The organism is Rhizobium sp. RM (assembly GCF_013390595.1).
In the GTDB taxonomy this organism is placed as follows: domain Bacteria; phylum Pseudomonadota; class Alphaproteobacteria; order Rhizobiales; family Rhizobiaceae; genus Agrobacterium.
On record NZ_JACAWV010000024.1, the window covers coordinates 1 to 57,498 of the forward strand.

The window sequence follows — 57,498 nt, forward strand, 5'->3', positions numbered from 1 at the left end:
GCAGAGTTTTTCACGGTCTAGGGCCACCTCATTGCGGTAGGATGCGAGGCGATCACCGATTGCAGCATGCTCGTTCTTGCGGAACCGATCGGGACCCATCTTTCAGGACTGAGCGGGTTGACCGTCGCGGTTCATTGTTAGAAGAGGGAAGGGGATGCGTCATGAGATGCGGCGCAACCTATGGCCGGGTTTACGAGGAACCCGGCCGCCTTCGAGGGGCTCCCCTTAAGTCCCGCCCCTCGTATGTGGAACGGCCCGTTTAGCAAGACGCTGCTGCTGTTATTCTCCAAATCGGGTGGTGCGGTCGTATGTCCGGCCTATCAGTGCGGTCACACAACCGCTGGCCATGATGATTTCCGTAATGCTGATCGCCTAATCGATCTCCCGCGCTCTAACGCGCAACGAGGGGCATGGTCTGATCTGCATTGGAATTCGTCCCGTTGGTTCATCACTTTAGCTGCACCTTGCCACTCATTCCGGCGCTGTCGCCCCGGAAATTTATAAAGATGTCATGCGTCCAATACTATCGATCTCGGTTCGTAGTATCCGCCCTTGATCAATAAGGCCCAGATGATACGCGCTGTTTTGTTGGCCATCGCAACAGCGACGACTTTGAATGGCCTCCGCTTCATAGGACTGGCGACCCAGGGGTGCATGGTCGCCCCGTGCTTTGACATTTTGAGGATCGCCATCGCTCCCACCATGAAGAGACTTCGCAGTTGAGGATTGCCCCGCTTCGATATCGAACCTAGTTTCTGCTTTCCGCCGCTTGAGTTTGACCGTGGTGTCAGCCCCACCCATGCCGCAAAATCCCGGCCGGTTCGGAATCCAGCTGGATCCGGCACAAGCGCTCTCACCGCGGCAGCAGTAATTGGGCCGACGCCTGGGATGCTGATCAACCGCCGTGCGACGTCGTCCTTTCGGACAGATGATACGATCACCTTTTCAAGTCTCATAATCTTCTCGGTCAGTCGCTCGATCTGATCCGCTATCTCCGTCAATGCAATGCGGGCGATCGGTGGCAGCCGTTGATCGGTATCGTCGCGAACTATCTCGACGAGTTTGGCGCTCGCTCTAAACCCTGCGCCAGTTACGATGCCAAGCTCGGCGAGATGAGAGCGTAAAGCATTGACCGTCTGAGTACGTTGCCTGGTAAGGAGATCGCGGGCCTTTAGTCTCATGTTGACAGATTGCTCGTCTGCCGACTTCACTGGGACAAACCGCATCGTTGGCCGTGTAACGGCCTCGCAAATGGCTTCAGCGTCCGCTGCATCCGTTTTGTTCCTCTTCACGTAAGCCTTGACGTAAGAAGCGGGCATGATGCGGACTTGGTGGCCAAATTTGCTGATCTCGCGCGTCCAGTAGTGCGCGCTAGCGCAGGCCTCCATTCCGACAAGGCATGGAGGGATTCGTTCAAAGAAGTCTAGAAGTTGAGATCGGCGAATTGCTCGGCCGACCACAACTTTCCGGCGGCATCGACAGCGTGGACCTGAAAGACCGATTTTGCCAAATCGAGACCAATCGTAGCAATCGCATCCATGGAACTGCTCCTTGTGTGAACTCTTGCGAGAGTATGCGCCAAACTCAGTTGCCTGAGGAGGGCCGTTCTACACCATCAACCTCCCCACCCGCCCAACAATCTAACCTCTTCGTGCTTTGGCGTGTTTTGCGAGCAGCTCGTTGCGCCCGCTATGGTATTAGAGCCGGGCTCAGTGCGGGGTAAGGCAAGACTTCTCGTGCGTTGCGTCGCTGTGTTTGCTGCCACGTGTTTTTCAGCCGACAGTTGCTGATCTGATTTTCTGACTGATGTCGGTTGTCCGCGGACAACTTTGCGGCTGGAATACTTTGGGACATCAGTTGTCCGCGGACAACTCTGAGTCAAAGCCCATATAGTTACCCATTTGTAAATTGTTTACGAATCGGAGATTATCGTAGCTGCGCAATTCAAGTTTGATTTGTCAAAACTGCGCTGCTGAGGGAATTCAATGCTGCAAGTCGTATCTTCACACTCCGTTGCAGAGCATCTGCCGACGACGCTTGCTGCGGATGCAGCCGAGCTTCAACGGCAATTGCAGCTCCATCAGGCTCGCGTATTCCCCCCGACCGCTCAGAAATCAATCCGTCAGTTCACTCCCAGTGAAGCTGCAGGCCTGATTGGAATCGGTGAAACATATCTCCGACAGATTGCCGCTGAAATCAACGTTCCGGAGCCATTGGCCAACGGCCGCAGAATGTACAGCCCTATCGATATGGATCAGATCAGGGCTGCGCTTGACGTTAAAAATGGCTCGCCGAAATATGTCCCGAACAGACGCGGAAACGAAAAGCTTCAAGTCATCGCCGCAATGAACTTCAAAGGTGGCTCCGCTAAGACGACCACCTCTGCGCATCTTGCTCAGTATCTTGCGCTGCGCGGATACCGAACGCTTGCGATTGATCTTGATCCTCAAGCCTCACTCAGCGCTATGTTTGGACATCAGCCGGAGTTGGACGTAGGGGAGGGGGAGACACTTCACGGCGCCATCCGCTACGAAGATCCTCAGCCAATCTCCTCGATCGTGAGATCGACGTATACGCCGAACCTCCACATTATTCCTGGCAATCTTGAACTCATGGAGTTTGAGCACGAAACGCCTCGCTATATGGCGGGGGGTAATGCGGCGACGATGTTCTTTGCGAGAATTGGTGAGACACTCTCAGAAATCGAGAGCTTGTACGATGTCGTCATTATCGACTGCCCACCGCAGCTCGGCTTTCTAACGATGTCTGCTCTTTGCGCGGCGACTTCGGTTCTCATAACGGTCCATCCTCAGATGTTGGATGTCATGTCGATGTCGCAGTTTCTCTCGATGACCAGCGAACTGATGAGCGTTGTTGAGAATGCCGGCGGACGCACGAGTTACGACTGGATGCGCTACCTGCTCACACGTTACGAGCCTAACGACGGTCCTCAGGCTCAAATGTCGGGATTTATGAGAGCAATTTTTGGAAACAGAATGCTTCAGAATCCTATGTTGAAATCAACCGCGATTTCAGATGCCGGCGTGACTAAGCAAACCCTCTATGAAGTCGATAGGAGCCAGTTCACGCGTGGCACCTATGACCGCGCAATGGAATCGTTGGGAGCCGTGAACGGCGAAATCGAAGACTTGATGCGAGCCGTCTGGGGAAGGAAATAATAGATGGCACGAAAAAATCTGATCGGCGTGTCCGACGAATCTGGAGCTGTCGTCTCTTCGCCATCGCCGAATACCTCTGGTCGCCCTATTGCAGGCTTTGTTCCACCGCCGCGCCCTACCGGACCGATCGGCGGCATTACAAAATCGCTCAGCAATATCACGTCGACTATGGAACGTGCGCAAGGGATTGAGAAACAGCTCGCTGAAGGTCAAACAATCATTGAGCTCGATCCTGCCCTGATCGACTCCTCGTTTGTGAGTGATCGTCTGGCCCTTGATGAGACCAAGCTTGCTGAGCTCGCCGAACAAATTCGTGAAAATGGGCAGCAGGTTCCAATTCTCATTCGCCCTCATCCCGAGGCGAAAGGCCGCTTCCAAGTCGCCTACGGACACCGACGCTTGGCGGCAGTGCGCCGGCTTCAGGTAAAGGTGAGAGCAGTTGTCCGCGACCTCACAGACGACCAGCTTGTCGTAAGCCAAGGGCAAGAGAACAACTCACGCACCAATCTTTCGTACATCGAGCGAGCGCTCTTTGCTGCAAAGCTGGAAGACAGGTCTTTTACCCGTGAAATCATAATGTCCGCTTTGGGGGTCGACAAGGCCGCCCTCTCAAAGATGTTGAGTGTTGTGAAGCAGGTTCCAATAACGCTTATTGAGGCAATCGGTGCTGCACCGGAGGTTGGCCGGCGTCGCTGGATGGAGCTCGCCGATAAGCTGGACGCTTCAAAAGTATCTACGATCCTGGAGATCCTGAAATCAGAGGAAGCCCTGGCGGCTACGAGCGAAGACCGTTTTCAACTGGCGTTTGTCGAAGCCTTCAAAAAGCCCGGTAAAACAGCCGCAAATGTGTCGGCGCAGGTGAACAGCTTTGCTTGGTCGCCCGCTTCGGACAACGCGGTAAGAGTTCAGTTCAGTCAGACAGCGAAGAAGGGCGTTCTTTCGGTGGAAGCCAAGGACGGCCCCAAGTTCGCAGAATACATTTCATCTCAGCTGGAGAGCCTTTATGCGGCTTTCAGGAGATCAGAAAAGGAAAAAGCAGGAGACTAAACCAGCAAAAGAAAAAGGCCCCCAAACGTTTCCGTCGTGGAAGCCTTCCTCAATTCTGTAGCAAGAACGAGAATCGCATTTTCACGAATCCCAGTCAAGAGTCTTTGGCACCGTTTTGGTGAGCGGATTTCTTTTGCCCGATGAAAGGTGAAAGAAAATGCAGATTGGAAGTGTGACGACGCCATTCGGGCGGCGGCCGGCGAAGCTTGCGCTTGTAAAACGGCAGCTCGAAACCAATGAACTGCCGCAGGGCAGGACCGCAGATAAGTGGAAAGTGTTTCGAGACGCGTGTGAAGCACGCGAGGCACTCGGCGTGCAGGATCGCGCTTTGTCTGTGCTCAATGCTCTCCTGACCTTTTACCCGGAGACGGATCTGACGTCTGAAACATCTCTTGTGGTGTTTCCGTCGAATGCTCAGTTGTCAGTCCGCTCGCACGGCATTTCCGGCAGGACACTGCGGCGTAGCCTGGCTTCGTTGGTTGATGCGGGTCTTATCGAGAGACACGACAGCCCGAACGGCAAGCGTTATGCGCACCGTGATAGGGCAGGGGAGATTGAGGAAGCATTCGGCTTCAGCCTTGCTCCAATGCTCGCTCGCGCCCAGGAACTCGCTCATCTCGCGCAGAAGGTTGCTGAAGAAGCCAGGCTGATGAAGCGTGCCAAGGAAGCGCTGACGATCTGCCGGCGTGACGTTCGTAAGCTCATTTCGGCCGCCATCGAGGAGGGCGCTGAGGGTGACTGGATGGCTGTCGAGGCGATGTATATTGGTCTGGTTGGTCGTCTGACGCGCAATCCTGACAGGCTTCTCGTCGAATCCATCCTCGAAGACATGCGGATGTTGCGCGAAGAGGTCGTCAACTTGCTGGAAGTTCAGCTAAAATCTGAAAATATGACCGCCAATGATGGTCAGAATGACCGCCATATACAGAATTCAAATACCGAATCCACCAATGAACTTGAACCAGGCTCCGAAAAGGAGCAGGGGGCAAAACCTGAGTACCAGAACGAATCGAAGCGAGAAACGCTGAAGGCTTTCCCACTTGGAGTCGTGTTGAAGGCGTGCCCACAGATCGTCGATTATGGTCCCGGCGGGCTTATTGGGAGCTGGCGCGACCTGATGACCGCGGCTGTTGTCGTCCGATCAATGCTTGGCGTCAGCCCATCTGCATATCAGGACGCTTGCGAGAATATGGGGGCGGAAAATGCAGCGGTCGCGATCGCATGTATCCTCGAAAGGGCTGGGCACATTAATTCGGCGGGGGGATACCTTAGAGATTTGACGAGAAGGGCGGAGAGAGGAGAGTTTTCGCTTGGACCAATGGTTATGGCGCTGCTGCGAACAAATGGTGAAGCCGGCAGAAGATCAGCATAGATGGATACGCACCCACCTGGCCGCGCCTTTATAGCCGGGATTTGTGATGCTGGATTTCATAGGCGTTGGACCCTCATCATGATGGCTGAAACGAAACTCAGCGAACGAGCAGCCAAATTCTTCGCTACACCACCCGCCGAAGGTTGGAACCTACAACTTCTGCACGCCGCAGAAGCATGACGGACCAGAAGACGAAATCAGGCGATGGCGTCTTGGACCAGCATTGATGCGAGCATTCGGCTGCAAGCAGTGGGGAGGCTTTGGCTTCTCAAAGAGCAAAGCGGAGAAATCCACCTGGCTCTGCTGGCAGCACTACTCGCACAAGTGAGCACGCCGACTATGGCGACCGAACGATACAAACCCAGTCTCCGATGGAAGCAAACGCAGATCGACGCGCGAGATCCGCCAACCGACTACGACTGGACCGGCTATGACGGCGCCGACGCCATCGGTTGCACCGGGAAGGAAATGCACGGCCCAACAATGGGAAGATGGCATTGGGCGGGCTGGTTTCCAAATATCTTTCGGGGTAAGCCTCCGGCACCAAACGCCGGTTACGCTCCTACGTGCCGTGAGGCGATGCAGAAGTGTGAAGAGTATTGGCACAGGGCAGTGATGGAGACACGATCGCGATGACATCTCAACTGACACGACAGAAGCAGGCCGAAGGCCAGTTGGCCGTTGCGCTCCGCAACTTCAATGACGCGATCCGCGACGTCCATAAGAGTGGACTAGATGTGGACATCAGCGTTTTGACGATGTCGACGCAACGCGGCCCGATGGTTCAAGTGGATCTGAGGACTTTCCCTCTGGATGGCGCTCCGCCCGTGCTCCGGGTTGCGGAATAGACGCATTCTCGGTTGCGCTCGGTTGCTTGACTCCAAGCGCCGCATTTTTGTTGAATGCAGGCGTTTCAGGGGACGAGCGCAGTATTTAGCTCAACGCATCATAATCTTTCGATATTGACCGATTTTTTATCAAGCACGCCGCCTCGGGAAACCGAGCGGCTTTTGACTTTTCTGCGATCAGCCCACTTCCCCTTATTTCCTGCAGGCAACATCAAGGCCGCACTGACGTTGTTCGAATAGATGGCCGGACCCGCCGTTTAATCTTGTGCCGCTAAACGAGCGGCTTCCGCATCGGAAAACCTGACCGCCTGCTATCCGGGGCCATTAGTAGCAGGCGCTGTCTGGCAACCTACTATCCCGCATGAACAAAAGGCAACGATGGCGAGCCGATAGATCTGTGAACGTCGCATTACTCTTCTCCACTTTGGTAATCCGTTCGAGGGCTTCTTTCGCCGCCTCGACCTGCATCTCTGCCCGCCCCTCGCTACGGCCTTCGCTCTTGCCGAGATGGAATGATCCGAGAGCGAGAAGCGCTGCGCCGGCGAGAGCACCAGCGCAGATTTTTAGCCAGCCGGGAATGACAGCCTATTACCGCGGGCCTCGATTGCAATCCCCTGGGTGCTGCAAGGAAGCCGCGATGGCTGGGCTTTTGAGCTCGCAATTTCCCGCGAACCACATTCTTGACGGCTTAGAAACGCACTTCGGGTTTCCTCCGACGATGGAAGTACATCGTTGGTAAATTCCTTGTTGAAGGAGTCCGCGGGTGAATATCGTAATCCACAATGCCGAAACCCGCGAACAATCGAACGCCCTCTGCCCCCCGAAGAAATCGCGGAGCTGGCCGAAACGGGCGGGGGACACTACCTGATCCTCCCGCCTTCTGCTTGAATGAAAGAGGCCCGCACAGCTGCGGGGCTTTGTGCACGGGCCTCAGTGCCGTGCATACTCCAACACAGCGGCCTCCTAACTTCTCGTCGGTTATTTGGTTTCGAAAAAAAAGAGACCCGGTCGTGCTACCGCTCCGGGCCTCTCGTTTGGGGTGCGTGTGACGAAGCAGGCCCCGTTGCCTTGGCTTTTGGAGAATCCAAGACAGTCATCTAATTCACTGGCCGTAAAATTGTTCCATCAAAGAGAGCCGGATGCCCCTCGTAAGCGCCAGGCCCCCGAGCCGCGCGATAAGGACCAACTCAGCGCCGCATTCCGAAATGAACCCGACACCCCTTTCGGGATGCCGGGTCCGGTGCGCATGCCCGATGTCCACGAATCCATGCACCGCTACATGATCGTCCAAGCTGCCTAAGTTTGGCAATTCCCAAAAATAATCTAATTGCAGGAGAAGCCTCATGACGGCTGTTACTGCCGCGCAAGTGCGTGCGGCATTATGCCGTACCTGCAACTTGATGACAGTCGAAGCTATCTAACTTCCTCCAAAAAAACTTCCCCAGTGGTATGCAAGCAGTGACCAGCCGGGGGCATCATATACATGGCATGAGATCCTATCCCTTGCAAAGATGGTCCCTTCAAATAGCCCGTTCTGCACCCGAATGCGCACAACAACCCTCTGGAAACATTCGGTGATCGTTGGAACCATCGACCGGCTAGACTGTTGTAAAGAGGCCGCGGCTTATTGTCCCCAACCCCCGATCCGCGGCATAAGAAGCGATGTAACTTACGCGGCCTCGAACAGGGCCGCGACTTTTTTCCCGTATGGTTAGACACAGACGGATTGTTTCCGGTCGTAGTCGGGAACTAAAAACAAACCATCCAGTTTGCAGAATGTCGAGCCTTTTCCGGCGTTTCGGCTCGGCTACCTTTGGTGGGGGAGGCGCGGCTTGAGTACGCCGCGCCTCACTAAACTCCACTGCTTTAACCAGCCGCCAAGTATCCGATTGCTGTCCAGATATAGCGTCCCACCCGCTTAAAAACGTTCTTTCCGCCTCACACTGCAGTCGAATGTGTACGGGTGCGCGAAAAAAATATCTTGTTTGCTCATTTCTACAATCAGATTGAGAACCACAAAAAAAGTCGGCGCGTCCGAAAGGACATCGTCGTGAAAACCGTTCCTTTGGTCAGAATCGTTATTCTGAACGCAGCGATAAAGGCCACCTGTATCCGTACGCTAGCGTACCCAAGGCCGTTAACCGGCTTCTAACCAAGTTGTTTTCTGTCGTCTTAACCGTAGCTGTTTTAGGTTTTTATCAGATTTATTGGTTGGCGTGCGCGAATGACAATACAGCTTCGATCTGAATGGGCTCTACGATGGGTACTCCCGGCTTTCGTCTCTGTGATGCTGGTCGCTTTGATTGCCTTCACCCTCAGCTGGGCTGCTTCCAGAAGCGACGAGCTTGCGGTGTCACGACAACGCGATCTCGTTATTCTCACTGTCGCGAAACTGAAGGCCGGGATTGCCCATGACCAAGAGAGCGCCACAGTGTGGGACGACGCCGTCAAGAACACCAGGTGGCGAAATATAAATTGGATCGACGCAAATCTTGGCTCCTGGATGCACAGCTATTTCAGTCATGACGTGGCCATCGTTCTGGCGCCTGACCTCGTGCCAGCGTACCAGTTCCCAGCTGACTCGAGCGAGTTTTTCAAGCCAGAAGATCTCCAAAACTCCTATCTCGCCCTTGCAAGGAGACTTCAAGAGCGCCTAACCGCCGGTGATACCAGCGGTATCAGCGATAAGACACTTTCAATAGGGGAGGCGGACGTAACCTACGTTGGCGTGCGGCCTGCAATCGTTAGTGTCAAGCCAATCATTTCCGATACGGGCAGTATTGAGCAGGTACCGGGCCAGGAGATGCTCCATGTCGCCGTGAGATTTCTTGATGGTGATCTGCCGTCTATGATTGGTAAGGAATACGCTTTTTCAGGGCTTGAATTTACTGCTACCCGCCCAAAAGACCAAAGTGTCGCCATAGTCCCATTGGCAGCACGGAACGGCGAAATATATGGCTACTTCCGGTGGGAACCATTTACGCCCGGACAGCGTGTCCTGGAAGCGACCCTCCCTTCCTTGCTGATTTCATTTGTTGCGCTGTTTGCGGGAAGCAGTCTCGCTGGAGGCGCGATTTGGCGTAGGTCTCAACGCCTTGCTTCAAGTCGTGCAGCGCTCCGTCATCAGGCAACCCACGACTTGCTTACAGGCCTGCTAAACCGTGTTCAGTTTGGTGCAGAACTTCATTGTCGCATGCTTGAGGCGGCTCACGACGAAAGTCACAGCGTTGTCTTCGTGGACCTCGACCACTTTAAGCGCGTCAACGACGAATATGGACATTCTGTAGGTGATGAACTTATGGTTCTTGCTGCAACAAGGCTGAGTGACTTCTTGCCGGAGTCTGTGATCGCGAGAGGGGAAGGCGACGAGTTTACGGTTTTTCTACAGGGCCTCGATGCTGAGCGTTGCGAAGAATTGGCAAGCCAGCTCGTAGATCTCTTTAAAATGCCCTTTTTTATCGGAACAGTTCGCGTTGCCATTGGAGCAAGCGTCGGCGTCGCTTTTGCAGCTGGGTCTTGCGATCCAGTAGAGCTCACTCGACAGGCTAACATTGCACTTTATCACGCCAAAACCGCCGGCCGAGATACCTATGCGGTCTTCGGCAAGCACATGGACGAACTGCTGCGCAAGCGCAGAGCGCTCGAGGCTGATCTTCGATCCGCTGTAGAAAAACGTATTGAGTTAGAGACTTTCTATCAGCCAGTTTTTTCAAAGGACGGTGGTCTTAGCTCGTTTGAGGCTCTTGTTCGGTGGAAACACTCCACCAGCGGATACATTCCGCCCGATCAGTTCATTCCCGTTGCTGAGGAAATCGGTCTCATCCCTGACATCGGCGCTTTCGTCCTTGAAGACGCGTGCAAAATGTTGGTGGAATTGCCGCACATCACGGTCGCAGTAAACGCCTCTTCGGTTGAACTCGGGTCACCCGATTACGCGCTACGGGTGCTCGCCACTCTTAACAAATGGCGTGTCAGACCTGAAAGGCTCGAGATAGAACTGACGGAGACAGCCTCTACAAATAAAACAAGCGAAATCCGAGAAACGATTTCGAATCTGAAGGCAGTCGGCGTTCGATTTGCAATTGACGACTTTGGAACCGGCTACTCCTCGATTTCTAGGATACAAAAGTTTGATGTAGACCGGGTAAAGATCGACAGGTCGTTCGTCGAGGAAATGCATAAATCCGACAGTCGAGCGCTTGTCGTGGCGATGATCGATATGGCGCACGCAAAGGGGCTGAGGGTCACCGCTGAAGGTGTCGAGACAGAAGAACAACGAGCAGCTCTCGGACGTCTTGGATGTGATGAACTCCAAGGATTTCTCCTGTCGCGCCCTCTGCCTCATGAAGCCGCCTTAATCTTCGCTTCCAGATTTGATACCGGCAAGGTGGATCGAAACCTGATCTACGCATGAGAGCGGTCGAAATAGGCGTACGGCGATAGGTTTTTGCTTTCTCTGGCCCTGTCCAGACAAGCTGACCACGTACAAACGTAAACGGCGTGCAAGCTGGTCTGTCTTCGCCTAACAACTAAATCTGTCGTCCCGCTAGCACGCTCTCCATTACGTCCATGCCGAGCATGTTCGGCGTTGTTTCGTCGGAGAGTCACAAATGCGATGAATGAGCTCGATGTGGTCTTTTGCCTCTTTAGGGAAGCCACCAAAAGGTGCGGCGATACATATCAAGTAGGTCCGTCGAGGGCGGTTGTTCAACGCTGGCCTGTTGCTAAAGGGGGCCACGCACATTTTGAATGAATTGACTGGTAGCCTTAAAAAGACATCAGGTTCAAAACTGGCGACGCAGGACAAGATAGCGGTTAGTGCATGCCCTCGTCGCGAGCGCCCCCATTGGCTCAGTACCCCTCGACTGTGTAACGTCCCGGTCCGTGAAGGACTGCCTCACGGAGTTTTATCATTTACGAAAGTGGACTCGCAATGGAACGGTTCGGCGCCGGGCCCATTTCATGTATATTGGGAACGAGCGAACTGCGGTTGAGAACGATTTCGTGTCTTATATCCCGGCTCTGCAGAGTTTTGCATGGCGATTTCATACCTCGCAGACGGATGTGGATGATCTTGTTCAGGAAACGATAACAAAAGCGCTTGCAAACTTAGATAAATACCGGCCTGGCACGCAGTTGAAATCGTGGCTCTTCACGATTATGCGAAATACGTTTTGCACGAAATTCGGATTATCGAAGCGTGAGCAATTGGGAGTTGTAGATGACAGCGCCAGTCGATCAGGCGTACCGCCATTCCCAAGAATGGGTCGTTCGCGGTCACGAGCTCGAGCGAGCGGTTTTGCGTCTTCCTCAGCCGTACCGAACAGCATTCAACCTAATTTTTATTGAAGGCGTCAGCTACGACGCAGCAGCTGAACGATTTGGATGCCCAATCGGTACAATTAAAGCCGAGTTAGTCGAGCCCGTGAGATTTTAACCGGAGAGCTTAACTAACGGATAAAGTACTTGTAGATGTACGAACTCGTGCAGGCTTTGGAACCGCGTGAGGTTCAGAGTCAATGTTCCCTTCGTACGGGTTCGAAAAGCGCAAAAGCAATCTTGTCGAGGTCTATCGGCTTTCCCGAGAGAATGAATCCGCTGAAACTCTCCAATACAATGGCTGGATTGTAGGCGGTGGCGAATACATACGGAATTTCGTCATTTTCGAGTTGTTCGGCAATGCGGAACACAAGTTCCTCGAGGAGGTGAACGTCAAGGATTGCCGCGTCAACACTTTTCAATTTTAGCAGTTCAATAGCATCCGCGGCGCGAGTGACCGTGCCGACGATTAGAGCACCAAGACGCTCGAGCGCTTTACGTGTCTCATCTGCCAAAACAATATGAATCCTCGACCACCAGAATACGTTTCCCCTAAGCAGAGCGAGATAGTTGGCGGTCAACTAAACCGACGCTTAGATATGAGTGCCTGTACGATACCGTACGAGTAACCTCAATCAACCGAAGATGCTCCTTTTTTCCCAAGCCCGACCGGAACTCAACGATCAGATCCGACATTCCTATTAATCGCGTCACCAACTTTTGGGAGGAGAACACAATGGTTTTGCGTTGGACAGGTTCATGTCTTTGCGGCCGCTGTCGCTATGAGTTTGACAACGATCCCGCGCGCGCGGGCTATTGCCATTGCAGTATGTGCCGGAGGGCCACCGGGGGACCGTTCGCTGTCCTCGTGCAACTGTCACTTTCAGACTTCAGATGGACCGGTATGGGCCCGTCGGCTTATCGATCGTCTCCAATAGCTACCCGCGGGTTCTGCCCAAGCTGTGGAACTCCGCTTTATCTTCAATACGACGATGATCCTTTTATCCGTATTACGCTCGGTTCGCTCGACCAGCCAGAAAAAATCCATCCCAATAGTCATTACGGAATCGAGGGGCGCTTGGACTGGGTCGACTGTGGAGCCGGATTGCCTGAAGAAGAAACAAAGGAGAGGTTTTGAAAAACCTGCCCGTGCTCTCGGGTTTGGAAAGGCCTTTGTCCACGGTCGCGCCTGGGGCGGTCCTGGGTGTGGAAGCGTGCTTGGCGACCAGTTGGGATCAAAGCGACAAGCAGCGGTCAGCGTATAAATGTTCCAGTTTTCATGAAATATGTCGTCAACTCGCGCGCCAATTCGACGGGGGCTTCTTCAGCCATGTGATGGCCGCAGTGAATACCTTTGCCGTATACGGGATAGGCTGACCAGGGCTTCCACACCTCTAGTACATCCTCGTAAAGTTCAGCGAAATCGTCATCCATCGACCAGAGGACGTGGAGAGGGCATTGAAGCTTTCGTCCCGCATTGCGGTCCTCCAGATCGTGGAATTGGTCGACGTGAATTCCGGCGCGATAGTCGCCAAGCATTCCTTGAACAATTGCAGGATCCAGGATCGCGGAACAGAAATCGGCGAAGTTTTCCTTGCCCATCGCGGCTTCGGTACCACCATACCATCGCAAGGGATCCGCCAATATCGCTTGTTCGGGTTTCCCGTGTTGTGCAAAGAAAAACCAGTGCCACCAGCGTGTAGCAAATTGTGCATCACATCGCTCCAGCGCATCGAGGATCGGTACGCCATCCAAGATCGCAAGCTTTGTAACCCGGTGAGGATGGTCCATCGCTGTGCGAAACGCGGTATAGCTTCCCCTGTCATGACCCGCCAGATAGAACGTGTCGAAGCCGAGATGATCCATCAGCGCAATGCAGTCGCGTGCCTTGGCACGTTTTGAAAAGGCGTCGTAGTCGTGGGGGTCTGCAGGGTGAGCAGATTTCCCGAAACCCCTCAGGTCGGGACACACGACGGTAAAGTACTGTGCCATTAAAGGCGCAACTTTGTACCACGTGGTATGTGTGCGCGGATGACCGTGCAACAAGAGTACTGGCGGTCCCGAACCGCCGTGGCGAACCCGCAACGTCGTTTCCGGTAGCTTTATTGTTTTAAGAGCAAACGAACCAAAAATAGGAACACTCCTCGCTCTAGCTTGCAGTCAGGCCCCTGAATTCAATGTTTCTCTCACAATTTCATGAGAACTTTTAGGGCGCGCGTTAGCCGAGCAACAAGTTGATCTCGCCAAGATTTGTCCTACCCTTCGTGAAGCTCGCGCTCCTCACGGAAACGACGTTTGTATCCTAAAAGCACAGCAGCGATTCGCATCGAGAACGTCTGTCTTCCCGCTTGTTTCAAGAAGCCAGGGGAGTTCCTATGCATCGACCGCGCGTCCTCAGGTCCGAGATCGTCGCGATTCTCTTTTCAGGGTCATTTTCGAAGCGATCTGCCGAAAATGCAAGGGTGTCTTCTATGATCGCTCGCGTAGTTGCACTTGCATCTTTGAAGACAGTGCGGCCATCTCAAGCCAAATGGTTTGACTTCACTCCCGAATGAGAACATAAGTAGAACATATATTGCAGTTTCGAGAGACTGGAGGCGCAAAATGCATGTTCATTCGCACATCTTGGAAGGTCATGCGGTCTACCCACGCCGTCCCCTGGAAGACGGAGATTTCGGCGCCGCCGACCAAGTCTCCCATCACAAACTCGACCAGCGTTTACTAGGAGAGGTTGACCGGGAATCTGATTTGACGGCCTTCACGGGTTATACCGCATACGAGGTTTCCGTCGACGACGATGCCGTCGTGAACGGTGCGATGATCGAGTTTCTGTACAGCAAACGCAAGCAGTTGGCTGCGGTACTCTACGACCATCCGAACATATCTGACGCGTTTATTGAATGGGTGGTTTGCTCGAGCCCTGATGATGCGATCGCGCAGTGGCGGGAGAGAGTACGTGTCCCTCAGCTAATAAGAGCGCCAGCTGATCCGATAGAAATAGTCAGCGGCACGCCGCAACTATGAGCGACCAGAAGACGAAGTCGGGCGACGGCGTTCACGAAGAGCACTGGTGTGAAGAAGCTGGGTGTAACCTCTGGGGTGGCTTTGGGTTCAGTCGCAACAAAGCCGAAAAGCCAGTATGGCATTGCTGGGAACATTACCCTCATAAATCCATGTCGTCCCAGCATGGTCATATCAAGAATTGACGCTACCCAATGTTCGACGATTTGGAAAAAGACATACGCATCTGTCTCTCCACGCAGCCAACTCCATTACGCAACCGATACGCCGGGAAATCGCCAGGAACGCGCGGCCGGACTGGTTTGGCGACAAAGTTGCTTGCGGAAGCTATTACCGTAAGTATCGGCCGAACATACCGCTTTTATGAGGGTGAGCGACGAGTTGACGTGTTCGATGTAGCCATTTTCTTGGAGGACGTGTTGAGTGCAGTTCCCGAGGAGAGGCGAGAGCGGTACGCGGACAAGCTGTCGATTAATTCAGACGCCGCCAAGATCGAGATCGCGGAGAGTGTCGTGAAGGCTCTCGAAGAGAAATGGGTGTATTGTTACCGCCCGGCTAACGCGCCCCATCATTGACTTCATGTGCCGGGGTTTGGAACTGCTTGGGCGGCACACATCACACGGTGTGTTATCCGAAGCCGGTTTTGGGCCAATGTACGGTTTCGGACAATCTTGGTCCATTGGCATTCATTTCTTCGTTCGATGGAGAAATGTGGTAAACTAACTTATTGGCATCAACCGAATTCGTAGGCGATGCCGACTGAGGGTTACTATGTGCTCCCGCCTGCCTAGCTAGGGATGCACACATGTGTAAACCCAACTATACAGAAGCATGCCCACTCCGAACTCTTCTGCTGCCTTGGGCGAAGCGTTTCACCAGTTCCGAGGAACTTCAGATCAAACTCGTTGAGGAAACGATATCTGAAACTTTGAGGGCGTTTCCCACATCGAACGATGAGATCGCGATTGATGCTCAATTGATCACCACAATGCGCCGTGTCGCTTTGGTGGAACTTGGCCTCTCGAATATTGCTCCAAGCCGCAAGCTCTGTGCACAATCGAAATGATATCAGTGTACTGTTCGAGCTCGCGGTGGAGAAAATAGCGCAAGGCCAATCTTCGCCAGCTCAACAACGTCATCGATCAGGATGTAGGGGCCGACGGTAGATCGATGCCCTGTAACAAATAAAAATGGAACGCACAGTTCATCCAGAATTTTCGATAGCTCGACAAGTGCGAACTCGTCTACTTCGATATCGATGATTACGCCGTCAACCATCTGAGATATCAGTCTTTCGAGCGCGTCCACTAGGGTTGAAACAGGTCCAACGATTGTGGCTCCCGCTCCGAGCAAAAGATCATGGCAGGTCGGTGTCAGTATCACCTGTTTTTCAAAGATCAATATATGCTTTGATTTGAAGCTTCGTAACACCTCGCCGTTTCCTCCTCGAGTTTGCGCGCCTAACAGGTGTCTCTCTCGATTGTTCCGAAAAGACCTTGAGCCCGATACGGCTACAGCTGCGAGAGCCCAATAGTGGGAAGTGAGGAACTATGCATGTGACAGTGGAGTTTCCTTAGACTTCTAATTCAGGACTCAATCGAATGCCTCGGTACTTCTTTCACGTGCGTGACTCTGATGGCCTATCAGAGGACAACGAAGGCGCAATGCTTCCAGACGACGAACAGGCACGGCTCGAAGCTCTCAAGGCGGCGAGAGAGATGCTTGCCGAAAAAATCATTCGAGACGAGGTGCTGGACGGCACTCAGTTTGAGGTGGTGCGCTACGATGGCTCACTAATCGCAAAAATCTCTCTCAGGTCGGTGATGCGATTGAGTGAGTGACGTGATGACGTCAGAGATTGGAACGATTTGAATGCGTGCAGGTTCGAAAACGAACGCCTGCATTCGCACATCGTACAAGCGGCGCGTTCAGTGGAGGGTCGCCATATGACTTTGGGATCGGGAATATTTGCCTTGATCGGCATGGTTGGGCTGGTAAGCCTTATCGCCGCCGGTCTGGTGAGCGCTGTCGGTAGCCATCATCTGTTCGAACAGCCAACAGGCGCGAGTGCCTTACTATCAAAGTCGCTCTTTTCACTCGGGGCCGTGCTGGAGGGTGTAATGATCGTTGGTATCTTTGCCAGCGTCTAATAGATAGTTTCGGTAGCGGCGCACCTGCGGGCGCTGGTCGTCGCCGGCGATCACTTTGTACGGTAACGGACCAAATCCGAAAAGTTTCGCTCTACATCTTGATCCCCCGCATACGACTACCAATCTTGTTTTCGTTTCTGAATCTGGTTGTTTTAGATTGGAGGTTAGAAATGAACAGCCAAGATGTTTTGTTTCGAGTACCCGTTCGTGTCCGCCTTCAATGCGGACTGGAGCGAACTTTCTTGAGCGTCTACGACGCACTGGATTTATTAGAACACGAGTGGCCGCTTCGGCATGGAGGCCGCTACAAGCGCGCGGTTGAAACTTGTCGAGGGGCTCTTTCCTGGCTTGTGCCATCCGAGGTCGCGAGAGAAGCTTTTATAGCTGCTTGCTTGGAGGCCGGAATGCCCTTGGTGCAGGTAGGGCCGGTTTCGAAGCACTCAACTGCACCTAAGCTGCTGCAAGTGAGTTAGCAGTTGCCCCACGTAGGCGGGGCTTTACTCACTATTGATTTCGTCCGTATGGGACGGCGCGTTCGAATTGGACGCGCCGTGTTGAAACTTGGCTAAACCTACTTTTATGGGAACACGCCGTGGAAAGGGCATTCGTTATCACCCTTATTGTTTTGAACGTGGTTGTTATCGGGATCGTTTCCGCCATCGCTTTTGGGTTGGTCGATCCATTTCGCTACTTTCTCTCATCTTAGCCAGTTAAATTCAGTGCTTTGTGCTCTGAAGTGGTTTGTCGCCGTCGAAGTTGCCGTTGCTCGCCGCATCGTAGCTATTGAGGCTCCGGCCTCCACCACGCGTCCCGAACGCTGTCATTTCGACCATGATGGCTCTCGCATGCTGCATTGCTTCGGTTTCGTTTCTGGCTTGTCCCCCGGCGAGATGCATATCACCCAGCCTTCCTCTTCTTTAGGTCAGCCTCGACTGACTTCCTCAAAGCATCCATGATGTTGACCACATTCGATGCGGGTGCCGACACCGAGCTCTTCCCCTTTGCCGCCCTCTTGGGCATCGCCTTCTTCTTCTCTTCGATGAGCTTGAGAAGACTTTCCTGGATCGGGTCACTCACCATGTCCGGGGACCACTTGGCCGTCTTCTTTTTGATAAGTTGCTGTACAAGCGGTACGAGTTCCGGATCGGCATCATCTGCGATGTCATCGAAGTAGCTCTGTTCCGGTCGCACCTCGTCTCCGTACCTGAGTGACCACAGGACAATCCCGTTGTCACGCGGTTCGAGAACGACGGCACGTTCTCGCCGACCGATCACCAGCTTCGAAATCCCCACGACGTTGTCCGCTTTCATCGCGTCGCGAATAACTGCGAATGCCTCCTCTCCCACAGTGTCACTTGGGATGAGGTAGTGCGGCTTTTCGAGATAAATCCATTCGATGGAGTCCGCTGGAGCAAACTTCTCTATGTCGATGGTTTTGACGGTGTCGAGAGCAACAGCGTCCAACTCGTCATCGGTGAGGATGACGTAATCGTTCTCACCTCTCGCATATCCCTTGGCTTCGTTCTGGTCTTTGACTGGCTTACCTGTCACTGAGTCAATGTATTGGCTCACCACGCGATTTCCGGTGTCCTTGTTCAAGGTATGAAAGCGGACCTTCTCGCTCTCGCTCGTCGCGGGTTTCATCGCGACAGGGCAGGTGACCAGTGAAAGCTTGAGGTAGCCTTTCCAATAGTATTGCGGTGCCATGGCTGTTCTCCCTAGCTCGCCTTACGTTGGCCTGCGGCCTTCGATGCGCCTGCCTTGGAGGGCGACGCTCTCGATGCCTTTTCTCGACCCACGCCCTTGTTCGCGTTCGCGGCCGTTCTTTTCGGCTTCGATGCGGCGGATTTCATCATGCCAGCACTTTCCCGAAAAGCGGCAAGTAGATCGTTTGGCTTGGAAACCTCGATCTTCTTCGCCTTTGGCAAAGGTTTGCCTTCAAGCTTGGCCTTCACAAGCTCACTCAGCGCTGCCTCATACCTGTCCTCAAAGATGGCTGGATCGAAGTCGCCTTTCTTCGTCGAGATGATGTGCCTGGCAAGCTCCAGCATCTCACCTTCAACCTTGATCTTGGGCATTTCCTCGAACGCGGTTTTAGAGGAGCGAACCTCGTAGTCGAAGTTAAGGGTCGTCGCGATAAGCCCTTTGCCATGTGGGCGAATGAGGACTGTCCGCATCCGACGAAAGAGGACCGTACGGGCGATCGCCGCGACATTGGATTTCTTCATCCCGTCGCGAAGCGCCAGAAAGGCATCTTCGCCCATCTTGTCAGGTGTGAGGTAGTACGGCTTGTCGAAGTAGACGTCATCGACGTCCGTGCGCGGGATAAACGCTTCTATCTCAAGCGTTTTGTTGCTTTCTGGGATTGCTGCAGCGATCTCATCTGGATCGATGATGATGTAGCGCCCATTATCGATCTCAAAGCCTTTCGTCTGGCTTTCCTTCGGGACCATCTCTTCAGTTTCGATATCGATGAAGATGCGATTGACCCGGTTACCGGTCGCCTTGTTGATCGTATTGAAGGTAATCCGTTCAGAGGTGCTGGCCGCCGTGTAAAGCGCCACTCCGAAGCTGACTTCTCCAAACTTCAGGAAACCTTTCCATTGTGCTCTATGACTACTCGCCATGACGCTTACTCCGAATCACTTTGATGCGGCTCAAAGCCCCATCGAAGTGATTCGTTCCGACTCGAAATGAATCAATTTTCAATGGGTTAGCTCGATTGGCTGATAAACTGATTCTGGTTTGACCAGGTGGGTCGCGGTCGTGCGGGAGCTCCAGCGAGCCGATTGACGTCGACAGATTTTGCATCCTTTTGGAATCATGAGCGTTCTTGCTCCTCAAGCAGAATGAGGAGACTGTTATGTCAAAGCGCGAACTTATCGATACAGGGACCGACAAACGCTATGTCCGTCGTGACGACAAAGGTCAGTTTAAGGAAAGCGTTGATGTGGGCCGTTCGCTTTCTGCAGACAAGCGCCAGAAAGCTAAACACGAGGCGAAGCCGGGTGAGGGCGACAAAGGTGACCATCGTCCCAAGCATTGAGGTGGGATATGACCGATAAGCTGTCTGATGAAATAAGGCTCAAGCTGGATGAGCTGATCGACCACTTTGTCGTCCGGGGCCTCCAGCCTCCCGACGTGATGGCAAAAATGCAGACTGAGCTCATAAACATCCGTTCGGCCTTCGAATACGATCCCGACCCCGCGGATGATCCAGAGGAAATCGATGAACCTTCGAACGACTGGCCGGCGGCATAGCCAAAGCTAAGAGGTCCGCCTTTCACAGCAACGGAACATCAGCGCCGCACAGCGGTTAGAGGGGCGTCAAAAAAGGAGACTTTCATGGTTACGATGGTAGGCAGCGAATCCGATATCATAGACGTCGTGAAGAACCTTCTTTATATGGAGCATGACGCAATAGCGGCGTACGACTCTTGCATCGACCGGCTCGATAGCCGGGAACTCGCTGATCAAGTCTCCTCGTTCAAACAGGAACACCTACAGCATGTTAAAATGCTGACCGAGATGGCGCAGGAACTCGGTGTCGACGCTCCGACCGAGGGCGACATGAAGCAATATTTGACGACTGGAAAAATTGCATTGGCCGATCTGATTGGTGATGGCGCAATTCTGAAAGCCATGCAAACAAATGAGAAAGACACTGTCAGCGCGTATGAGCGCGCGGCGCGACACGAGGGCGCAACGCCAGCCTCAAAGGCTTTTTTCCTCACGGCCCACCAGGATGAAGAGAAGCACAGGGCATGGATGGAAGCGACTGCAAAGACGCTTTAATTCAACAGTCGGTGAAGTCACGAACTTAAATAGCAAGTGAGGGGAAGGCGTTGTCAGTGCTAGACCACCGTGATCGTCAGCAACGAATGCGTAGGCGCTAATGCCTGAGAGTTTATATGTGCTCCCGCCTACGATGCTAGAGTAAAAGGTGATGACAAAACTAGGATCAGGAGCTGGAAATCAGCTAGAGAACATTGTCGCGCGTTACGCCCTTCGTTATTTCCTCAGCGGGGCTGAGCGCGATGCTTTGATTGATGAAACCCTTGCGGTCATAGATGGCAACGTGAACATCGCATCGAATGAACCTATAGAGAAGACAGTAGCTCGAGTGATGGAGCACGTGTATCATGGATCATTCAAACCTTCCCGAGATTAAGTTGATTACTGGGGCTCCTACCTCGCTGTTGTGATGAACTCGCAATTTGTCCTGGGTTGGGCAAAATTTCCATAATGCGCCAACGCCTCGCCGCTGGAAAACTCGTGCGGTCTCGAGGTGTTATGCATCTCCGCTCAATCGCCGCGTTTGGGGTCCAGGTGTCGAACACAGGGTTCTATGGTCACACCAGAGAGGCGCGGCATAGTACGCCTCGCTTTGATCCGACTTTTTGACATCATCGACGGTCGCGCGTCGCCGTTTAGCTATATTTCATCCCTTTGGCTACACTCTCGAGATGCTTCACCATGCCGAGCAAGTTTGACGCCGTTTCGTCAGGAAGCTCACAAATGCGATGGATGAGCTCAATGCGGTCTTTTGCTCCCTCAGGGGTGTCACCGAAGAGGTGCGGGGCGACATACCCCAGTAGGTCCGTGGGTTTTAGGCCCAAGAGTTCGGTCAGGACGATTAAACGAGATACATCGAGAGACGACATCGAGCGCTCGTATCGTCCCCAAACCTGGCCTGTAATGCCGAGCAGTACAGCGAAATCGTATTGCGAGATGTCACGCTTATCCCGGACTGTTCGCAGGAACTCGCCAATACGTTTTTCGATCTCCGGCAAAGCAAGAACGCCCTCGTAGCCTGGACGGCGATAGATGGTCGTTGCACGGCTGCTTTCGGGAGGCGTCTCGCCTTTTTTTACTTGCTTGAGCGGCTTCGCTTCGAAGGTCGGCACCAGGCCATATTTCTTCGCATAAGCGCGAACTGCTTCTGGCGGCTGGTTTTCGTCTTGCTCGGTGGAGACGTCGTCGCTTTCCACGCGGTTTCCCTCTCGCAGTCTTTTTGACTAGATAAAATTGATCAAATGCTAGGACTTCAAGCAGAGTTGATTTGCGAGGTCTATAGGTTTCGCAAGCCGCCGTCGATTCCCCGGAGACAATAATATCTAAAAAAGATGTGAAGCAAGACTAGGGTCCGCAGGGGTGAATTTTAGTAGCCTTCTTTTTTCAGGAAGGCGTTGATTGCCGCGCGAGCGATAACCGTTTGCTTTACTTTGGTTTCAAAAGAAGCTCTCTCCAGGCGTTCCTTTAGAGGCTCGTCTAGAGAGACGTTGAACAGCGTTTGGCTTGACTGTTTTCGATGGCCGCGGAGCGCGATAATACCCTCTCCCACAAATCTCTTTCGCTGGGACGAGCTCGTAGGCGAACTAGCCGCATCATCGGCCAGAACAAAATTGTCGGCGCCCTCTTCAGGATGACTGTTTGTGTGCGTCGATGCGGGAACAACATCCGCCGAGGTTAGAGTCTCGCTTTCTAATACTGGCTCACCAATCTGCTGATTGCGAGATTTGCCAAGAGGGAGCTTAACATCGCCGAATTCCAATTTGCGGCTGACCATTACGCTGCCTCCAGCGTCCGAACCGCCAAATGCCGTTCGATCTCGGCCATCAGCCTCATGACCTCAATGCGTGCTTTCTTCACGGGATCGGTCAGTTGCTGCATCTGCACCGTGCCGTAGCCGTTTTCGATCTCTCGATAGATGTTCCGTTCCACCAACTCCGCGTCCAGGAGCCTTGAACGATATCCATGCTTGTTGATCTCTTCGACATACTGGCGAATGAACCGGTATTCATTGGATCTTTGATTAATAGCAGTTACCCGTGTCCGGATGATAAAATGTTTGACCGCTTTGCTGTGGCTCTCGTTATAGGCGTCCACAATCTCAATCGCCTTGCTCATCGCATCGATCTCGCGTTTTGCTGCTTGGACCGGTGTCAACACGACGTCCACATAGTCGAGAATGTTCTTGAGGATAACTGAATCCCGGCCGGCAGTGTCGATTATGATCGCGCCATAATCCGCCTTGCGAAGCATGAGGTCATCAAGCGCTTTGGTCTGCAGCGCGGACACGAAATCTATGTTCTCCGGCTGCTGACCCTTTTCTCCACATTGCATCCACCAGGCCTGGACGTTTTGGCTCGGGTCAGAATCTACGAGCAATACTCTGCTGTCATCGTTGAGCGCGTATTCACCGGCAATCAGCTTGGCGATCGTGGACTTTCCAGCGCCGCCCTTTGAACTCATCGTACCGAAAATGATCGTCATACTCGTTCCTCTTGATCGGCGTGACGGGAAGGCGACCACGATTGTCTCCACCCGAGGTCCAGCCAACGCCACACTTGCAATAAACCAAACAATTTTTCAACTACAAAACAAACCTATTATAAATCAAATATTGTTGCCCTCACCGATGCTTCGCGACGTTAACTCAGGACTGCAGTCACATTGACGGACGAAGGTTGGAGCGATGGCCCACTCACACCCTCACCAAAAGTTTCGATGTGTCGTGTCTTTGATGTTGCGTTGAAACGAGGAAACTCACCGGCGTTCGGTCGGGTAAATGTTGAGAAGAACTGAAGAAGAAACGCACTTCACTTTATATAAAGTAATCAACGTAAATAGCGCAATGGTTTCAGTTGTATAAGGGTTACGATAAATGGAGGTGTGAACCCCGGAGCCGCGCAGGAATTTTCCGCTATGGGCGCACGCAGGCCGCAAGGGCAAAGAGCGAAGCGTCTCTTGCGGGCGAGTACGACCGTTAGCAGAAAGGCCGAAAAGCGGTCCTGGGTGTGAACCTTGGTGGGCTCCCTTACCGGAGGTGTGGGTCGCCTATAAGTCCGCACGTCGCCCAAAGGAAAATTTATCGAATTACAAATCATAATAGGTTGGCAGGATACGTAATTTTGTTGTACAAAATTACAGCATCGAGGGACAGGCCCACGATGGATTGTGATTGATTGACTGTCGATGGCCGAAGCAGTGCGGAAAGCAGGACGAAAGAGGGATGCGACCGGTATGAGTAGGCACCTGACCGTCCGCCTGAGCGATGCGGAGTATCTCGCGGTCCAAGACGCGGCGTTGGCGGCGGGTATGACGGCTTCGGCGTTCTTTCGTTCATTGACGTTGGAAGGGGCCGGCGTCCGTCCAGTCTTCAATGACGAGGATAGGACGATCCTATCTATTCTCCATGAGGACATGCGGAAGATCGGCGTGAACCTCAACCAGGTGGCACGATCGCTGAACGCGGGGAGGGTCGTTGACGCTGGAGAGGTCAAAATTGCCCTCCGGAATGTCGAACGGATTGCTGATGCGACGCGCCATGAGCTGCGCCACGCATCGATTCGTGCGGGAAATTCACGTCGAGGTGCGGTGTGAACGACAAGCTTTCTAGTCTTATCAGAGTCGATTTTGGGCATCGGCTGACTGCATACGGTCTTGATCCTTCGTCGGCGGCAGGCGCGAAAAAGGTTCTGGAGGAGGAGTTATTTAAGCGCAGAGGCGGCGGGGGAGAGGGGAAATTGCCTCCTCCAGGCAAGTCGCGGCCATTGCTGAGGCACGGCGCAAGGTCCGAAACGGAAGGCGAGGGCAGTCGCGCCGCGCCTCGACGGTTGGTTGAGCGTCTAGAAGCCGTGGCGAAAGGTAGCCAGCCAGCCGTTGCGAAAATGGCGTCTTATGGCGGCGGCGGTCGGCTCGGTGCGATGGTGGACTACGTTTCGCGAAAGGGCGAGATCGCAATCGAGACGGAGAGCGGCGAGCGCTTGCGGAGCAGGGGAGAGCTTGCAGCGCTGAAGAAGGAATGGGAGCCTCTGTTCCAGAACCGGAGTGAAAGCCGAGACGTTGCCAGCTTCAGTGTTCGCATCGAGACGGATGCCATCGAGACTGAAGACGATCTGCACAACGCGGTTCGGACTGTTCTGGGGGCAGGTCTTGGGCATCGGCGGTATGCCTATGCGGTTCATCAACCGGCGCGTGGTGTCGTCGAAGTTCAAGGTGTTCTCGTTCTGCGGAGCAAGGAGGGCGAGCGGCTGACCGGTGATGACGTTGCAGCGGAGATTGTGCAAGGCAGGTTCGATAAGAGCGAGACGGCCATCGGCGCTGCGTCGCGCTTTTCTTTTTCCAGGTACGGCAATGGCGTTGAGTACGGCACGGCAAGAGTGCGCGAGCTGGTGGAAGCCAACGTTGAGGTCAGAGACGACCGCGGCCGTGTGATCGAAACCGACAAGGCTGCGGGCGATCTCGTCCAGAAAGAATGGCGTTCCGAATTGCACAGCCGGAAGGGCAGGGACGTTATGCACGTCATTCTGTCAGCGCGTGCAGGGACGAATGCGGATGCATTCGAGAATGCTGCGCGTGAATTCCTGGCGCAACAGTTTGAGGGCTTCAAATACGCTTTTTCGATGCATGACCCCATGCACGATCCGAAGGAGCAGAGCGACGGTGGCAAGCGGCCCCACATCCACGTTCATGCCCTTGTGGTGATGCGCAATCAGGACGGCGAACGGGTCGAGACCAGTCCGCAGACTTTTCGGCAGTGGCGGGCGCTTCTGGCCGAAAAGGCGAGGGACCACGGCATTGCCATGGAAATGACCGATCGCCGGGAAATGGCGTCATCGCCGGCCTTTACCCGCAATCAGGTGAGGGCGGTCGACACCATCGGCAGAACTGCGCACGTCGGGACTAGCCCCGCAGCACAGATGCGATACGACAACAAACGCGCCGAGGCGCGGACAGTCGCGACAACGGAGCAAAGCCTGCAGCATGCTTTCGACGCAAAGAGGGCCTGGTCGTCAGTTGCCGATCGCTCCGACGATGAGAAGGTTGTCCAGTTTGCGCTTTCTGCTGAAGCCAAACTGTCCTTCGCGATCCGCAGCAGTCTCGCGGGGCTGGCTGTTTCGGTTGAGCGGGGTGAGTTCGAGACGGTGAAAGACGCAGCGCGCCAGTATTTGGCGGATATTGTCAGAGAGGGTGAAGTAATGAGTGACGACATGACAAGAGCGCAGTTCGACGCGTACGAAAAGAACGTTGCTAGTGCGCTTGCCAACTATGGCGAGCTGATCGACCAGGAGGAGAAAGAGCAGTTCAGTCTGATCTCGGAGCGGGCGCAAAACATTGTCGACGCACGCCGCAAGGTGGTCGAGCTGCAGGAAGAGCTTGAGGACATTCGCTCGAAAACGCGTCCCAATTCGATCGTTCGAGATGTGGCGTCTTCTATCGCTAAGTTTAGCCCCGTGGCGCGTGTTCTCGAGGTGGTTGAGGAAGCCGTCAAGGAAGGCGTTGCGGTCGAGACCAACATCAAGGAAGGTGTTTCTGCGGTTGAGGCGAACGTAAAGCAATCGCTGGAACTTGTTCCCTCTGCTTCGGTCGAGAAGGGCGGGGTAGAGGAACCGAAGCCGTCGCGTTCGTTGCCTGCAGAAATCACCAGCCAGTATTTCCTGCAACACGCCGCTGATGGCGCTATTCGTGTCGTCACCAATTCAAAGGCCACCCGCGAAGTGTTCCAGGATGCCGGTGAGAAACTCCGCAGCAAGATCTACGATCCGACGGCCGTCCGCCTCATGATCGATACCGCTGCGCATCGCGGCTGGACGAGTGTCGAAATAGCAGGCTCCAAGGAGTTTCGCCGTGAGGCCTGGCTTGAAGGGCAGGCGAGGGGGATCGCCGTTAAAGGCTATCAACCCAACGAGTTGGATTGGCAGGAAGTTGGCCGCCGTGAGCAGTCGCATCTGAAAAACGAGATCCGGCATATTGAAGAAAAGTTGGTTGCTACTGAAAGCAAGGCAGAGACCAAAAACAAGAAGGGCGAAGCCGCTGTGGAGAAGGTCGCTGCGGCGACGGCGTCCACAAAGACCCGGACCGGTTTCCGCGAGGGTGTGCGTGGCGAGCTGATCGAGGTTGGATCGAAGCCTTATCAGGACAAGCCCGAAAACGAAGCGTCTCCATACGTGGTTCTTCGCACAGCAGAGGGAGACCGCACAGTTTGGGGTGTTGGCATTCCAGCCGCATTGTCACATGCCGAAGCCAAACAGGGCGACACCATCACCTTGCGAGAAGCGGGTATGGAAAAGGTCGAGAAGACCGTTATCCGCGAAGTCGAAGGAAAGAAGGTTCGTGAGGTCGAAACGGTTGACCGGCGCAAGTGGGAAGCTGAGGTGGTTACGGCGCGTGACGACAAAACTGCCGAGGTTGAGACTTCTTCGGAGCAGCGTCCTGTGGTAGAAGAAAAGGCAGCAGTCCGAGAAGGTGAAGCGTCACAGGCCGAACCTGCGGCAAGGCAGTTGAACCGCCTTGAGGAACTGATGGAAGAGCGCGAGGCAAAGCGCGATCGTGATGAGCAGGAGCGGTGATAGTGGCGAAGAGCATGCTTCATATAGTTGAAGAGCTGAAATCCGCTGAAGATGGGGTTGATGCGGCTCGAAATGCTATTCCTTTGACGTTGACCGGGGTGGGTGCGATCATCGTCGTTGGCTTCATCGGTATTTGCCTGGATGTCGCAGTGGTCACGGTCCAAGGCTGGTATCACGCCTTCATGGCCTACTGGCCATTCTAAGCGTACGCGCTGAAGCCGGGTTAGCCCGGCTTTTTTTATACCATGTGAAACTGGATGATAGGTTTCGAGAAGACGGGGGCAAGTTGATGCCAGAATGGCCGAAAGACAAATTGCAAAAGCATGGTCCTGACCTGCCCATGCCCGAACGCATCCGCCGATATCAAGAAAACATCAAGACCATTCGCGCATCTGGCTGCAAGGTGCCGACTCCGGCAATGGTCGACACGCTCGATCCCGCAGAGATCGAGCTTTGGTTTGCCGACAGTGCTTTCACGATAGACCGGCTGAACAATCTGATCGGGAAACTTGCAGATCTTCCGCCCGAAACGACACTGCCAAGCCCGTTTAAGAGGCTTTGATCTTCGGTCGCAATGTTTGCTAAGTTATTGAATTTGTTCCATAATTCATATTATGCGATCTTTGTTTGTAAGGGGGGTGGGTTCAAGCTTGAAGTGCGACTTGCGAATGATACCAATGGGTTATCAGTCACAAGGAAGATGCAATGGAACGCACCTACTCCCACATTGATCTTGATGAACGTCGTAAGATAGCCCGCTGGCGAACGGCCGGGCTGACTGTTAGTGCCATCGCAGAGCAGCTCGGCCGGCATCGCTCAACGATCTTTCGTGAGATCAAACGCAACACTTTTGTCGATAAGGTTGTGCCCGATCTAACCGGCTATTACTGCGTGACTGCGCACGCCATGTCGTGTGAACGACGTGCGAAACTACGCAAGCTGGCGCGGTTCTCGTACGTTCGACAGTCGGTGATCGAACGCATCATGCATGGCTGGTCGCCGCAGCAGATCGCTGGCCGTATGCGCCTGGAGCGCCATCCGGTCTCGGTCAGTCACGAAACGATCTATAAGTTTGCATACTCGTCCGACGGGCATGCGATCAAGCTGTGGCGGCATCTGCCAGAGCATCGTGCTCGACGGCGACCACGACATGCAAGACGCAAGCACGGACAACGGTTTAGTCCAGAACTCAACATCTTGCGGCGGCCGGATGCTGTTGCCGAGCGCAAACAATTTGGTCATTGGGAATGCGATCTGATCCAGTTCCGAAAGAAGTTTGGGAAGGCAAACGTCACATCGCTCGTAGAAAGGGTCAGCCGCTTTGCGATCTTCCTACGCAACAACGACCGGCAATCCCGGCCCGTCATGGATGGCCTTGTTCGTGTCCTGCAAGCCCTGCCCCACCTTGCCCGCCGATCGATCACGTTCGACCGCGGAACAGAGTTCACTGATTGGCCCTATCTTCAGGCAAGCATCGGTACGCAAACCTGGTTCTGTGATCCCCAATCGCCGTGGCAAAAAGGCACTGTCGAGAACACCAACCGCCGGGTGAGGAAATGGCTTTCAAGAGACGTCGACCCACTCACGGTCACCGACGCGGACTTGATAGAAATTTGCAGTCGGCTCAACGCAACGCCGCGCAAATGCCTTGGCTATCGAACGCCTGCAGAAGTTTTCCGCAAGAAAGTTCTCGCGCAGATGCGGCATGCCGGTTAGCTTCGGATGCCCCGCAAGTCGCGGTTCAGCATGAACTCACAACATGCCGGTCCTAGGCACGCCATGGGTCTACGAGCACCACGCCTGTACCTTGGAAATCTTGAATGTTGCGTGTGACAACCACTAACCCATGCACGATAGCTGACGCAGCGATGAGTGCATCTGCTTCATTGCGGCGATCCGGAATATGCAAGTGAGCACATCGCGTCGCGATTGCCTCATCGATAGAGATAATGCGCTCAGCGAACTCCGGGCGAACTCGTCTATCCATCCAGGTTCGTAAGCGAGAGCCCTGCTCGATGTCACGGCGCTGGATGCCGAGTATGCCACGCTCAAGCTCTAAAATTGTTATGGCAGAAATATACAGATCACGGGAGTCCTGCGCACTTAACCAAGTCGTCACGTTCAGATCAGCTTTACCGTCACCCACTTTACGGAGTTCGGAGACAACGTTTGTGTCGAGCAAGTATTTCAAGAGAGATCAACTTCGCGAGTTGCAATGACCGACCGAGACGGATCGAAGTCGATATTCGACAATCCTGGCATTGAAAGCGCGTCGACAAGATTGTGATGCTTACCTGTCAGGCGCTCAAAGTCACCGTACGTCATCAACACATGCGAAGGTCTGCCTCGATCGGTGATGACGACAGGCCCTGCCTCAGCAGCTTTTTTCGCTCTGCCAACATCATGATTCAGTTCGCGGCTGGTCAATCTAGTCGTAGCCATAGCTACCTCCATGTAGGAACGTACCTACATATAGTGTCTTCATTTTCATCGCGCAATTCCTTTCTGGCCCGCGTAGCTGCCAGCCTTTTAAGCTCTTGCGCTAATCCGAACCTGCGACCAGTGGTTTACAAGCCGCAAATCAATGAAAATTCCGGCTTTTCATCTTCCAAGATACCAATATGAAGATCGGCGTGTACAAATCCCGCAAGACAACAGGTTTCGGCCCGTCTCTTGAATCCGGCCAGCCCCCGTGCAAACTCATCCCCTCTCTCAGTCGGCAGTTTGAATTCGGTATCCGTCAGCCAGTCCAATGAGATCGTCCGACGGTTCGTAAAGTTGCTGTGCAGCCAGATGCGCGATCACGAGGCAATATTTTCTATAAATCAAGTAGAATAAGAACGACCTGTCTTTCTTTTCGGATTTGATCCGAGCTAAGACTGCAGCTGCATCATTGTGTTGTACGCCGCATTGCTCGCAGCATACAAAATGACAATGCGGCCTGTTTTATCGATACCGTCGATCACGATTGTCGGGGACGATGGACAGATCAGATCTGTGTCCAGACGTGATCTGTCCATCGTAGAAAAGTTCTGGAGCAGAACGTATGAGGCGTTACGTAATAATCGGTGCAGGCGCAGTCGGTGCCAGCCTCGCCGCACAGTTCGAACTCAGCGGTATCAGCTACGCGCTGGTCGGTCGCGGGAGCCAGATCACGCATATCAGGAAAGAAGGCCTGAGTTTTCAGCGACCATCCGGTACACGACAGATCAGCCTGAATGCGTTTGATCTGGACAATCCTCCCGAACTCACTGCCGATGACATTCTGCTTCTGACGGTCAAATCTCAGGATGCAGCAGGCGCGCTTTCCTTCTGGTCCTGGCGCGCGATCGACGGTGAGGAAAATGGCGTTGCTGCAAACCTTCCGATTGTCACCTTTCAGAACGGTCTGGCCACGGAGGTTGCAGCACTCAGAACATTTGCCAACGTCTATGGCGCAAGCATCCTCACACCGGCGCGGTTCACGGAGATCGGCAAGGTAACGGTGGGCGGCGATCCGCAACTCGGCGTGGTCACCGTCGGCCGCTTTCCATCAGGGCATGATTCAACAAGCGAACAGATTGCCGCGGATCTGAACCGCGCCGGGTATCTTGCTGAAAGCAGCGCGGATATCCGTCGTTGGAAATCGGCTAAGCTGCTGCACAACGTCAAAAACGCACTCGAACTGTTTGACGGAGCGGCGGACCTAAAGGCGTCAATCGGCGAAGCCCTGGTGGCTGAGGCGCAGAATGTCTTTCAGGCTGCGGGTTATAGGCTTGCCGCACCGTCCGAGCGAACCATCGACATTTCCAACTGGAAAATAGCGCCAAACAGCGGCATCCAGCCCGGGCAGCAATCAACGTGGCAGAGCTTCACGCGCGGCGCTTCTAGTGAAGTCGATTATCTCAATGGTGAAATCGTTCTTCTTGGCCGCCTCAACGGGGTCCCTACGCCCTATAATAACGCCGTTCAGGTGCTGACGGGAAAGCTGGAACATAGCGGCGGTTTTTCCGGCGCGCTTTCAATCAAGGCTTTGCAGGCATTCGCAGAAACCTCAGCTCCGACATATCAGCCAGCTCGCGCCACCGCAGTGTGACCGCATTTTCCCGGAAGTAAATCAAAGCGTTCCCATGAGAGAAACAATTTCCGACCAGATCCTCAACACAGCCAGTGCACTGTTTTATCGCGAGGGCATCAGAGCGGTCGGCATTGATCGCATTATCGAAGAGGCAAACGTCGCCAAAGCCACGCTCTATCGGCACTTTCCCTCCAAGGATCATCTTGTCGCGTCCTATTTGCAGGCCCGTCATAACCGCGTCATCCGTTCGCTCGAAGAAGTACGAGACGTGGCGGGCACGCAGCGTGAACAGATCAGGCTGATTTTCGAAAGACTCTACGAAAAGGCCGACAGCCCCGAATTTCGCGGTTGCGCGTTTGCGCTGGCCGTAGCCGAACACGGGGATTCCGAACGCGTGGTTTCAGTTGCACGCACCCACAAGACCAAGGTCCGGGAAATCTTTGGTACCATCATGGCAAGGGTGGCCAACCGGCCTGAACAGGCGGCAGCCCATCTCGCCCTTCTCTACGAGGGCGCTCTTGCAACCGTCGCTGTCGGACGCGATCCACAGGCTGTGCTCATCGCCCGGGACTGTGCGTTGCACGTGTTTGACATGGAAACATCTTCCCAACAGCCATCCTGAAAGCAGCAGCAATGACGAAGACAATCGACTACTTCTTTAGCGTCGGCTCCCCGTGGGCCTATATCGGCCTCGAAGCATTTGCGGCTCTTGCCCGCGAGCAGGGCGCCACGATCCGCCCGCACGTCATCCCGCTGATTGAAGACAATGGCGGGATTTATTCGCGCAACCGGCCTGAAGCCCGCCGCGCCTATTGGACAAAAGACCTGAAGCGGTGGGCCGCGGTGCGCGGCAAGGAATTGAGCCTGGACAACCGCGCCGATCTTTCCGATCCGACCCCGGCCGGTCTGATGGTGCTTGCCGCTATCCAATCCGGCCAGGACTGGCTGAAACTCACCGCGGTACTCCAGCAAGCCTTCTGGGGACGTGGAGACGATATCGGCAATACAGGTGTGCGCCGTTCAATCGCCGATGCAGCAGGGTTTGACGGAGCGGCACTGGACGAACTCGCCGAGAGCGACGCGATCCAGACGATCCGTGACGCTGATTTCGAGATCGCCAAGACATCGGGCGTGTTCGGCCTCCCAACCTATGGCTACGAAGGTGAGCTCTATTGGGGGCAGGACAGCCTGCCGTTCCTTGAACGTCACCTCAAGGGTGAAAAGCTGGTCGCCTGACCTTCTCTTACTTTGTGCGCCGCAAGACGCGGCGCATCATTCTTCTGCGACCTTTGCCGAATACCGTCTTTTCGGAGTTTTCCATGTCTCTCACCCTGCCCGGCCCTCTCGTCTCTACCGAATGGCTGGCGACGCATCTTGATCATCCTGATCTCGTCATCCTCGATGGTTCATTCAAGCTTCCGGGTGTGACGCCTGCCGCTGCGGAGGATTTCGCCGCGCGGCATATTCCAAAAGCGCGTTTCTTCGATATCGATGCCATCGCCGATCATGATGCATCGCTGCCGCATATGCTGCCGTCCGCTGAAGATTTCGAGCGCCATGCGCGTGCGCTCGGAATTTCAAACGATAGCCTCGTGGTCGTCTACGACACGCCGGGTCTGATGTCGGCAGGCCGTGTCTGGTGGACATTGCGCACCTTTAGTCATGAGAAAGTCGCCATTCTCGATGGAGGGTTCCGCAAATGGACGTCGGAAGGACGCCCGGTCAGCGATACCGTCGCGCCCTTTGAAGAAGGAAATTTTCAGGCCCGTTTCAATGCCGATGCCGTCCGTTCAAAGGCGCAGGTGCTTGCCAATCTCGATAGCCATGACGAGCAGGTGATCGACGCACGGTCCGCCGGACGCTTCACGGCAGAAGAAAAGGAGGCCCGACCCGGATTGCGGTCCGGCCATATTCCCGGCAGTTTCAACCTGCCTTTCACCACGCTGACAAATGCTGAGACCGGCGAATTGCTGGATGCTGCGGCCATCGCCACAGCATTTGAAGCCGCGGGGTTGGATCTGTCCCGCCCCGTGATTGCAAGCTGCGGTTCGGGTGTGACGGCAGGGGCACTTGCCTTCGGCCTTCATCTTGTAGGAAAAAACGATGTCGCGGTTTACGACGGCTCGTGGACAGAATGGGGCCAGCCCGGTGACACTCCGGTCGAAACGGGAGCCCGTACGTGAGCGCGCTTCCAGCTTCTTTGGCCGAAGCGCTCAGCAAACGCTTCGCCGACCGCTTTTCAGTGTCTCAGACACTGCGTGAACAGCACGGGCGTGGTGAATCGCATCACACTCCGGCCATTCCGGACGCCGTGGTCTTTGCAGATACGACGGATGAGGTTTCCGAAATCGTCCGCCTTTGCGCAGCCGTAAACGTGCCGGTCATTGCTTTTGGCGCCGGCACGTCTCTGGAAGGACATCTGACTGCGGTGCGTGGCGGGGTTTCGATCGACCTGTCGCGCCTGTCGCGGATTTCTCGCGTCAGCCAGGAGGCTCTCGACTGCACGGTTGAAGCGGGTGTAACGCGTGAACAGCTCAACAGCTACCTTCGCGATCTAGGCCTGTTCTTCCCCATCGATCCCGGCGCCAACGCCTCGATTGGTGGTATGGCCTCGACGCGCGCATCAGGCACCAATGCCGTGCGTTACGGAACCATGCGCGAAAACGTCCTGGGTCTGACCGTTGTGTTGCCGGATGGGAAGATCATCCGGACCGGCGGCCGAGCACGAAAATCCTCGGCAGGTTATGACCTGACGCGGCTGTTTGTCGGCTCGGAAGGCACGCTCGGGATCATCACCGAGGTGACACTGCGCCTCTACGGAATTCCGGAAACCATTTCGGCAGCGCTGTGCTCGTTTGAAAATGTCGAACAGGCCGTGTCAGCAGCGATCCAGGTCGTCCAGCTCGGTATTCCGGTTGCGCGTATGGAGCTGATGGATCGCGGTTTGATCCAGGCCGTCAACACCTACTCCAACCTCTCGCTGAAACTTGAAGACACGCTCGCGTTCGAATTTCATGGCGCCCCGGCAAGCGTGCAGGAACAGGTGGAAACAGTTGCCGAAATCGTCAGGGAGAATGGAGGCCGCGATTTCGAGTGGGCCAACGCTCCCGAAGATCGCAACCGGCTGTGGAAGGCGCGACACAACGCGTTTTATGCCGTGGTGTCGCAGCGCGCGAACGCCAAGGGCTGGTCGTCCGATGTCTGCGTGCCTGTGTCGGAACTCAGCGGCTGCATTCTGAAAACCCGGGAACTGTTGGCCGGCTGCAGCGTACCTGCCGCCATTCTGGGTCATGTTGGCGATGGCAATTACCACGTTGTTTTTGCTGTGGACCCGACCAATCAGGCGGAGCTTGATGAGGTCGCGGCTATCAACAAGAAGATGGTGCAACATGCGATCTCGGTCGGCGGCACCTCGACCGGCGAACATGGCGTCGGAACAGGCAAGATTGCCTATCTGCCTCAGGAGCATGGCGATGCGGTGGAGCTCATGGCGATCATCAAGTATGCCATCGATCCCAGCGGCATCATGAATCCGGGAAAGATTCTTCCGCACTAAGGCAATGTTTAGTTGCGACGCGAGGGAGCCTCAATGAATTCGTTTAAATCCCACAGCTCCCATTGGGGTGCATTTTCCGGTCGTTTCGAGAATGGCCAACTCGAGATCCGCCCTCACCCCGATGATCCACATCCCTCGCCGCTGCTCGGCAATCTTGCAGCGGTCGCGGACAGTCCGGTACGGATCAAACGTCCGGCAGTCCGGCGCGGCTGGCTGGAGGGCAAACCCGGCCACGAACAAAGCAGGGGTTCAGACGATTATGTCGAAGTCAGTTGGCCCGAAGCAACGGCCCTCGCGGCGAACGAGCTTCAGCGTGTCTACCGCGATTTTGGCCCACAGGCGGTGTTTGGAGGATCCTATGGCTGGTCGAGCGCCGGGCGTTTCCACCACGCGCAGAGCCAGATCCACCGTTTTCTGAATGTGCTGGGCGGTTATGTCCGGTCCGTCAACACCTATAGTTCGGGCGCGGCAATGGTCATCATTCCGCATGTTCTCGGCCCATACGATCATGTCGATCGCAAGAGCGTGACGTGGGATGCCATCGAGCGCAGCACCGAACTGGTGCTGGCATTTGGCGGCATGGCGATCAAGAATGCGGACGTGCATGGTGGCGGCATCAGCAAACATGTCGTCAGACAAAAACTGGCCGGTGCAAGCGCACGTGGTGCCAGTTTTGTATCGATCAGCCCCCTCAGGGACGACTTCCCGGCCGAGGTGAATTCGCAATGGCTGCCAATCACGCCCGGTACCGATGTCGCCCTCATGCTGGGACTGGCGCATGTGCTGGTGACGGAAGGGCTGCACGACCGGGAGTTTCTCGACCGATATACCGTCGGTTATGCGCGGTTTGAAGATTACCTCCTCGGCCGGACCGATAATCTCCCCAAGAGCGCCGATTGGGCGGCAGGCATCTGTGGTATCAGTGCCGATACCATAAAGGAAATAGCGGGCAAGATAGCACGTTCCAGAACGCTGATCACCGTCAGCCACTCCCTGCAGCGTGCCGATTTTGGTGAGCAGCCGGTCTGGATGGGGATCGTTCTGGCGGCAATGCTTGGTCAGATCGGGTTGGATGGCGGCGGCTATTCCTATTCGCTTGGAGCGCTTGGCAATATCGGCAAGAACCTGCTGGCCGTTCCGCTGCCAACGCTCAACCAGTTCAAAAATCCAGTGCCGGATTACATTCCCGTTGCCCGCATTGCCGACATGCTCCTCAATCCGGGAGATGAGTTTCACTATAACGGCAAAGCCCTGCGCTATCCGGATATCCGCCTCGTCTACTGGGCGGGTGGAAATCCTTTCCACCATCATCAGGACATCAACAGGTTGCGTGCAGCGTTCCGAAGGCCGCAGACAATCATCGTTCATGAAAGCGCCTGGACCTCAACCGCCCGCCACGCCGACATTGTGCTGCCCGCGACAACCACGCTCGAACGTGATGATATCGGTGCGGCAGACCGGGACGATCTGATGATTGCCATGAAGAAGCTGATCGAACCGGTGGGTGAGGCTCGGGACGATTACGCTATTTTCTCGGAAATCGCACGCCACCTCGGGCACGCCGACGCTTTTACGGAAGGAAGAACCAGCCGCGAATGGCTCGCCTTTCTCTATGAAGCGACCCAACAGGCGCTTGTCGCTGGTGGCCACGAAGCACCTGATTTCGAATCCTTCTGGGTAAAGGGAGAATTGAGACTCCCGCTCAAGCCCGACGATGGCGGACCGGCCAATGCCTTCCGGGCAGATCCATCCGCGCATCGGTTGAAAACCCCATCCGGCAAAATCGAAATCTTCTCCGAAACTATAGAGGGTTTTGGTTACGACGATTGTGGCGGGCATCCCCGGTGGTACGCGAACAGGGATGAGGCAGCCGACGACATCACCCATTATCCGCTGCACCTCGTCTGCAACCAGCCGCATCAAAGGCTTCACAGCCAGCTCGATTACGGTGGGTTCAGCCGCTCCACGAAAATCGAAGGTAGAGAGCCGGTACGGATCAACCCGATCGATGCGGCAGCACGCGGCATTTCAGAAGGCGATATCGTCAGGTTGTTCAACAGCCGGGGCAGTTGTCTGGCGGGAGCCGTGTTGAGCAGTTCGGTGCACAACGGAGTTATGCAGCTCGCAACCGGCGCGTGGTTTGAGCCAGACGATCCCGCGGCCAACAACGCCATGTGTGTTCATGGCAATCCGAATGTCCTCACGCGCGACATCGGAACGTCAAAGCTGGCGCAGGGTTGTACAGGGCAGATTGCCAGAGTGGAGGTCGAACGGTTTGACGGGGAGTTGCCGCTGGTTCGCATCTTCGAGGAAATGACGTTCGTGAACACAGTGACGAAAGGCTGATCGGATGTGCCTCCCCTCTTCACGGTCAACGCGGCCATGTAATGGCCGAGAACGACGCCATCGGGATCGGAGCACTCGGAAATGACGATCCTACCGACTTCGGAAACGGCAATAAAATAATCCATAATTTCTCTAGAAAAAGAATAACTAGTCTTTCTCCTTTCACCGACCCTGCTAGGCTACAGGTCATGATCAGCATACCGAAACAAAGGGATTGTTCGATGGCAGAACAGCATACCCGCATACGCATTTCCCGATGTATGTAACTGCTGACGGTTAAGCGGTGACGTCGGGATGATAGCCCGACTGGCCGTTTCGACAGTTTAAAACACACCATATCGACCATCTGGCAGGCCTTTACCCCCGCTCGGCATCAGCTGCAGCGAAAGCGGTTCTGCGTGCGCCGTTTTACGGTAGCCGGCGGTCAAAAACATAAAACACGAACCCGCACATTCAGGACAAATACATGACCGAACGTTCTTCTCTGTTTTCTCTTTCCCGGCGCCATCTTCTGGCATCTGCAGCTGCCGCGGCCGCTTTTATTGCAACCACCGGGTTCGATCCGGTCCTTGCTGCCGACACCCCGCGCGACGGCGGTGATGTAACGTTCCTCATCGATTCGCTCGGCGACACATGGATTCCCAACAACAGCGCAATCTCCAGCTTCCAGGGGCACATCTGGGGTCACGTCACGGATAAGCTGGTCTATGTCGACGCCGAAGGCAAGGCGACCCCATGGCTTGCCGAACGGTGGGAGCAGAACGACAAGGCAACCGAATTCACTCTCCATCTGAAAAGTGACGTGACCTTCTCCGACGGCTCTCCGCTCGATGCTTCTGCGGTCGTCGCCAATCTCGACATCTGGTACGCCGGGCGCAAAAACGAGGGCATCAACCCGATCGGTTTGTTCCCGAAAACTTATGACCGTGCCGAAGCTGTCGATGCCACCACGGTCAAAGTTTTCTTCAAGAAACCGACCCTCGGCTTCATCCCGACGCTCGGTTATCACGGGTCGATCCTGATATCGCCAAAGAGCCTTGCACAGCCCGCATCACAACAGGCAGATCTCAGCAACACCTCAGGCAGCGGCCCGTATGTGGTGGAATCCTGGAAGGAGGGCGACCATGTTACCCTCGTCAAGCGAAAGGACTACAACTGGGGTCCTGCCGCGGTGGGCCACACCGGTCCGGCGTTCCTCGATTCCATCACCTACAAGCTGGTGTCCGAACCGTCGCTCCGTGTCGCATCCGTGCAGTCCGGTCAGGCTGATATCGCCTACAACGCCTCCCCCCAGGAATTGAAGTCGCTCAAGGAAGAGGGGTTCACGGTTGCGACGCCACGCTACCTCGGTTTCGTCAATGGCTGGGCCGTCAACACCAAACACGCCCCCTATGACGACGTCAAAGTACGTCAGGCTCTTCAGGCCGGTATCAACCGTCAGGAAATCATCGATACGGTGTACACCGCCGACTGGAAGCTGCCGACCTCGTTCATCCAGAGCAACGTCCCGGGCGCAGCTGATGAAAGCACACTTCTCGCATACGATCCAGCCAAGGCGGAAAAGCTTCTTGGCGAGGCGGGCTGGGCCAAGGGCGCCGATGGTATCCGCACCAAGGACGGCAAACAGCTGGAGCTAACGCTTCACTCCAACCCCTATCTCGCCACCTCAAAATCAGTGGATGAGCTGATTGCACAGCAGCTTGGCAAGCTTGGCTGGAAGGTCAACATCCGCGCTTACGACGTCGTTACCTTCGGGGAAAGGGTCAAATATGGCGGCCCGGCCATTCCCGCCTACGAAGTGACGCGCAGCTTCATCGACGCCGGCACTGTTGCCGGCATTCTGACCAACGCCAACAATGGCGAGAACTGGTTTGCGCTCGATGATCGCGATGCGACGCTGAACGGACTGCGCGACAAGATCTCGGGTGCGGCTTCCCTTGATGAACGCAATCCGCTTCTCAAGGAGCTTCAGGAGTATGTGCTCGGACAGGGTTACTTTATTCCGAGGACGCAGATCGTGCAGCGCATCTACGTTCAGTCCCCGAAGCTGAAGGGCGAAGTGTATAACGGCGTTGCTTACGCTAGCTACTACACGGCCTTCCTGGCCGACTGATAGCTATCGCAACACTCAATCCGAGAGGGTCGCCTGCGTGAGAAATGCCTATCTGACCTACGCTGCCAAACGGTTCGGCCAAGCGGTCATCGTCATACTGCTGGCCTACGTCTTCACCTTCGTGGTCGTCAGCATCCTGCCTGGCGATCCGATCACCAGCGTTCTGCGCAATCCACAAAACGGGTTCACCGAGGAGGAGATTGCGGAGATCATCGCGGCGCAAGGCCTCGACAAGCCCATTGTCGTCCAACTCTGGAATTCCCTCTCCGGATTTTTGACCGGCGATCTCGGTGTGTCGATGCGGTCCAACCGGCCTGTCTCGACGCTGATCGCCGAAGTTCTTCCCTCGACACTGATCCTGGCGGGGGCAGGACTTGCGGTAGCTCTGATCCTGGCCATGGCGGTGGCTTACGGCACCCGCTTCGTTCCTAAACGATATGGTCAGGGATTGCTGCGCGGATTTCCGTCGCTTTTCCTGTCCGTGCCGAATTTCGTGATCGGTCTTATACTTATTCACGTCTTCGGCTTCCAGATCGGCCTCTTCCGGGTGATCAACCCGGACAGCTTCTGGGCAACGCTTTTTGCGGCAATCGCGCTTGGCATACCCGTCTCCGCACAAATCGCCGAAGTCCTGATTGCAAACCTCGACAAGGAAGCCGAGCAGGAATATGCGACCGTCGCCCGTAGTCGTGGCATCGGCCAGGCTCGGCTATTCGCCAAACATCTGCTGAAGCCTGCGTCATTGCCTGTCGTGACAGTGATTGCCCTTACCGTTGGCGAATTGCTTGGTGGATCGCTGATTACCGAAACGGTATTCGGACGCACCGGCGTTGGAAGCCTGGTGCAGCGCTCGGTCAGCACACAGGATCTTCCCGTCCTGCAGGCCGTCGTATCGCTCGGAGCCGTGGTCTTCGTTCTCGTCAACCTGATTGCCGACCTCCTCTACCCCTTGCTTGACCCTCGCGTCAAAATTCTGGGCGGGGCTAAACGGCGCGTGACCACATCGGACGAAACCTCCCTCGACGCCACCAAGGCGGTGACACCATGACCTTCGTCTCCAACTCATCCTTACCGGGCGCCGGTCTGGCCGGCCGGGTTGCCGCCATCCGGATGCCCGCCACCGTGGCGCTTTCATTCCTGATCGTTGCCCTCGTCATCGCATGGTCGGTGCTCCCCGGCCTCTTCACCAGCTACAGTCCGGTCATCGGCGTTCCTGCGGACAAGCTGCTTGGACCGAGCCTCAGCCATTGGTTCGGCACCGATCATCTCGGGCGCGATGTCTATACCCGCGTCGTCTACGGCACGGCCTCTTCCGTTTCGAGTGCTCTCGTCGCCGTCGTGATCGGCGTTGTCGTCGGCGGCATTATCGGGCTTCTGTCAGGCTTTTTCGGCGGCTGGGTCGATGTCGTCTTTGCCCGGCTCGTCGATGTCCTGCTGGCGATCCCGAAATTCCTCCTCGCCGTCATCGTCGTCACGGCAATCGGCTTTGAAACCATCAATGCCGCCATCGCCACCGGCGTGTCTGCCGTCGCGATCTTCGCCCGTGTCGCCCGTGCGGAAGTCATCAAGACACGGCAGGCGACCTTCGTGGAATCGGCCTTTCTGCTCGGCGGCTCGCGCTGGTTCATTCTCTGGCGCCACATCCTGCCCAATGCCTCGCGCTCGATATTGCCGCTCGCTGTGCTGCAGTTCGGCGAATCTATCCTTGTGATCGCCAGCCTCGCCTTCCTCGGTTATGGCGATCCGCCTCCCGCATCCGATTGGGGTCTGCTGATCTCGATCGGCAAAGACTACCTGAAATGGCCGTGGCTCGTTTACGCCCCTGCCTTCATCACCATCTTAACCGTCCTCTCCGTGAACAGGATCAGCCGATGGCTCCGCAAAACAGACTGACCGCATCTTTCCTTCGCGACGCAACGACCGCACCGGCACCGCAAGCCGTTGCCCCTCTTCTGAGCGTCAACGATCTGTCGGTTGCCTATGGGAAGCAGGCGGTCGTTCACAGTGTCGATTTTGAACTCGGCCGTGGCAAAAGCCTCGCTCTGATCGGGGAATCCGGGTCGGGCAAATCCACCATCGCACGCGCCGTATTGCGGTTGTTGCCCGGCGGAGCGCAGGCCAGCGGCCAGGTCCGCTTCGAAGATCAGGAGCTTCTGGCGCTTCCCGAGCGCCGGTTCCGTCCGCTTCGCGGACGCGCCATCGGTTTCGTGCCTCAGGATCCCGGCAATGCCCTCAACCCGGTACGCACCATCGGCGTACAGGCCATGGAAGCCGCAGCTCTGACCGATGAACCGAATGCAGCGATCCGCAAGGCGCTTATCCTCGAAACATTCGCTCAGGTCGGGCTAGACAATCCGCAACGGGTCTATGATTCCTATCCGCATCAACTGTCCGGCGGCATGCTGCAGCGTGTGTTGATCGGGCTTGCCGTCCTGCCGCGTCCCGCACTTCTGGTGGCGGATGAACCGACATCTGCTCTGGACGTAACGATCCAGAAGCGAATTCTCGACCTGTTGTCGCGTCTGCAGCATGAGCTGGATATCAGCCTGCTTCTGATCACCCACGATCTGGCGATTGCGGCAGAACGAACGGATTCGCTCGTCGTCCTCAAGAATGGCCACGTGCAGGAAGCCGGCAAGACATCGAACATCTTCTCATCCCCGGCGTCGGCTTACGCGCGAAAGCTGCATACCGATGTTCCCGCCCTCAATCCCGACCGTTACGCCAGGCTGCGTGACCCGGGCTTGCGTCGAAGCAAAGACGGAGACGCGCCGAAGATCTACGTCAGTGCTGTCACGAAGAAGTTCACCGTCGACGGAAATATCCTGACAGCCGTCAACGACGTGTCCTTCAGCGTTGCAGCCGGCACGACCCATGCGCTGGTGGGCGAGTCCGGCTCCGGTAAAACCACCACGATCCGCCTGCTGCTTGGGCTCGAGCAACCGGATGAAGGAGAGATTTCCGTGGCTGGCGAACGCCTCGCCGGGCGCTCAACCGCATCGCTCAGATCGGTCTGGCGTCATCTTCAGCTCGTCTACCAGAACCCGTTTACCTCTCTCGACCCGACCTGGACCGTTGAGCATCTGGTGCGAGAACCCCTCGACAGGTTCAAGATCGGCACATCTGCAGAACGCGACCAACAGGTGCGGGAAGCTCTGGCCAATGTCGGACTTGCCGAACATCTTCTCACACGCAGGCCGGGTGCACTTTCGGGCGGCCAGCGGCAACGCGTGGCTATCGCGCGATCTCTGGTTCTCAAACCGGACGTCATCGTTCTGGATGAGCCAACGTCCGCTCTCGATGTCAGCGTGCAGGCCGATATCGTCGAGGTGCTGCTCTCGCTGCAGGCCAAACTCGGATTGACGTATGTGTTCGTTTCGCACGATCTGGCGCTTGTCCGTCAGCTCGCACATACCGTTTCCGTAATGCGGCGCGGCAGCATCGTCGAACATGGAGCCGTTTCCGACATATTCGACAACCCGCAGCACCCCTATACCGCAGCACTTCTGGAATCCATTCCCGCGGGTTTCGCTGATCCGGTACGCCAACCGCAGCCGCAGCAGCAGACGCCGCGTCGCATTCTCCGGGAGGAGCGGATCGCATGACAATCGCGGTACCTGCTAACACCCTGCCCGCTTCGTTTCGCCCGAAGCTCAGATTGGGCTTCAACACCCGGGTTTCGTTCAATGACGACGCCGGGCCGGCGCAAGGACTGCGCGACGGGATCGAACTCTATAAAGCGGCCGAGCGGCTGGGCTATCAGTCCGGCTGGGCCTATCAGCGACATTTCGATCACTACCTGTCGTCACCATTGCCCTTCTTTGCAGCGGTCGGCCAGCATACACGAAGGATCACTCTCGGCTCGGCTGTGATCCCTATGCGATATCAGGATCCCATTCTGCTGGCAGAAGCGGCGGGAACCACGGATCTCCTCATTGATGGCCGGTTGGAACTTGCCATTGCGACCGGAGGCAATGCCGCTTTCGACGCGGTATTTGGTGCGTCCGACACCGACGCTCGCACCGAAGCCAAGCGCCGGCAGGCGCGTTTTCTCTCGGCCATCTCGGGTGAAGTTCTTCACACCGTCACCGAGGCCCTCCCTGGCAGTTCTCCCGGTGCAGAACTGCGTGTGACACCCCACAGCCCGACGTTGCGTTCGCGCATTCGTCAGGGGTCGGCCAGTCTCGGCTCGGCGATACAGGCGGCAGAACTCGGCATAGGGCTCATCTCCGGGACGGTTCTGCACGACCATGAGGATGGCGAAACGTTCGGGGAATACCAGGCCCGGCTGATCGAGGCCTACCGTGCCACGTGGCGCAAGACATGGACAACAGAACCGCCGCCGGTTGCAGTCGCCGCCTCCATTCTGGTCGGCACGACTGCCGAGCTACGTGACAAATACGCGGCCTACGATCGCGAGCGCCGTACGAAAGGCATTGCCGCGTCGCGTCCGAAGGGTGCGCTCGCACCGGTCGCGCAGCCGGTCGGGGCACAGATTTCTCCAGTCTTTCAGGGAACTCCGGATCAGGTGATCCAGGCGGTCTATAACGATCCCGGCCTGGCTGCAGCCGATGAAGTCGTCTTGTTCCTGCCACCCGCATTCGGTCTTGCCGAAAATGTGCGTCTGCTGACGGACCTTGCTCACGAGGTGGCGCCCGCCTTCGGCTGGTCGCCCGCGCTGGACACATAAGCAGACATCAGTTCATCCGGAACACGACCGTAGACGCGATATCTACTCGCCGGGTCGCAGCGGAGAATATTTTCTACACAATCGATAGAAAAAGAAAGACCTGTCTTCCTCATCTCGCTACGCCCGCTTAACCTTGCCCCAACATTCGGAAACCTCGAGGAGCTCCCATGACCGCGGAATTCATCAGCGTCAGCTTTCCCAACGCGTCGAACGACCTGACCCCCCTTCCGGACGCGCCCGTCGATCCGGTCTTTCTGGAGCGTTACGCCCGTGCGCTTGACGATTATGGTTTCAACTACACGCTGATCCCCTATTCCTCGTCATCCTTCGATCCCTTCACGCTTGGCGCGACAGTTCTGGCCCACACGAAGAACATCAAGATCATCGTGGCGCTCAGGCCCAACACCGTCTACCCGACGGTTGCAGCCAAGTCGCTCGCGACACTGGACCAGTTGAGCGGTGGACGCGTTGTGGTTCACTTCATCGCCGGCGGCAGTGACGAAGAACAGGCGCGTGAGGGTGATTTCCTCAACAAGGAAGAGCGCTACGAACGACAGGAAGAATATATCCGTATTCTGCGCCTTGCCTGGACGTCGAAGGAGCCCTTCGATTTTGATGGGAAATACTATCAATTCAAGCAGTTCCGCAGCGCCGTCCGCCCGACCAATGGTCTCATCCCGATTTCACTCGGCGGCTCCTCGGATGCGGCGTATCGGATCGGCGGGTCGCTCTGCGACATCTTCGGCCTCTGGGGCGAACCTTTGAAGGAGACCAAACAGCAGATCGACCGGGTCTACGCCGAGGCCGCCAAGGCGGGCCGAACAGATCGCCCGCGCATCTGGGTAACCTTCCGGCCGATCGTTGCCGAAACCGACGAACTTGCCTGGGAAAAAGCGCACAAGGTTTTCGATAGACTGCATGAGAACCGTCAGAAAGGCTTGGCCCGGGCTCCCGTCAAAGCCGCAACACCTGCCAATGTCGGTTCCCAGCGGCTGCTCGACATTGCCGCTCGTGGAGATGTGCATGATCGTGCGCTCTGGTATCCGACGGTCACTGCGACCAATGCAAGCGGCGCAACCACCGCACTTGTCGGTTCTCCCCGCACCATCGCCGATTCCATTCTCGACTACATCGATCTCGGCGCGGATCTGATTTCGATCCGTGGTTACGACAATTACAACGATGCTGTCGACTACGGTCGCTACATCCTGCCACTCGTTCGCGAAGGTATTCGCGAGCGCGAAGAAGCCAAGAAAAAGAACGCCGCGTGATGCAAGCGGTCTGGTTTCGAAGACCAGACCGCTCGGCCCCCCTCGTTCAATGCAGGGTGAATGAACCACCTCCTCAATCGGGGGGCGGCTACCCGAAAGCCAGAAAGTACAAGCCGCATGTCCTACGATCCAAACGTCCTCGACGCCACAACGCGTATTCTCGCCGAGGCAGCACCTGACGCGGATCAAACCGGTCAATTTCCCTGGACTGGCATTCGTGCCGTTCACGAAGCCGGCCTGCTTGAAAGCACAGTCGCCCCCCGTTACGGCGGCGAAGGTGCGACGCTGAGCGATGCGGCACATATTCTGGCAGCCCTTGGAAAGGGCGATCCATCGGTTGCGCTGATCAGCGCCATGACGATCTTCAACCATCTGGGTCAGGCAGCCAAAGGCCATTGGCCGGAAGCCCTCTATCGTCGACTGTTGGTGGAGGCTAAACATCAACCGCTGTTGCTCAACGCCGCACGCGTCGAACCCGAACTGGGATCGCCGGCACGCGGTGGTCTGCCCGCCACCCGTGCTCGCCGCACCGCGACCGGCTGGTCGATCAGCGGCCAGAAGCGATTTGTCACCGGCGCTTACGGCCTTACCCATTTCCTCGTCTGGGCACACACGGACGAGGCATCACCACGGGTCGGCACCTTTGTCGTTCCGAACAAGCTGCCGGGTATTACGGTGATTGAAAACTGGCAGAGCCTCGGTATGCGTGCCACAGGCTCGCACGATGTCGAATTCATAGACGTCGAAATTCCCGCAGAAAACGTGCTGGAACTGGTCGATCCCTCAATCGCCCAGCAGGACAATCGTGCCCATGCGGCAATCACCCTCGCCCTGACCGCTATTTATCTGGGTGCAGCCGAAGCGGCACAGGAAGCCTTCATCCGTTTTGCCTATGAGCGCGTTCCCGCCAATCTCGGCCGTCCGATCGCTGAAACCGAGCGCTTTGTTGCATTGTCAGGTGAGATCGACCTGCTCGTTTCCGGGGCGCGGCAGATCATCTTCAGTGCACTGGAAGGCAGCCTGAACGACCCAGACCGGTTGATCCGCGCCCGATTGCTGGCTGGCCGACATATCCGGGATGCCGCTCAGATTGCCGTACGCGGCATCGGCAATCCCGGGCTCAGCGCCAATCTCGGCCTTGAGCGGCATTTCCGCGATATCCAGTCCGTGCTGGTGCATGCCCCGCAGGAGGACACGTCAGTCTTGATATTGGGGCGCTCCGCCTTCGAGCGCTGGAAACGCGAACAAGCTGCCCAAGCAAGCCACCCGTCCATCGTATCGATTCTCAAAACTGCCTGAAAGGAACCTCGCCATGAGCAACAACCTGATCGTCGGTTTTTCGGGCAATCTCGCTCGCCCTTCGAGCACAAGGCGCTTTGTCGAGAACGTGACGGAATCTCTGGCAGTACAGTCTGGGCTGCAACACACGGTCTTCGACGTTGAAGATCTTGGCTCATCGCTTGCCACAGCAAGGTCGGTATCCGATCTCGACACCGCCGCCCGTCAGATCATCCAGACAATTATCGAGGCGGAAGCACTGGTCATCGGCTCACCGACGTACAAGGGCAGTTATACTGGATTGTTCAAACATGTCTTCGACCTGCTAGACCCGGCAGACCTGCGTGGAAAGCCTGTCATCCTCACAGCAACCGGTGGCGGGGATCGGCATGCGTTGATCGTCGAGCATCAGTTGCGGCCGCTCTTCGCCTTCTTCGAAGCCTTCGTGCTTCCGACAGCAATCTATACGTCGAGCCGGGATTTCACAGACGGTGTGCCCTCGCCAGCCATCCACAACCGCGTCAATCAGGCACTGGCGGAAGCATCGCGGCTTCTGGCAGCGCGTTCCTTTTCGGCAACGGTCGCCGCCGAGTAAAAACGGTCCTCGCCGTGTTCCAACTTGCATCAGTACGCCGATGGCTTCGAGCTTGTGGGGCGTCGCTTAAGGGGGGCGAAGGACGTTTGAAAGACAGCGCATGTTCGCTGGCGATCTAAACGCTTCAGTCACACCTCGTGTTGACGTCAACTTTCTTCGCTTTCACTCCGCCGCGCGCCACTGTATTCGCCGCGGTGACCGAGACCATGCGTGATCGCGGACTGAAGATCGTCGGCGTCATATGGCTTTGAGAGGATGATTGCATCTTTTTCCGATTTCACAGATGTCGGATCGCCGGTTGCAAAAACAACAAGAGCTGATGGTCGCAATGTCCTTGCTCTTGCCGCGAGATCTCTTCCTGAAGCACCCGGCAGATTGAGATCCGTGACGAGAACATCGACATGCATTGACTGCAGGGCCGTCAGCGCCTCTTCTGCGCAGGCTGCTTCCACCACGACAAAACCGGCATCCTGCAATATTTCGGCAGTCGTCATCCGGATCAGACCATCGTCTTCAACCAGAAGGACCGTTTTCTGGCCGACCGAACCGTCATCTTGCTTCGCAGCCGGGATAAGATTTTCCTTCACGTCCAGGACAGGTTTTGCCTGCTTTGCAATGGCCCGCTGCTTCTGGTTTGCAAGAACATGACGAAACTTTCGGGCAAGAGCCTCGCGGGTGTAAGGCTTGGAAAGCAGTTCGACGCCGGCATCCAGTTTGCCGCCGTGAACAATAGAGTTTTCGGTGTAGCCGGAGGTAAAGAGCACGGCGATATCGGGCAGACGCTCTTTTGCCTTACGCGCCAGCTCGGGGCTTTTCAGCGTACCCGGCATGACGACGTCAGTGAACAGGATATCAATCGGAATGCCGCTATCGATCACGGTCAACGCACTCGCTGCGTCAACGGCCCGTAGCGTGCGATAACCAAGATCCGCCAGCAGCGCGACCACAGTGTCGCGAACCTCGTCATCGTCTTCGACGACCAGAACCGTTTCAGTTCCTCCGGTTACCGGCCCATTGTCGACAACGACCTCAACATCCTCAGCCTCGAGCGCACGCGGCAGATAGAGCTTTATCGTCGTACCTTCATCAACCTCGGAATAGATTTTGACGTGACCACCAGACTGCTTCACGAAACCGTAGACCATCGAAAGGCCAAGTCCTGAGCCTTTTCCCTCCCCCTTCGTCGAGAAGAATGGTTCGAAGACCTTTTCGATGATTTCCGGCGGCATTCCCGACCCGGTATCAGTGACCGCCATCATCACATATTGACCTGGTGTCACCTCATCATGGCTGCGTGCGTAATCGTCGTCCAGGTGAGCATTCGACAGCTCGATCGTCAGCTTGCCGGTACCCTGCATGGCGTCACGCGCGTTGATTGCAAGGTTGAGCAGCGCGTTCTCGATCTGGTTGGGATCGATGAATGTGTTCCAGAGCCCTCCCCCGACAATCGTTTCGACCTCGATTGCCTCGCCAATCGCACGGCGGATCATATCATCCATGTCGCGGACAAACCGGCTAACATTGACGACCTTCGGTTCCAGTGCCTGTCGCCGGCCAAAAGCCAGAAGCTGGCTGGCGAGTTTCGAACCTCGGGCAACACCGGCAAGCGCATTTGTTATCCGTAGCGCTGCCCGTTCGTTGCCCGCCACCTCTTTTGACAGAAGCTGGAGATTGCCGGAAACGACCTGGAGGAGATTGTTGAAGTCGTGCGCGACCCCGCCAGTCAGTTTGCCGATCGTCTCCATTTTCTGTGCCTGTGCGAGCTTCAGTTCGGCCTGCCGGCGCTCAGCCGTTTCCGCGACAACCCTCGCCTCAAGCGTATCGTTGAGGTGCCGAAGCTGTTCTTCGGCGCGCTCTCTGTGACGAACCTGTCTCGCGAGAGTATCCGCCTGCTCACGCAATGCGCTTTCTGCGGCACGCTGGTGGGTTATGTCGGTATGGACGCCGACCCACTCGACAATGTTCCCGGATGATCCGATGACCGGAAGACCTCTGGTCGCAAACTGGCGCCATTCGCCGTCGTGCCGCCTTACGCGATGCTCGTGGACGTACATCGACCTGGAGGCAACCGCCTCGTTCCAGGATGCGATCGATGGCTCCATATCGTCGGGATGCACGGCCTCGGCCCAACCGTACCCCTGATATTCCTCAAAGCTCTGACCGGTCAGTGAGCCCCAGCCCGGTTGCTCACCAACCATCTGGCCGTCGGCTGTGTTTGTCCACAAAACCCCATGCACCGCATCCATAGCGGTACGGAACCGGCTGTTGCTTATGGCTAGTTCCGCCTCGCGGATCGCACGATCTTCGATGTCTATGCCGAGAATATGGACGCCGGGTATCGACCCATCCGGCTCGATGTGGGGCACATAGCGGATTTCTAGGCGACGTGGCGCGCCGCCTGAAAACGGCATGTCCGCCTCTCCCGTGCACGCTTCACCGGCAAGCGCCCTGTCGAGATCCGCGCGACGTCCCTCGTACGCGGCCTCCCCGATCACATCGCGTACAGGGCGACCCACCATGTCTGCCGGCTTAGAACCAAACCAGCTGTCATAGGCAGCATTCGCAAACCGATAGACGTGATCTCTGTCGACGTAAGAGATCAGCATGGGGACAGCGTCCGTCACGCGTCTGAGTTCAGCCTCGTTCTCAGCTATCCTTGCCTTCATCGCAGCGCGGTCGCTGTTATCGACCACTGTGCAAAGAACCCCGCCAACAGTTCCGTCCGCTTCGTAGACGGGCGTATAGAAAAGATCAAAAATGAAAGTCTTGGAAATCCCGTCGCGGATGAGCGTCATTGGCTGATCATGGAAAGACCGGAGTTCACCGCGCAGGCCCGCCTCGAGCATCTCACGGTTCCAATCCCAGATCTCCGGCCAGATGCCGGGGACAGTCCCACCCAGCGCAGCGGGATGGTTGGCACCCGCGATATCGATATAACGGTCGTTGTAGATCATGACGTGGCTCTTGCCCCACATCAGGACCTTCGCAACCGGCGAATTGACGACATTGGCAACGGTCGTACGCAGCTCGGCCGACCATAATTGGGAAGCTCCGAGCGCCGTCGTTGTCCAGTCGAAATCACGGATCAACTGACCACATTCCCCACCACCGATTGGCCAGGCGGCCGGCAACGGTACGGAGTTTTCGCGGCCGTCCCGCAGCGCCTGAAGTGCAGCGAGGACCAGCTCTTCAGCGCTGGCGTACCCGCCGCTTGCAACGAGGCCGTGAATGAGTGTCTCCATATCGGAGTTGAACGAAATGCTGAGGGACTGGCTCTTGGTCATGGCAACTCGTCGCAGGTCTTCCGGCATGTGTCAATCATGCCCGTGATGGCAAAAACGCTTTTTAGAACAATCTACTAAATGGATACCATCGCACGCATCGATGCGCTGAGCCTGTCAAGATCATAGGGCTTTTCAAAAAACCTGGCGCCGTCCGGCAACGTCGATCGCTGTGGACGAACCATGCCTGAAGCCACGATGATACCGACCGCGGGCCATCGCTCGCGCACGTGTCGGGCGAGTTCGATCCCGTCCATCTTTCCAGGCATGTTGACATCCGTAAACACAATCTGGATGTCGTCGCGCTTTTGAAGGATCGCAAGAGCCTCGTCTGCGTTCACAGCCTCGACCGGGTTGATCTGCTCGCTGGCAAGATAATCGGCAACGTCCATGCGGATAAGCGCGTCGTCCTCAACGATTAAGACCGTCATCGGAAGCCTGTGTGCATTGTTCAAAATGTGTCCGCCCCATTTCGCGCCAGCAAATCAAATACCATGCGAGCACTCTCCGGTAGATCCATGGCCCACGATGCCGCTCAACGCGGCGAGGCGAATATTGTTCCGCCTCACCACGTCGTCTCACGGAAATTCGTCGATGGCACGAAATCGATACGCTTGTCGTCGCACCTCTATGATCTACGACGCTTTGTATACAGGGTTTCACAGATCCAGAGATTCGGATGAAGGGGCCTGTGCGGGGAGCTGGTTTTGCGCATTCCAAGAACAACCGCCCAGTTCGGACTGCGACGTCCTCGCTCCAAACATGAGTTATCGGATCCATCTCTATAACTCATAATTATTGCCATATTTGAGCTATTGCAAGGCGGTCTATCGCTCAACACCCCGAACTGCGGCTCCCCATTCAAGACGCAGCGATCGACGGTAATCTCTTCCCCTAAACATACTTTGTGAACGGGCGCCCCCTATTTGCGCTCGCCCTCGGCATTGGTCGTCGAGATAAACGGAATGAGCATGCAACACGCAGCTGGATGACATGCTGTCGCTAATGCGATCACCAACCGTCTCAATGATTTCGGTCAGCACCTGCATCGGAGCGATGGTCTCCAGATAAGTGACCGGACAGACAGGGCTCTGGCTCGAAGGCCAGGCGTGTATTCAGTCTTTGTGCTCTGGCATGTCCTTGAGCTGATCTTTCGTCCATGTGGTGACCGCATGGACGGCACCATCGTCGTCCCGCATGAACTCGAGATCGAGAAGTGGGACCGCCACCGGCTTCGCCCCAATCCCAAGGAAACCGCCCACATCAATGACGGCTTTTCCGCTCACTCCACTTCCATGAATATGGTCCAGCTTACCGACTTTGTGGTCGTCGGCACCGTAGATCGTGGCGCCCTCAAGAATTGCGGGGGTTAGCTCTGCCTCGGTAAGGCGTACGTGATTGCTATGGTCCATCGTCAGTTCCTCCGTGTCTATGAACTTGCTTATTCAAACACGGACCGGCGCTGATAGTTCCGAAATTAGCGCCGCTCTGTTTTTGCTCACGTTTCAGCAGGTGACGAACAGCGGTGCGGTCTCAAGATCGATGGATCACTTGGCGATCCTATTTATTTCGGCTTGGGTCATGGAGGTTATCAACTCCACAACTGCATCCATTGAATAGGGTTTTGGAATGAAGATTGCGTCGCCGGGCACATCCTCGTTTCGTAATACATGCCTTCCAGAGACGATAATCGTCGGTATCGTCATTCGTGCTGTGGAGATCATTTTGGCGAGATCCAACCCGCTGAGCCCTCCAGGCATATCGATGTCTGTGATCACCGCGTCGATCTTGGTTTGCCCAAGGACTGCAATGGCTTCAAGGACGTTCGCGGTTTCGACTACGTCGAAACCTTCGCCAAGGAGTGTGTCGGCCAGAACCATCCGCAGAAGTGGTTCATCTTCGACAATGAGAACTGTGCTCTGGTACATTGGCAGCCTCCGCAAGTCGGTTCCAACTAAATGGTCCCACATGAGTTGATTGCCCCCTCCGGTGAAAGTATTCAGGAACTTATTTAATAAAATACAAATAAAATGGCCGAGGAGGAGTCGCGGGGATTCCGCGTTCACGGACCTCTACGACGTGCCTTCGACAACCCGATTCGTTAAGCATCGTGAGTGGTAGAATTGGGACATGGATTTCGACAATCCGATCGGCAGGAACCGGAATTTTATTGTGAGATGCCTTTTCGGTTCGCCGCTGCCAGATTTTTCTGGTCTGAATTATTCTTTTTTGTTCTATGCCAAGCCATGGTTCGTCTAAAGCTCTTTTTATCCGAAAGCTCAAATAATCCCATACGTCCTCAAGACACGACACTCGCACAGGTTCGGCTACCGACTATCGAGATGGTGTGTGATCTGTGCAGCCGACGGGATCGGTTTGCTCGTAGTAAGCTCGTGCGCACCTTTGGCGCGGCGGCTCCATTTTCCATGTTGCGCCGCCGCTTGGCCATGGGATGCAAGCGGATGACACACAAAGAAGGCGATCGATGCGAGGCAAATTTTCCCTGCCTCGAACGAGCACTCGAATACGAGGGTGGCAGGCCCAAGTAGTGACGACGTTAGGAGCAATTTATCCGGCTCCATTATTTCGGAGCCGGACCAAGCTGTGGAGAGACATCACGCAGCGCGGCGTGGATGTGCACCCTCTTCAATCTCTTCAACGATCTTGTTCACAAAGGCGTCTAGATCATCGGGCGACCGCGATGTGATAATTCCGTGATCGACAACAACTTGCTCATCCAGCCACCGGCCGCCAGCATTTTTCACGTCCGTCCTGATAGATCCGAAGGATGTGACCCTTCGGTCTTTGACGGCACCTGCCTCAATCAGAAGCCATGGTGCGTGGCATATAGCAGCGACAACTTTGCCAGATTTTGTAAATTCTCGAACCACGCGCATAGCGCTCTCATCGGCGCGCAGCTTATCAGGGTTGATCTGACCACCCGGCAGGACGAGTGCGTCGAAATCTCCGATCACGACGTCGTTCGCGGCAAGATCAGCGTCGATACTATCTCCCCAGTCAGCCTTGTCCCAGCTTTTGATCTTGCCGGCTTTGATTGAGGCAATCTTCACCTCAGCGCCACGCTTCCTCAGTTCATCGAGGGGGACCCTTAATTCCGAACGCTCGTATCCGTCCGTTGCCAAGATTAGGATTTTTGCTTTGTCGATCGAAGTCATATCTTTCTCCTCTTCGGTTCAGGAACGACTGCTTCGGCACAGCATACGTCTCGACAGAAAGGGCGAGGCGCCGTCTTTGTGAACGCGTGTGGCCGGAGCGCCTGTTAGAGGAACGTCGTCTCAACGGCATAGTTCCCGGCTGTCGGATTGGCCAGACCTCCCTCATCGCGCCGAAGCAGCATTAACGCTCTCAAGAATTCCGCTGGCCGATTCCGCGAGTTGACGTGCCCGTTGTATCTTCATGTGAGGGAACATTTTGCCTGGCTCCACATTTTCGGTGCAAACTCTCAGGGCAGGGCCTCATGCGCGATCTTCTCACGAGCTTTATTCTCATCGGCTGTCTTCTGCCGGTCACGGCGGGAGCGATGCGGATCTCATCTGGTTTCACGACAGGTTCTGACGATCCGAAAGAAATCGTGGACAACCAGCCCCTATGGTCTTTTGAGGTCCGTCGTGTCGACCGTGGTAAGCAATCCTACGAACGGCTGCCATCCATCTACGCGCCAGATGCCAAGGTTTCACCGTCCAACCGAGCGAATTTATCGCCGTTACCTGCGGCAGCGATATCCGGATCGCCGGCTGGAAACGTTTTGCGCGTTTCAAAGTTGCGGGAGGAGTGGTGTATCAAAAGATACCGCTCCTATGATCCCTTAAACAATACGTATCAACCGTTTGGCGGAGGATCGCGCCGGACATGTGTTGCTCCACTCGAAGATCCTGCACTTTCTGCTGACACTGCTCGTGGTGGAGGAGATGCGCAAACCTACGACGCGAACGCTCGGTGGTGCATGCAGCGCTACAGTTCGTACAGAATTGCCGACAACACCTACCAGCCGTTTACCGGGAGTCGGAAAAGCTGCAAAGGCCCGACTAACGCCGGGTAACTCTGCACCAAATTTTCTTGTGCCCAGGAAATGGGAACAATCAGGCTATTCCAATGTTAGGACGACTGAGCGCGGACCGTGTCAACCGGACGCGGCAGGGATGGTGAACATTGCGGTTTTTCCGGTTTCTCGCATTGGCTAACGAAATGGCAGACGAGCGCCCAACCTGTCCGGTCTCGCACTCACCCAAGTTAATGGGTACCCCCAATGTCGTACCTGATCGAAATACTGCTACCGACAAACTTCGAGTGCGGTTGCCAAGCTCTAGAGGAGATCACATCCACCCTCGTCAGAAAGTTTGGCGGTGTCACTATACACGAGAAATCCGCAGCTCATGGCCTTTGGACGGACAATGGACGAACGGAATTTGATCGCATTACATTTGTCGAGGTGATGGCGGACGAAGTAGACAGAGACTGGTGGAACGATTATCGGCGCATTCTGGAGCTTCGCCTGTCCCAAAGCGAAATCGTGGTCCGGTTCAGCAATATTGAGCGTCTGTGACCAAGTCGGGGGAGCCTGACGGGGACAATCCGCAGATCGCCAGCGGTGGAACCGGGCTTTTTTGTCCAGCATTGCAGAACCGCGTTTTGGGGAAACTGAAGTTTGGTACGATTTTATCCGAGAATTTATCGGAACAGATCCAGGTATCCCTGTGTTTTTCCGCGGTAATGCCAAACCACTGGCTTGTCTGAACCAATCGAAATGGAGGAAACGATGGCAAACGAAAAGACACTTGATGACCTTTTTCTTGATACGTTGAAGGATATCTATTTCGCCGAAAAACAGATCCTCAAGGCTCTGCCGAAGATGGCGCGTGCGGCGCAATCTGAGGAAGGCAAAGCCGGTTTCCTACAGCATAGGGACGAAACTCAAGGGCAGATCGAACGCCTCGAGCAGGTGTTTGAACTGCTGGGTAAGTCAGCACGCGGCAAGACCTGTGAAGCCATCCAAGGAATCATTGCTGAAGGCGAGGAGATCATCGAAGACTTCAAGGGTTCGGTCGCGCTCGATGCGGGCCTAATTTCTTCGGCACAGGCCGTTGAACACTATGAAATCGCCCGATACGGGACGTTGATCGAATGGGCGAAACAGCTCGGGCTCAAGGACGCCGTCCCACTTCTTCAGCAGAACCTCGCAGAAGAGGAAGCCACCGACAAAAAGCTAACTGCGCTGGCCAAAACGTCAGCAAACGCAAAAGGCAAAAAAGCTGCCTGAGCATCTGCGTACCATCTGAGGCCGCCACTGAGGCGGCCTTTGTTTTCCACCCTACCGAGGACATTCCAGTGCCAAAGAAATCCGGCACAGATACTCCGGCAAAAGTGGATCGACATGACCAGAAGCTTGAGCGTGGTCGCGGCGGCGAGTTACATCAAACGGCCGAAGACGGATTTGACGTCCTGACGACATCTCAGGGCGCACCGGTTGCGGACGATCAAAACACTTTACGTGTTGGCGCCCGTGGGCCAGCGTTGGTGGAGGATTTCCATTTTCTAGAGAAAATCTTCCATTTCGATCATGAGCGGATTCCAGAGCGCGGTGTTCATGCGCGTGGGTACGGCGCGCATGGCTATTTTGAGACCTATGAATCCCTATCCGCTTATACACGAGCAGACGTTTTCCAGCGCGCGGGCGAGAAAACTCCTGTCTTCGTTCGCTTTTCGACAGTTGCGGGAAAACAAAGGCGCGGCTGACCTTGCTCGCGACGTCCGTGGTTTTGCGGTCAAAATGTACACAAAAGAGGGTAACTGGGACCTAGTCGGAAACAATATCCCGGTCTTCTTCATTCAGGATGCGATCAAGTTTCCCGATCTCATCCACGCAGCAAAACAAGAGCCCGATCGCGCATTTCCACAAGCGCAGACCGCTCACGATAATTTCTGGGACTTTATCAGCCTCACCCCCGAAAGCATGCATATGGTGATGTGGATCATGTCAGATCGCACGATCCCACGTTCGCTGCGGTTCATGGAAGGTTTTGGGGTCCATACCTTTCGTTTTATCAACGCGAAGGACCAGTCGAGCTTTGTCAAGTTTCATTGGAAGCCGAAGTTGGGACTGCAGTCTGTTGCTTGGAACGAGGCGGTCAAAATTAACGGTGCGGATCCGGAGTATCATCGTCGCGATCTCTGGCAGTCGATCCAGTCAGGAAATTTCCCGGAGTGGGAACTCGGCGTTCAACTTTTCGATGAGAATTTTGCCAACGGCTTCGACTTTGACGTCCTCGATCCTACCAAGCTTATCCCGGAAGAGGTTCTGCCAGTAAAACCGATTGGCAGGCTCGTGCTCGACCGCATACCTGACAACTTTTTTGCGGAAACCGAGCAGGTCGCGTTCATGACCCAGAATGTACCTCCTGGAATCGGCTTTTCCAATGATCCGCTTCTTCAAGGCCGGAACTTTTCGTATCTCGATACTCAGTTGAAGCGGTTGGGAGGTCCAAATTTCACGCATCTACCGATCAACGCTCCAAAGTGTCCTTTCGCGCATTTCCAGCAGGATGGTCATATGGCAATGCGCAATCCCGTAGGAAGAGCAAACTATGAGCCAAATTCGTTTAGCGAGGGACCACGAGAAAGCGCGACGCGTGGATACCGCCATTTCCCGGTCGAAGCGGCTGGTCAAAAAGTGCAACTTCGTCCGGAAAGCTTCGCTGACCACTACAGCCAGGCACGGAAATTCTTCATCAGTCAAACCCCACCCGAACAACGCCATATCATCATGGCCCTCACGTTTGAACTCAGCAAAGTCGAGACACCAGCAATCGGGGAGAGAATGGTCTCCCACCTCCTGAACATCGATGAGACGCTCGCAGCGGAAGTGGCCCATCGGCTTGGCATCCAGACCATGCCGAAACCGGCACCAGCCGCGGTCACCGCCAGGCAGGATCTCGAACCCTCTCCCGTCTTGAGCATTGTCAACGGAGGGCCCAATCGGTTTGAAGACCGCAAGCTCGGTAT

At 55.5% G+C, this 57,498-nt stretch carries 54 protein-coding genes and 2 pseudogenes (1 of these 56 only partly in view); 39 read left to right on the forward strand and 17 right to left on the reverse strand.

Annotation, left to right across the window (positions count from 1 at the left end):
- Positions 1-509: 509 nt before the first annotated feature.
- Positions 510-1,540, reverse strand: a pseudogene (locus HWX89_RS24515) (IS110 family RNA-guided transposase).
- Positions 1,541-1,985: 445 nt separating this feature from the next.
- Here HWX89_RS24515 and repA point away from each other — a divergent pair.
- The 7 genes from repA to HWX89_RS26315 all read left to right on the forward strand — a co-directional run bounded on the left by repA (position 1,986) and on the right by HWX89_RS26315 (position 11,883).
- Positions 1,986-3,179, forward strand: coding sequence for a plasmid partitioning protein RepA (gene repA, locus HWX89_RS24520; protein ID WP_138793759.1), 1,194 nt, complete (start codon positions 1,986-1,988; stop codon positions 3,177-3,179).
- A 3-nt stretch (positions 3,180-3,182) separates the two neighbouring features.
- Positions 3,183-4,226, forward strand: coding sequence for a plasmid partitioning protein RepB (gene repB, locus HWX89_RS24525; RefSeq protein ID WP_138793760.1), 1,044 nt, complete (start codon positions 3,183-3,185; stop codon positions 4,224-4,226).
- 157 nt (positions 4,227-4,383) lie between these two features.
- Positions 4,384-5,598 carry a plasmid replication protein RepC gene (gene repC / locus HWX89_RS24530; protein ID WP_178340921.1) on the forward strand — a complete coding sequence of 405 codons (1,215 nt, stop codon included), beginning with the start codon at positions 4,384-4,386 and terminating at the stop codon, positions 5,596-5,598.
- 632 nt (positions 5,599-6,230) lie between these two features.
- The gene (locus HWX89_RS24535) at positions 6,231-6,446 is read left to right on the forward strand and encodes a hypothetical protein (RefSeq protein ID WP_138793734.1); all 216 of its coding nucleotides are present in this window, start codon (positions 6,231-6,233) and stop codon (positions 6,444-6,446) included.
- Positions 6,447-8,670: 2,224 nt separating this feature from the next.
- On the forward strand, positions 8,671-10,860 hold the full coding sequence (locus HWX89_RS24540) for a putative bifunctional diguanylate cyclase/phosphodiesterase (protein ID WP_138793735.1): 2,190 nt from the start codon (positions 8,671-8,673) through the stop codon (positions 10,858-10,860).
- Positions 10,861-11,408: 548 nt separating this feature from the next.
- Positions 11,409-11,795 (forward strand): sigma factor, encoded by a 387-nt coding sequence (locus HWX89_RS24545; RefSeq protein WP_246705276.1) that lies wholly within the window; start codon positions 11,409-11,411, stop codon positions 11,793-11,795.
- Positions 11,746-11,883, forward strand: a complete 138-nt coding sequence (locus HWX89_RS26315) for an RNA polymerase sigma factor (protein ID WP_246705277.1) — start codon at positions 11,746-11,748, stop codon at positions 11,881-11,883. Before HWX89_RS24545 ends, HWX89_RS26315 begins: the two co-directional genes overlap by 50 nt.
- 79 nt (positions 11,884-11,962) lie before the next feature.
- Here the strand turns inward: HWX89_RS26315 and HWX89_RS24550 are convergent, their stop codons facing one another.
- Positions 11,963-12,280, reverse strand: coding sequence for a response regulator (locus HWX89_RS24550; protein WP_246705278.1), 318 nt, complete (start codon positions 12,278-12,280; stop codon positions 11,963-11,965).
- A gap of 221 nt (positions 12,281-12,501) precedes the next feature.
- On the opposite strand from HWX89_RS24550, the gene HWX89_RS24555 reads away from it, so the two are divergent.
- Complete coding sequence (locus HWX89_RS24555; protein ID WP_138793736.1) at positions 12,502-12,903, forward strand: GFA family protein; 402 nt, start codon at positions 12,502-12,504, stop codon at positions 12,901-12,903.
- Positions 12,904-13,019: 116 nt separating this feature from the next.
- Here HWX89_RS24555 and HWX89_RS24560 read toward each other — a convergent pair whose 3' ends face one another.
- On the reverse strand, positions 13,020-13,898 hold the full coding sequence (locus tag HWX89_RS24560; RefSeq protein ID WP_138793737.1) for an alpha/beta fold hydrolase: 879 nt from the start codon (positions 13,896-13,898) through the stop codon (positions 13,020-13,022).
- Positions 13,899-14,369: 471 nt separating this feature from the next.
- Here HWX89_RS24560 and HWX89_RS24565 point away from each other — a divergent pair, with 471 nt between their 5' ends.
- Together HWX89_RS24565 and HWX89_RS24570 are read left to right on the forward strand one after the other, a co-directional pair.
- A complete protein-coding gene (locus HWX89_RS24565; RefSeq protein WP_138793738.1) occupies positions 14,370-14,789 on the forward strand; it encodes a hypothetical protein in 420 nt (139 codons plus the stop codon).
- Between the two features lie 191 nt (positions 14,790-14,980).
- Positions 14,981-15,361 (forward strand): hypothetical protein, encoded by a 381-nt coding sequence (locus tag HWX89_RS24570; RefSeq protein WP_178340922.1) that lies wholly within the window; start codon positions 14,981-14,983, stop codon positions 15,359-15,361.
- A gap of 493 nt (positions 15,362-15,854) precedes the next feature.
- Here HWX89_RS24570 and HWX89_RS24575 read toward each other — a convergent pair whose 3' ends face one another.
- Positions 15,855-16,217 carry a response regulator gene (locus HWX89_RS24575; RefSeq protein ID WP_138793740.1) on the reverse strand — a complete coding sequence of 121 codons (363 nt, stop codon included), beginning with the start codon at positions 16,215-16,217 and terminating at the stop codon, positions 15,855-15,857.
- A 170-nt stretch (positions 16,218-16,387) separates the two neighbouring features.
- Between HWX89_RS24575 and HWX89_RS24580 the strand changes: the two genes are divergently transcribed.
- From HWX89_RS24580 to HWX89_RS24590, 3 genes are all read left to right on the forward strand, one after another.
- Positions 16,388-16,627: a DUF6894 family protein gene (locus HWX89_RS24580; protein ID WP_138793741.1), complete on the forward strand. Its 240-nt coding sequence runs from the start codon at positions 16,388-16,390 to the stop codon at positions 16,625-16,627.
- Between the two features lie 105 nt (positions 16,628-16,732).
- Positions 16,733-16,936: a hypothetical protein gene (locus HWX89_RS24585; RefSeq protein ID WP_138793742.1), complete on the forward strand. Its 204-nt coding sequence runs from the start codon at positions 16,733-16,735 to the stop codon at positions 16,934-16,936.
- Positions 16,937-17,106: 170 nt separating this feature from the next.
- Positions 17,107-17,409: a DUF982 domain-containing protein gene (locus HWX89_RS24590; RefSeq protein ID WP_138793743.1), complete on the forward strand. Its 303-nt coding sequence runs from the start codon at positions 17,107-17,109 to the stop codon at positions 17,407-17,409.
- Positions 17,410-17,833: 424 nt separating this feature from the next.
- Here HWX89_RS24590 and ku (HWX89_RS24595) read toward each other — a convergent pair whose 3' ends face one another.
- Both ku (HWX89_RS24595) and ku (HWX89_RS24600) read right to left on the reverse strand, forming a co-directional pair.
- Positions 17,834-18,643, reverse strand: coding sequence for a non-homologous end joining protein Ku (gene ku / locus HWX89_RS24595; RefSeq protein ID WP_138793744.1), 810 nt, complete (start codon positions 18,641-18,643; stop codon positions 17,834-17,836).
- An 11-nt stretch (positions 18,644-18,654) separates the two neighbouring features.
- Complete coding sequence (gene ku / locus HWX89_RS24600) at positions 18,655-19,563, reverse strand: non-homologous end joining protein Ku (protein WP_138793745.1); 909 nt, start codon at positions 19,561-19,563, stop codon at positions 18,655-18,657.
- A 236-nt stretch (positions 19,564-19,799) separates the two neighbouring features.
- On the opposite strand from ku (HWX89_RS24600), the gene HWX89_RS24605 reads away from it, so the two are divergent.
- The 3 genes from HWX89_RS24605 (at position 19,800) to HWX89_RS24615 (ending at position 20,731) form a co-directional block, all read left to right on the forward strand.
- The gene (locus tag HWX89_RS24605; RefSeq protein WP_138793746.1) at positions 19,800-19,982 is read left to right on the forward strand and encodes a hypothetical protein; all 183 of its coding nucleotides are present in this window, start codon (positions 19,800-19,802) and stop codon (positions 19,980-19,982) included.
- Positions 19,983-19,990: 8 nt separating this feature from the next.
- Complete coding sequence (locus HWX89_RS24610) at positions 19,991-20,197, forward strand: hypothetical protein (protein WP_138793747.1); 207 nt, start codon at positions 19,991-19,993, stop codon at positions 20,195-20,197.
- Between the two features lie 84 nt (positions 20,198-20,281).
- Positions 20,282-20,731, forward strand: coding sequence for a DUF892 family protein (locus HWX89_RS24615; protein WP_138793748.1), 450 nt, complete (start codon positions 20,282-20,284; stop codon positions 20,729-20,731).
- Positions 20,732-21,366: 635 nt separating this feature from the next.
- On the opposite strand, the gene HWX89_RS26585 is transcribed toward HWX89_RS24615, so the two are convergent.
- The 3 genes from HWX89_RS26585 to HWX89_RS24630 all read right to left on the reverse strand — a co-directional run bounded on the left by HWX89_RS26585 (position 21,367) and on the right by HWX89_RS24630 (position 23,212).
- A complete protein-coding gene (locus tag HWX89_RS26585) occupies positions 21,367-21,927 on the reverse strand; it encodes a helix-turn-helix domain-containing protein (protein WP_138793749.1) in 561 nt (186 codons plus the stop codon).
- A 170-nt stretch (positions 21,928-22,097) separates the two neighbouring features.
- Entirely contained in the window at positions 22,098-22,505 is a 408-nt protein-coding gene (locus HWX89_RS24625; RefSeq protein ID WP_138793750.1) for a hypothetical protein, read from the reverse strand.
- Positions 22,505-23,212, reverse strand: a complete 708-nt coding sequence (locus tag HWX89_RS24630; RefSeq protein WP_138793754.1) for a ParA family protein — start codon at positions 23,210-23,212, stop codon at positions 22,505-22,507. Before HWX89_RS24630 ends, HWX89_RS24625 begins: the two co-directional genes overlap by 1 nt.
- 702 nt (positions 23,213-23,914) lie before the next feature.
- On the opposite strand from HWX89_RS24630, the gene HWX89_RS24635 reads away from it, so the two are divergent.
- The 5 genes from HWX89_RS24635 (at position 23,915) to HWX89_RS24655 (ending at position 29,007) form a co-directional block, all read left to right on the forward strand.
- Positions 23,915-24,322 (forward strand): plasmid mobilization protein, encoded by a 408-nt coding sequence (locus HWX89_RS24635; RefSeq protein WP_246705281.1) that lies wholly within the window; start codon positions 23,915-23,917, stop codon positions 24,320-24,322.
- Positions 24,323-24,576: 254 nt separating this feature from the next.
- A complete protein-coding gene (locus HWX89_RS26590; RefSeq protein ID WP_178340923.1) occupies positions 24,577-27,291 on the forward strand; it encodes an LPD7 domain-containing protein in 2,715 nt (904 codons plus the stop codon).
- Positions 27,292-27,305: 14 nt separating this feature from the next.
- Positions 27,306-27,494: a hypothetical protein gene (locus HWX89_RS24645; RefSeq protein WP_138793078.1), complete on the forward strand. Its 189-nt coding sequence runs from the start codon at positions 27,306-27,308 to the stop codon at positions 27,492-27,494.
- 137 nt (positions 27,495-27,631) lie between these two features.
- Positions 27,632-27,853 (forward strand): hypothetical protein, encoded by a 222-nt coding sequence (locus tag HWX89_RS24650; RefSeq protein WP_246705282.1) that lies wholly within the window; start codon positions 27,632-27,634, stop codon positions 27,851-27,853.
- Positions 27,854-27,996: 143 nt separating this feature from the next.
- Positions 27,997-29,007: an IS30 family transposase gene (locus HWX89_RS24655; RefSeq protein ID WP_138793076.1), complete on the forward strand. Its 1,011-nt coding sequence runs from the start codon at positions 27,997-27,999 to the stop codon at positions 29,005-29,007.
- A gap of 52 nt (positions 29,008-29,059) precedes the next feature.
- On the opposite strand, the gene HWX89_RS24660 is transcribed toward HWX89_RS24655, so the two are convergent.
- The 3 genes from HWX89_RS24660 to HWX89_RS24670 all read right to left on the reverse strand — a co-directional run bounded on the left by HWX89_RS24660 (position 29,060) and on the right by HWX89_RS24670 (position 30,044).
- Positions 29,060-29,482 (reverse strand): type II toxin-antitoxin system VapC family toxin, encoded by a 423-nt coding sequence (locus tag HWX89_RS24660; protein ID WP_138793075.1) that lies wholly within the window; start codon positions 29,480-29,482, stop codon positions 29,060-29,062.
- Positions 29,479-29,733: a type II toxin-antitoxin system Phd/YefM family antitoxin gene (locus HWX89_RS24665; RefSeq protein WP_138793074.1), complete on the reverse strand. Its 255-nt coding sequence runs from the start codon at positions 29,731-29,733 to the stop codon at positions 29,479-29,481. Before HWX89_RS24665 ends, HWX89_RS24660 begins: the two co-directional genes overlap by 4 nt.
- A gap of 125 nt (positions 29,734-29,858) precedes the next feature.
- Complete coding sequence (locus tag HWX89_RS24670) at positions 29,859-30,044, reverse strand: hypothetical protein (RefSeq protein ID WP_138793073.1); 186 nt, start codon at positions 30,042-30,044, stop codon at positions 29,859-29,861.
- Positions 30,045-30,337: 293 nt separating this feature from the next.
- Here HWX89_RS24670 and HWX89_RS24675 point away from each other — a divergent pair, with 293 nt between their 5' ends.
- The 14 genes from HWX89_RS24675 (at position 30,338) to msuE (ending at position 47,197) form a co-directional block, all read left to right on the forward strand.
- On the forward strand, positions 30,338-31,366 hold the full coding sequence (locus HWX89_RS24675) for a ketopantoate reductase family protein (RefSeq protein WP_138793072.1): 1,029 nt from the start codon (positions 30,338-30,340) through the stop codon (positions 31,364-31,366).
- Positions 31,367-31,400: 34 nt separating this feature from the next.
- Entirely contained in the window at positions 31,401-31,970 is a 570-nt protein-coding gene (locus HWX89_RS24680) for a TetR/AcrR family transcriptional regulator (protein ID WP_138793071.1), read from the forward strand.
- Between the two features lie 11 nt (positions 31,971-31,981).
- Entirely contained in the window at positions 31,982-32,584 is a 603-nt protein-coding gene (locus HWX89_RS24685) for a 2-hydroxychromene-2-carboxylate isomerase (protein WP_138793070.1), read from the forward strand.
- A gap of 83 nt (positions 32,585-32,667) precedes the next feature.
- Complete coding sequence (gene sseA / locus HWX89_RS24690) at positions 32,668-33,531, forward strand: 3-mercaptopyruvate sulfurtransferase (protein ID WP_138793069.1); 864 nt, start codon at positions 32,668-32,670, stop codon at positions 33,529-33,531.
- A complete protein-coding gene (locus HWX89_RS24695; RefSeq protein ID WP_138793068.1) occupies positions 33,528-34,904 on the forward strand; it encodes an FAD-binding oxidoreductase in 1,377 nt (458 codons plus the stop codon). Before sseA ends, HWX89_RS24695 begins: the two co-directional genes overlap by 4 nt.
- A 33-nt stretch (positions 34,905-34,937) precedes the next feature.
- Positions 34,938-37,250, forward strand: a complete 2,313-nt coding sequence (locus HWX89_RS24700) for a molybdopterin-dependent oxidoreductase (protein ID WP_138793067.1) — start codon at positions 34,938-34,940, stop codon at positions 37,248-37,250.
- 466 nt (positions 37,251-37,716) lie between these two features.
- Positions 37,717-39,363: an ABC transporter substrate-binding protein gene (locus HWX89_RS24705; protein ID WP_138793066.1), complete on the forward strand. Its 1,647-nt coding sequence runs from the start codon at positions 37,717-37,719 to the stop codon at positions 39,361-39,363.
- A 37-nt stretch (positions 39,364-39,400) separates the two neighbouring features.
- Complete coding sequence (locus HWX89_RS24710; protein WP_138793065.1) at positions 39,401-40,411, forward strand: ABC transporter permease; 1,011 nt, start codon at positions 39,401-39,403, stop codon at positions 40,409-40,411.
- Positions 40,408-41,256 carry an ABC transporter permease gene (locus HWX89_RS24715; protein WP_138793064.1) on the forward strand — a complete coding sequence of 283 codons (849 nt, stop codon included), beginning with the start codon at positions 40,408-40,410 and terminating at the stop codon, positions 41,254-41,256. Before HWX89_RS24710 ends, HWX89_RS24715 begins: the two co-directional genes overlap by 4 nt.
- Complete coding sequence (locus tag HWX89_RS24720; protein ID WP_138793063.1) at positions 41,235-42,968, forward strand: dipeptide ABC transporter ATP-binding protein; 1,734 nt, start codon at positions 41,235-41,237, stop codon at positions 42,966-42,968. Before HWX89_RS24715 ends, HWX89_RS24720 begins: the two co-directional genes overlap by 22 nt.
- Positions 42,965-44,053 carry an LLM class flavin-dependent oxidoreductase gene (locus tag HWX89_RS24725; RefSeq protein ID WP_138793062.1) on the forward strand — a complete coding sequence of 363 codons (1,089 nt, stop codon included), beginning with the start codon at positions 42,965-42,967 and terminating at the stop codon, positions 44,051-44,053. Before HWX89_RS24720 ends, HWX89_RS24725 begins: the two co-directional genes overlap by 4 nt.
- A gap of 167 nt (positions 44,054-44,220) precedes the next feature.
- Positions 44,221-45,324 (forward strand): LLM class flavin-dependent oxidoreductase, encoded by a 1,104-nt coding sequence (locus HWX89_RS24730; protein WP_138793061.1) that lies wholly within the window; start codon positions 44,221-44,223, stop codon positions 45,322-45,324.
- Positions 45,325-45,441: 117 nt separating this feature from the next.
- The gene (locus HWX89_RS24735; protein ID WP_138793060.1) at positions 45,442-46,623 is read left to right on the forward strand and encodes an acyl-CoA dehydrogenase family protein; all 1,182 of its coding nucleotides are present in this window, start codon (positions 45,442-45,444) and stop codon (positions 46,621-46,623) included.
- 13 nt (positions 46,624-46,636) lie between these two features.
- Positions 46,637-47,197, forward strand: coding sequence for an FMN reductase (gene msuE / locus HWX89_RS24740; RefSeq protein ID WP_138793059.1), 561 nt, complete (start codon positions 46,637-46,639; stop codon positions 47,195-47,197).
- 146 nt (positions 47,198-47,343) lie between these two features.
- On the opposite strand, the gene HWX89_RS24745 is transcribed toward msuE, so the two are convergent.
- The 5 genes from HWX89_RS24745 to HWX89_RS24765 form a co-directional block, all read right to left on the reverse strand.
- Positions 47,344-50,481 carry a PAS domain-containing protein gene (locus tag HWX89_RS24745; protein WP_246705283.1) on the reverse strand — a complete coding sequence of 1,046 codons (3,138 nt, stop codon included), beginning with the start codon at positions 50,479-50,481 and terminating at the stop codon, positions 47,344-47,346.
- 74 nt (positions 50,482-50,555) lie between these two features.
- Positions 50,556-50,909, reverse strand: a complete 354-nt coding sequence (locus HWX89_RS24750) for a response regulator (protein WP_138793058.1) — start codon at positions 50,907-50,909, stop codon at positions 50,556-50,558.
- Between the two features lie 684 nt (positions 50,910-51,593).
- Positions 51,594-51,890, reverse strand: a complete 297-nt coding sequence (locus HWX89_RS24755; protein ID WP_138793057.1) for a PRC-barrel domain-containing protein — start codon at positions 51,888-51,890, stop codon at positions 51,594-51,596.
- 135 nt (positions 51,891-52,025) lie between these two features.
- Positions 52,026-52,406, reverse strand: a complete 381-nt coding sequence (locus HWX89_RS24760; RefSeq protein WP_138793056.1) for a response regulator — start codon at positions 52,404-52,406, stop codon at positions 52,026-52,028.
- A gap of 687 nt (positions 52,407-53,093) precedes the next feature.
- Entirely contained in the window at positions 53,094-53,654 is a 561-nt protein-coding gene (locus HWX89_RS24765; RefSeq protein WP_138793055.1) for a type 1 glutamine amidotransferase domain-containing protein, read from the reverse strand.
- A 302-nt stretch (positions 53,655-53,956) separates the two neighbouring features.
- On the opposite strand from HWX89_RS24765, the gene HWX89_RS24770 reads away from it, so the two are divergent.
- From HWX89_RS24770 to katE, 4 genes and pseudogenes are all read left to right on the forward strand, one after another.
- The gene (locus tag HWX89_RS24770; RefSeq protein WP_138793093.1) at positions 53,957-54,538 is read left to right on the forward strand and encodes a BA14K family protein; all 582 of its coding nucleotides are present in this window, start codon (positions 53,957-53,959) and stop codon (positions 54,536-54,538) included.
- Between the two features lie 207 nt (positions 54,539-54,745).
- The gene (locus HWX89_RS24775; RefSeq protein ID WP_138793054.1) at positions 54,746-55,042 is read left to right on the forward strand and encodes a hypothetical protein; all 297 of its coding nucleotides are present in this window, start codon (positions 54,746-54,748) and stop codon (positions 55,040-55,042) included.
- Positions 55,043-55,255: 213 nt separating this feature from the next.
- Positions 55,256-55,756 (forward strand): YciE/YciF ferroxidase family protein, encoded by a 501-nt coding sequence (locus tag HWX89_RS24780; RefSeq protein ID WP_138793053.1) that lies wholly within the window; start codon positions 55,256-55,258, stop codon positions 55,754-55,756.
- A 68-nt stretch (positions 55,757-55,824) separates the two neighbouring features.
- A pseudogene (gene katE, locus HWX89_RS24785) lies at positions 55,825-57,498 on the forward strand (catalase) (its annotated part continues 304 nt past the right edge of the window); the annotation flags it as partial.

Coding starts and splice junctions, on each gene's coding strand:
- HWX89_RS24615 (WP_138793748.1), top strand. CDS start 20,282: ATGGTTACGATGGTAGGCAGCGAATCCGATATCATAGACGTCGTGAAG.
- HWX89_RS24645 (WP_138793078.1), top strand. CDS start 27,306: ATGCTTCATATAGTTGAAGAGCTGAAATCCGCTGAAGATGGGGTTGAT.
- HWX89_RS24735 (WP_138793060.1), top strand. CDS start 45,442: ATGTCCTACGATCCAAACGTCCTCGACGCCACAACGCGTATTCTCGCC.
- HWX89_RS24745 (WP_246705283.1), bottom strand. CDS start 50,481: ATGACCAAGAGCCAGTCCCTCAGCATTTCGTTCAACTCCGATATGGAG.
- HWX89_RS24555 (WP_138793736.1), top strand. CDS start 12,502: ATGGTTTTGCGTTGGACAGGTTCATGTCTTTGCGGCCGCTGTCGCTAT.
- HWX89_RS24625 (WP_138793750.1), bottom strand. CDS start 22,505: ATGGTCAGCCGCAAATTGGAATTCGGCGATGTTAAGCTCCCTCTTGGC.
- sseA (WP_138793069.1), top strand. CDS start 32,668: ATGTCTCTCACCCTGCCCGGCCCTCTCGTCTCTACCGAATGGCTGGCG.
- HWX89_RS24715 (WP_138793064.1), top strand. CDS start 40,408: ATGACCTTCGTCTCCAACTCATCCTTACCGGGCGCCGGTCTGGCCGGC.
- HWX89_RS24605 (WP_138793746.1), top strand. CDS start 19,800: ATGTCAAAGCGCGAACTTATCGATACAGGGACCGACAAACGCTATGTC.
- HWX89_RS24565 (WP_138793738.1), top strand. CDS start 14,370: ATGCATGTTCATTCGCACATCTTGGAAGGTCATGCGGTCTACCCACGC.
- repA (WP_138793759.1), top strand. CDS start 1,986: ATGCTGCAAGTCGTATCTTCACACTCCGTTGCAGAGCATCTGCCGACG.
- HWX89_RS24665 (WP_138793074.1), bottom strand. CDS start 29,733: ATGGCTACGACTAGATTGACCAGCCGCGAACTGAATCATGATGTTGGC.
- HWX89_RS24730 (WP_138793061.1), top strand. CDS start 44,221: ATGACCGCGGAATTCATCAGCGTCAGCTTTCCCAACGCGTCGAACGAC.
- HWX89_RS24610 (WP_138793747.1), top strand. CDS start 19,991: ATGACCGATAAGCTGTCTGATGAAATAAGGCTCAAGCTGGATGAGCTG.
- HWX89_RS24535 (WP_138793734.1), top strand. CDS start 6,231: ATGACATCTCAACTGACACGACAGAAGCAGGCCGAAGGCCAGTTGGCC.
- HWX89_RS24685 (WP_138793070.1), top strand. CDS start 31,982: ATGACGAAGACAATCGACTACTTCTTTAGCGTCGGCTCCCCGTGGGCC.
- repC (WP_178340921.1), top strand. CDS start 4,384: ATGCAGATTGGAAGTGTGACGACGCCATTCGGGCGGCGGCCGGCGAAG.
- HWX89_RS24700 (WP_138793067.1), top strand. CDS start 34,938: ATGAATTCGTTTAAATCCCACAGCTCCCATTGGGGTGCATTTTCCGGT.
- HWX89_RS24680 (WP_138793071.1), top strand. CDS start 31,401: ATGAGAGAAACAATTTCCGACCAGATCCTCAACACAGCCAGTGCACTG.
- HWX89_RS24775 (WP_138793054.1), top strand. CDS start 54,746: ATGTCGTACCTGATCGAAATACTGCTACCGACAAACTTCGAGTGCGGT.
- msuE (WP_138793059.1), top strand. CDS start 46,637: ATGAGCAACAACCTGATCGTCGGTTTTTCGGGCAATCTCGCTCGCCCT.
- HWX89_RS24545 (WP_246705276.1), top strand. CDS start 11,409: ATGTATATTGGGAACGAGCGAACTGCGGTTGAGAACGATTTCGTGTCT.
- HWX89_RS24590 (WP_138793743.1), top strand. CDS start 17,107: ATGAACAGCCAAGATGTTTTGTTTCGAGTACCCGTTCGTGTCCGCCTT.
- HWX89_RS24725 (WP_138793062.1), top strand. CDS start 42,965: ATGACAATCGCGGTACCTGCTAACACCCTGCCCGCTTCGTTTCGCCCG.
- HWX89_RS24585 (WP_138793742.1), top strand. CDS start 16,733: ATGACTTTGGGATCGGGAATATTTGCCTTGATCGGCATGGTTGGGCTG.
- ku (WP_138793744.1), bottom strand. CDS start 18,643: ATGGCACCGCAATACTATTGGAAAGGCTACCTCAAGCTTTCACTGGTC.
- HWX89_RS24635 (WP_246705281.1), top strand. CDS start 23,915: ATGGCCGAAGCAGTGCGGAAAGCAGGACGAAAGAGGGATGCGACCGGT.
- HWX89_RS24755 (WP_138793057.1), bottom strand. CDS start 51,890: ATGGACCATAGCAATCACGTACGCCTTACCGAGGCAGAGCTAACCCCC.
- HWX89_RS24760 (WP_138793056.1), bottom strand. CDS start 52,406: ATGTACCAGAGCACAGTTCTCATTGTCGAAGATGAACCACTTCTGCGG.
- HWX89_RS24650 (WP_246705282.1), top strand. CDS start 27,632: ATGCCCGAACGCATCCGCCGATATCAAGAAAACATCAAGACCATTCGC.
- HWX89_RS24540 (WP_138793735.1), top strand. CDS start 8,671: ATGACAATACAGCTTCGATCTGAATGGGCTCTACGATGGGTACTCCCG.
- HWX89_RS24675 (WP_138793072.1), top strand. CDS start 30,338: ATGAGGCGTTACGTAATAATCGGTGCAGGCGCAGTCGGTGCCAGCCTC.
- ku (WP_138793745.1), bottom strand. CDS start 19,563: ATGGCGAGTAGTCATAGAGCACAATGGAAAGGTTTCCTGAAGTTTGGA.
- HWX89_RS24720 (WP_138793063.1), top strand. CDS start 41,235: ATGGCTCCGCAAAACAGACTGACCGCATCTTTCCTTCGCGACGCAACG.
- HWX89_RS24630 (WP_138793754.1), bottom strand. CDS start 23,212: ATGACGATCATTTTCGGTACGATGAGTTCAAAGGGCGGCGCTGGAAAG.
- HWX89_RS24780 (WP_138793053.1), top strand. CDS start 55,256: ATGGCAAACGAAAAGACACTTGATGACCTTTTTCTTGATACGTTGAAG.
- HWX89_RS24770 (WP_138793093.1), top strand. CDS start 53,957: ATGCGCGATCTTCTCACGAGCTTTATTCTCATCGGCTGTCTTCTGCCG.
- HWX89_RS24570 (WP_178340922.1), top strand. CDS start 14,981: ATGTTCGACGATTTGGAAAAAGACATACGCATCTGTCTCTCCACGCAG.
- HWX89_RS24655 (WP_138793076.1), top strand. CDS start 27,997: ATGGAACGCACCTACTCCCACATTGATCTTGATGAACGTCGTAAGATA.
- HWX89_RS24750 (WP_138793058.1), bottom strand. CDS start 50,909: ATGACGGTCTTAATCGTTGAGGACGACGCGCTTATCCGCATGGACGTT.
- HWX89_RS24765 (WP_138793055.1), bottom strand. CDS start 53,654: ATGACTTCGATCGACAAAGCAAAAATCCTAATCTTGGCAACGGACGGA.
- HWX89_RS24705 (WP_138793066.1), top strand. CDS start 37,717: ATGACCGAACGTTCTTCTCTGTTTTCTCTTTCCCGGCGCCATCTTCTG.
- HWX89_RS24580 (WP_138793741.1), top strand. CDS start 16,388: ATGCCTCGGTACTTCTTTCACGTGCGTGACTCTGATGGCCTATCAGAG.
- repB (WP_138793760.1), top strand. CDS start 3,183: ATGGCACGAAAAAATCTGATCGGCGTGTCCGACGAATCTGGAGCTGTC.